Origin of the sequence: Streptococcus sp. HMSC072C09, from assembly GCF_001813105.1 — a bacterium.
Classification (GTDB): Bacteria; Bacillota; Bacilli; order Lactobacillales; family Streptococcaceae; genus Streptococcus.
In genome coordinates, this window is sequence record NZ_KV811500.1 from 226,126 (window position 1) to 271,236 (window position 45,111).

The following is a 45,111-nucleotide window of genomic DNA, read 5'->3' on the forward strand; positions in this document are numbered from 1 at the left end:
GAATTACCGATTTCTGTCCCACTCTCTTTTTGTTTGCATTGAAAAAAGTGATGAAATGTCGTATGATAAACGTGTAAGGTTTCCCAATAGGAGGTGTTCCAGATGGACTTTCGTTTAGATCAAAGTTTAGTAGCTCTTGGTATTGATACAGTTGTGGTCGGAATTGCTAGAAATGTGGATCCTCAAGCAGTTTTGCTCCCTTCTTTTCTTGAAAAGAAGAAAGAGCTTGAACAATGGGCGCTCCAGTGTCAGACAGAAGAAGTAGGGGCATCTCCTGTCATTAAAGGGTATACAGACCTTTTGCAAAAAGTAGGGCGTAGCATCAAGAAAAATCCACCAACAGTCCTAGCTCTTATCCGAAACATCCAGCATCGAGGAGCTCTTCCTCAGATCAATAGCATCATCGATATCTATAATGTCGAATCGCTGAAGTCTTTTCTCGCGATCGGAGGACATGACCTAGATAAGATTGAGGGACCGATTGAATTTACAGTGAGTCAAAGAGACGATCTCTTTCTCCCTATCCTTTCTAGTGAAAAACATGTCGCACCGACAGATCCTGTCTACCGGGATCAAAAAGGAGTTCTGGCTTGGTTGGATGTACGCGATAGTGACCATTACAAATTTGAGGAGACTACGCAAAACGCCCTCTTTGTCATCCAAGGAAATACCGAGACGTCAGTCGAGATGCGTTTAGAAGCGCTAGAACGAATCCACAAGGACCTTGCTCTTTGCATGCCTCAGCTTCAATTTGAGAAATTTCTCGTCACACAAAATGGAGTGGAAAAGGTCGTGTAAACAGCGAAAATCATTTTCATGAAATTTTCAATTTGACAAAGTAATCCATTTGCGGTAAGATATTGTTCGGGCACCTCATTTTGAGGTCGGAGCTCCCTAAGGATTAGGGAGCTATTTTTGTTTTTTCTGCAAAGAGGAATGGCCTCTACAACAATAGAAGAAGAGGAAAGCACATGTCAACAAAATATATTTTTGTCACGGGTGGTGTCGTATCATCCATCGGGAAAGGGATTGTCGCAGCAAGTCTTGGTCGCTTGCTCAAAAATCGTGGATTGAAAGTGACGATCCAAAAATTTGACCCTTATATCAATATTGACCCAGGGACGATGAGTCCTTACCAACACGGGGAAGTATTTGTCACAGACGATGGCGCAGAGACAGACTTGGACCTTGGTCACTATGAACGCTTCATTGATATCAATCTGAATAAGTACTCAAATGTGACAACAGGGAAAATTTATAGCGAAGTCCTTCGCAAGGAACGTCGTGGAGAATACTTGGGCGCGACTGTACAGGTGATTCCTCATATTACAGATGCCTTGAAAGAAAAGATCAAACGAGCAGCGACGACGACGGATTCAGATGTCATCATCACAGAAGTCGGGGGAACAGTTGGAGACATTGAGTCCCTTCCTTTCCTTGAAGCTCTTCGTCAAATGAAGGCAGATGTTGGTGCTGAAAACGTTATGTACATCCACACCACTCTTCTACCTTACTTGAAGGCTGCGGGAGAAATGAAAACCAAGCCGACCCAACACTCTGTGAAAGAATTGCGTGGTCTTGGAATTCAACCAAATATGTTGGTCATCCGTACAGAAAAACCAGCTGGTCAAGGAATTAAGAACAAGTTGGCTCAATTCTGTGATGTGGCACCAGAAGCTGTCATCGAGTCACTTGATGTGGAACATTTGTACCAAATCCCATTGAACTTGCAAGCACAAAATATGGACCAAATCGTTTGTGACCATTTGAAATTGGATGTTCCTGCAGCAGATATGACAGAATGGTCTGCGATGGTCGACAAGGTCATGAACCTCAAGAAGCAGGTCAAGATTTCCTTGGTTGGAAAATACGTAGAATTGCAAGATGCCTACATTTCTGTCGTTGAGGCCTTGAAGCACTCAGGGTATGCCAATGATGCAGAGGTCAAGATTAATTGGGTCAATGCCAATGATGTGACAGCTGAAAATGTGGCAGAACTCCTTGGAGATGCGGATGGGATCATCGTCCCAGGTGGTTTTGGTCAACGGGGGACAGAAGGAAAAATTCAAGCCATCAAGTATGCGCGTGAACAAGACGTCCCAATGTTGGGTGTCTGCTTGGGTATGCAGTTAACCTGTATCGAATTTGCCCGTCACGTTTTAGGCTTGGAAGGGGCCAATTCATCCGAATTGGATCCAGAAACCAAGTATCCAATTATCGATATCATGCGGGACCAAATTGATGTGGAAGACATGGGAGGAACGCTCCGTCTCGGTCTTTACCCATCTAAACTCAAACGAGGATCAAAAGCAGCCGCTGCCTATGACAATCAAGAAGTGGTGCAACGTCGCCACCGTCACCGTTATGAGTTTAACAATGCTTTCCGTGAACAGTTCGAAGAAGCAGGATTTGTCTTCTCAGGCGTTTCACCAGACAACCGTTTGGTCGAAATCGTTGAAATCCCAGAAAACAAATTCTTTGTTGCTTGCCAATACCACCCAGAATTGTCAAGCCGTCCAAACCGCCCAGAAGGACTTTACACAGCCTTTATCACAGCGGCAGTTGAAAACCATGATAGCAAATAAAAATCAAGGGAGCAGGTCCTTCGACCTGCTCCCTTTTTGTGAAAAAATGACAAACTCTGAAAAAAGTTTGAAAAAAATCTTGACAAAAAAGTCGTTGATTGATATACTAGTAAAGTACTCAATCGCGGGGATGGCGGAATTGGCAGACGCGCAGGACTAAGGATCCTGTGACCGCTTTAGGTCGTGAGGGTTCAAGTCCCTCTCTCCGCATCGGATCAAGATAGCTTCTGCTATCTTTTTTTGTTTTCAAATATCTTTGTGGTAGAATAGGTATGAGATGAGGTGAGAACATGAAGAAGAAGTATCTGGTTTTGGTCGATGGCCTCTTTGCACTATTGGGAAGTGCCATTAATTTTTTCGGTCCTATCCTGATTTTAGCGATGGGGATAGGCGCATACAAATATACCTTTAGATACTTTATCGCCTTAAACATATGGAATGTTTTCATTTTTCTAATTGCGATGGCGTCTCAGTATCTGCTCAGAGATGAAAAAAGAATCAAAAAATGGATTCTTTATCTTTTTCTGATAGCGGGCAGTATTCTCTTTCTTGCGTCAATCCTTGCTGTGGGTGAGAATATTCCCGTTCTTGAGGGTTTGGTAAACGAACTTCTTGGGAAAATGTTTACTGACAGTCAGTTATTTGCTGCTTATTTCTATTCTCAATGGGTTGCAGCGGTATCCTTTGTGATTTGCGGGATTGCTTTTCTCCTTTCGTTAAAAAATTTTAAAGAGAAAGATTGAAAGGGGCTTAAGCTCCTTTTTTGCTTTTTGAATAGGATGGAAGTCTTAGGAGGGAGAGGGTTCCTCCTCATTTATCGTAAGAAATCGCTTAAAGCTACAGGAAAAGCTAGCAATTTCATCTAAAAAGTGATAAAATAAACAATGTAAGTGGGATTAACCCCACAAAAATTTATAGGAGGCCTATAACAAATGGCAATCGTTTCAGCAGAAAAATTTGTCCAAGCAGCTCGTGACAATGGTTATGCAGTTGGTGGATTTAACACAAACAACCTTGAGTGGACTCAAGCTATCTTGCGTGCAGCAGAAGCTAAGAAAGCTCCAGTACTTATCCAAACTTCTATGGGTGCTGCTAAATACATGGGTGGTTACAAAGTATGTAAAGCCCTTATTGAAAACCTTGTAGAATCAATGGGTATTACTGTACCAGTTGCTATTCACCTTGACCATGGTCACTACGACGATGCTCTTGAATGTATCGAAGCTGGTTACACTTCAATCATGTTTGACGGTTCACACCTTCCAGTTGAAGAAAACCTTAAATTGGCGAAAGATGTCGTTGAAAAAGCTCATGCTAAAGGTATCTCAGTAGAAGCTGAAGTTGGTACTATCGGTGGTGAAGAAGACGGTATCATCGGTGACGGTGAATTGGCACCAATCGAAGACGCTAAAGCAATGGTTGCTACAGGAATCGACTTCTTGGCTGCAGGTATCGGTAACATCCACGGTCCTTACCCAGCAAACTGGAAAGGTCTTCACCTTGACCACTTGCAAAAATTGACTGAAGCTGTTCCAGGATTCCCAATCGTATTGCACGGTGGATCAGGTATCCCTGATGATCAAATCCAAGCAGCGATCAAACTTGGTGTTGCGAAAGTTAACGTGAACACTGAATGCCAAATCGCATTTGCAAATGCTACTCGTCAATTCGTACGTGAATATGATGCAAACGAAGCAGAATACGACAAGAAGAAACTCTTCGACCCACGTAAATTCTTGAAACCAGGTTTCGAAGCAATTACAGCAGCTGTTGAAGAACGTATCGACGTATTCGGTTCAGAAGGCAAAGCTTAATTAAAAACAGGAAAGCAAGGTCTCATGTGGATCTTGTTTTTTTGTATGGAAAAGGTTGCTTCCAGGATTTAATTTTTGTACAATATGCCTATGAAAAAATTCAAACTGTGGAGCTGGATCATTTTTGTTGTTCTTATCCTTTTTCTAGGAGGTACATTTGGTTTTCACCAACTTAGTTTGCAAAAAGAAAGTAAGCTTCTCACTCCTATCGGTAAAGAGGTCACGGTCAACGGACATCGAATGAATGTCTCTGTTAAAGGAGAAGGACCTCAAACAATCGTTTTTCTTTCCGGTGCAGGTATCGCCTCTCCTATTTTAGACTTTAAGGATCTATCAGATTCCCTATCCCAAAAATACAAAGTTGTTGTCGTGGAGCGAGCAGGATATGGTTTTAGCCAAGATAGTGATCGTTCAAGAGATGTGATGGAGGTCCTTTCTGAGACCCGTCAAGCTTTGGCGCAAGCTCATGTTTCAGGTCCTTATGTGATTATTTCGCATTCTATGGCTAGTTTAGAGAGTCTTGCTTGGCAAGAGAAATATCCGAATGAAGTGAAGGCTTTGATTGGCCTGGATTGGGCCTTGCCAGCGAGTTATGAAGATTTAAAAGAACACCCAACTCTCATAACCTTAGCCTATTGGACGAGTAAGATTGGCCTGCTCCGTTATTTCCCTGAGTCCTTTTATATAAAAAATCCAACTCTGACTGAAACTGAACGACAACAATATAAATTACTAGCATATAAGCAGTTGATGTCACAAGCCATGCTTCATGAATCCCGTTTGGCAAAGGAAAATGCCAAGAAAGTTCCATCTAGCATTAATCCGAAAATTCCAGCCTTACTCCTGGTTTCTAACGGTGAAGGCACGACCTTTAGCCAATCAGAGTGGCAACGTTATGCAGAGAGATTTGCAAGCGACCAGTCTAATGTTCAAGTCGACTATATGGATGCGCCTCACGACCTCTATCATTATCAAAGCGATGCTATTGTTTCTCGTATTAAAGAATTTTTAGAGAATAATTGAGGGCTTAAAAATCCATTGAGACTGATGATAATAATTAAATGCTGAAGGATTAACAGTAGAATCGTTAATTTTCTCGATTAAAAAAATTCTTTTTCTTAACAATAAGCCTGCCCCTAAGGGCAGGTTTTTTGGTGTTTTAAGGAAACTATTAAACCAGAATTTCTGACTCAAAAGCATTATTTCAAGAGAGAAATTTCTAATTTCATAATCTATAAGCAAACGCTTGCATTCTTTTTTTTATTGGATTATAATAGGTTGGTATAAAGCCTTCTGTAATAATATTGAGTAAGTGTAGAAAGTAAGGATTTAGAATATTTGTAGTCAAAAATACAATGTTGCTTCTTACGATAGGGAGATAGATATGGCAATGATAGAAGTGCAACATCTTCGGAAAAATTTTGTGAAGACAGTTAAGGAGCCGGGGTTAAAGGGAGCCTTGCGCTCCTTTATTCATCCTGAAAAGCAGACCTTTGAAGCCGTCAAGGATTTAACTTTTGAAGTTCCAAAAGGGCAGATTCTAGGATTTATAGGGGCAAATGGTGCTGGGAAGTCAACCACCATCAAAATGCTGACAGGAATTTTGAAGCCCACATCTGGCTTTTGTCGGATTAACGGCAAGATTCCCCAGGATAATCGCCAAGATTATGTCAAGGATATTGGAGTCGTTTTCGGACAACGCACCCAGCTATGGTGGGATTTGGCTTTGCAAGAGACCTACACGGTTTTGAAAGAGATCTATGATGTACCGGACTTGCTTTTCCATAAGCGCATGGACTTTTTGAATGAAGTTTTGGATTTGAAGGAATTTATCAAGGATCCTGTGCGGACTCTTTCACTAGGTCAACGGATGCGGGCGGATATTGCGGCTTCCTTGCTTCACAATCCCAAAGTTCTCTTTTTAGATGAACCGACTATTGGTTTGGATGTGTCTGTCAAGGACAACATTCGTCGGGCCATTACCCAGATTAATCAGGAGGAAGAGACAACTATTCTCTTGACTACTCATGATTTGAGTGATATTGAGCAACTCTGTGATCGGATTTTTATGATTGATAAGGGGCAAGAGATTTTTGATGGAACGGTGAGCCAGCTCAAGGAGACCTTTGGAAAGATGAAGACTCTCTCCTTTGACCTGACGCCAGGTCAAAATCATCTAGTCTCTCATTATGAGGGTTTGCCTGATATGTCCATTGATAGACAAGGAAATACTCTCAATATTGAATTCGATAGTTCCCGCTACCAGTCGGCCGATATTATCAAGCAAACCTTATCTGATTTTGAGGTCCGTGATTTGAAGATGGTAGATACGGATATTGAAGATATTATCCGTCGCTTCTATCGAAAGGAGCTCTAAGATGGTCAAATTGTGGAGACGTTATAAACCCTTTATCAATGCAGGGATTCAGGAGTTGATTAGCTATCGAGTCAACTTTATTCTTTATCGGATTGGCGATGTCATGGGTGCTTTTGTGGCTTTTTATCTATGGAAGGCTGTCTTTGATTCCTCCCAGGAGCCTTTGATTCAGGGCTTCAGTATGGCGGATATCACCCTCTACATCATCATGAGTTTTGTGACTAATCTTCTGACTAGGTCGGATTCTTCCTTTATGATTGGTGATGAGGTCAAGGATGGTTCCATTATCATGCGCTTGTTGCGACCAGTGCATTTTGCGGCTTCTTACCTCTTTACGGAGCTTGGTTCCAGGTGGTTGATTTTTATCTCTGTTGGACTGCCATTTTTAAGTGTCATGGTTTTGATGAAAATCTTGTCTGGGCAAGGAATTGTAGAAGTGTTGGGACTAACTACCCTTTATCTTTTTAGCTTAACGCTGGCCTATCTGATTAACTTTTTCTTTAATATCTGCTTTGGATTTTCAGCCTTTGTATTTAAAAATCTTTGGGGTTCCAACCTACTTAAGACTTCCATAGTGGCCTTTATGTCTGGGAGTTTGATTCCCTTGGCTTTCTTTCCAAAGGTCATTTCAGATATTCTGTCCTTCTTACCTTTCTCATCCTTAATTTACACTCCGGTCATGATTATTGTTGGGAAATACGATGCTAGTCAGATTCTTCAAGCACTTTTGCTTCAGCTTTTCTGGCTTATAGTGATGGTGGGCTTGTCTCAGTTGATTTGGAAACGAGTCCAGTCATTTATCACCATTCAGGGAGGTTAGTATGAAAAAATATCAACGCATGCATCTGATTTTTATCAGACAGTACATCAAGCAAATCATGGAATACAAGGTAGATTTTGTGGTTGGTGTGTTGGGAGTCTTTCTGACTCAAGGCCTGAACCTCTTGTTTCTTAATGTCATCTTTCAACACATTCCCTCCCTAGAAGGTTGGACTTTTCAAGAAATTGCCTTTATCTATGGATTTTCCTTAATTCCAAAGGGACTAGATCATCTCTTTTTTGACAATCTCTGGGCTTTAGGTCAACGACTAGTTCGAAAAGGGGAGTTTGACAAGTATCTGACTCGTCCTATCAATCCTCTCTTTCACATCCTCGTTGAGACCTTTCAGATTGATGCCTTGGGTGAACTTTTGGTCGGTGGAATTTTACTAGCGACAACGGCGGCTAGCATTGCTTGGACTCTTCCAAAATTCCTGATTTTTCTAGTTTGTATTCCTTTTGCGACCTTGATTTATACTTCCTTGAAAATTGCTACAGCCAGCATCGCTTTTTGGACCAAGCAGTCAGGTGCCATGATTTACATTTTCTATATGTTTAATGATTTTGCCAAGTATCCTATTTCTATTTACAATTCGCTCCTTCGTTGGTTAATTAGCTTTATTGTACCTTTCGCCTTTACGGCCTACTATCCTGCCAGCTATTTCTTGCAGGACAAGGATGGACTCTTTAATATTGGTGGTTTGATTCTGATTTCCCTTGTTTTCTTTGTTATTTCCCTCAAACTTTGGGACAGGGGATTGGATGCCTACGAAAGTGCTGGTTCGTAAGAGGTCAAGTAAGACTAAAATCAAGAAAGGAACTTATGATGTTTGTAATTAAAGAAGTCAAGGGTGAAGATCAAAAAATGGCAGTTGTCGCTGAGATTTTAAGGGATTTGCCAGAATGGTTTGGAATACCAGAAAGCACGCAAGCCTACATTGAAGGAGCTAAGGATTTACGAGTTTGGGCTGCTTATCAAGAAAGTGATGTAGTAGGGTTTATAAGTTTATCATATTCGAGTGAAGATTGTGCTGAAATTGACTGTCTAGGCGTGAAAAAATCATTCCAAGGTCAAGGAATTGGAAGGGAATTAATTACGACTATAGAAAGAGAAGCAGTCAAACAAGTGGACTACCTACAGGTCAAAACAGTGGCAGAAGGTTCTAATAAGAACTACGATCGAACCAATGTCTTTTATCGTAGTGTTGGATTTAAAAAGTTAGAGATTTTTCCATCTTTATGGGATCCACAGAATCCATGTCAGATTCTGATTAAAAAGATCAACTAAAAGTGCTTGACATCCGCTATCAGAGTGCTATACTAAGAAGGTAATCGCCGATTTAGCTCAGTTGGTAGAGCAACGCACTCGTAACGCGTAGGTCACAGGTTCGATCCCTGCAATCGGCATAGGAAGAAACTGCTTTAAAGGAGCGAGACGACGAATGATGGTGATCACATATTCGTTCGGTCTCGCTCCTTTTTTGACCGCATAGGCGCCATTTTTGACCACTTAGTCAAAAGTCCTTGTCGCCGTTGGGGCTCTCTGCTATCATAGAATCATCAAAGGAAGAAACACTTCCGAATATTGAAAACGAGGTATATGATGATGAAAAAATTACTTGGACTTGGATTGATTCTTGCTGCTCTTGCGGTTGTCACAATGGGAATGGTTGGCTTTCCAAAGATCGATGTGAATATCTGGCCTATGTTCCCTGTTCTCTTATTTGCTTTCTTTACACTTGAAAATCTCTTGAAAAAAGATTACAAGGCAAGTGTTATCTGCGCCTTGATCGCATTTATGATCGCAAATGCGATTTACGATGTCCTGCCGGTTTCAAATGGTCTGGTCATCACAGCAGGTGTGCTCGCTTGCGTAGGTCTTAGTTTTCTTTTACCGGACAAGGAAAGCAATAAATAAAGGAGGGCTGGTCACTTGATCAGCTTTTTTACTTCTCAAAAACTACCTCTTGATGGGGAAAACGTGCCACTTACTGAAAAGCCCTTGTTTTGTTTTCAACAGCTGTTATAATGGTACTATCAAAACGTTGGGAAAGGAGTTTTATGAAAGTTAGAATCGAATTGGATCCATCAATGGACGAGCCTGAGATCTTGATTCGAGCTCCGCGCTTGACACCGGAGTTGACCCAGCTGCAAGAGAGAATCCTCGAACAAAAGATCGCTCCATTGGCCTTCTACAAGGATCGGAGTGAGTATTTTCTGGATGTGGCATCGATCCTCTTTTTTGAGACGGACGGGGAGAAGATTTTTGGACACACCAAGGACGAGGCCTACGAGGTCAAGCAGAAGCTCTATGAGTTGGAGGAACTGCTTCCCATCGCCTTTTGTCGGATCTCCAAATCCACCATTGTCAACGCAAAGCAGATCTACTCTTTGGAAAAGTCTTTTTCAGGGACCAGCACGGTCAATTTCTACCAGACCCATAAGCAGGTTCACGTATCTAGACGCTACTATCAACTCTTAAAAGAACGACTAAATGAAATGAGGTAATATCATGAGAAAAAAATTAATCGGAGTATTCTTAATCTTATTAGCAGCCTTACTCCTCTTACAGGGCTATTTTGTAAAATGGGACATCAGCATCTGGACCTTAGCTTGGGTCACCTTGCTTGCAGTCCTGTCCCTCTCTAGTTTCTTGAAACGTCATTTTGGTTGGGGCTTCATCTATGGACTTTTAGCTCTCTTTTGTCTCAATGGGCAATACCATTTCCTTCCAGTGTCCAATTCGGTGGTGATCCTTTCTTCAATTCTCGCTGTGATTGGGCTCAACATCTTGTTCAAACCCTCTAAGAAAACAAAAGCCCGCCTAGCTTCCTATTCTTCTGGTTCGATGAGTAAGTCTGATGGCAATGACATCGATGTCACTTTTTCCACAGTGACAAAATATCTCAATGACCAACACTTTACCCACGGAAGTGCAGATGTAAGTATGGGAGAAGCTTCGGTTTATTTTGACAATTGCCGGATTGAGGGTCCTTCTGCTCAGTTTGTTGTCGATGTTTCCCTTGGGAGTCTGAGCCTCTATGTACCAAGCGATTGGCGCGTCCATGTTAATGTGGATAATTCCCTTTCAGCGATCCAGCATCAGGAAAATCCAAGTGCTCTCACTAGCAAGGATTTCTACATTACGGGCGATGTTTCCTTAGGAAATCTGGAAATTATCTATGTAGGTACGAATTCGTTTTCTTAAGCTAGAAATGAAAAACTTTGGCCAAAAGCTTGCCAAGAGAGATTTTTTTTGGTAATATAGTACGGTATGTGGTGCTAGCACATCCGTTATATTAGATCTAATAGGAGGAAACACAGAAATGGCTAAAGTATGTTATTTCACAGGTCGTAAGACTGTATCAGGTAACAACCGTTCACACGCTATGAACCAAACAAAACGTGCCGTAAAACCAAACCTTCAAAAAGTAACTGTCCTTATCGATGGTAAACCTAAAAAAGTTTGGGCTTCAGCTCGTGCATTGAAATCTGGTAAAGTAGAACGCGTTTAATAAAGAAAAAAGGCTGGGCATAAAGTGTCCAGCCTTCGCTTTTTGATAGGAATAGTAGCATGACGCAGTGGTTGATTGGAACTACTCATGTTTGAAACATTCGTACTTCCTAATCAACTGTGCGGGGGTGGGAAAATTGAAAAGGTTTGGGGAACCTTTTCAATTTTTTTTATTTTACGGAGTTCTTTCCCACTCCCTTTTCTTTTTCTCCAGAGACAGCTGTCACAGCGGGAGAAGAATAGTCCCTACCCTTTTACAGTTGACCTCTTTTATGGTAAAATAGAATATAAAATACTTTTGAGGTAGAAATTATGACAGTAAAAATCAATACAAAGGATGGTCAAATTGAATTGACTGATGAGGTTATCGCAACTGTTGTAGGCGGTGCTGCTACTGAGATCTTCGGTGTGGTTGGAATGGCCAGCAAAAATGCGATCAAAGATAATTTCCAAGCCCTCCTAGGGAAAGAAAACTTCTCTAAAGGTGTTGTTGTCAAAACAACGGAAGCAGGAACTATCGCAGTTGATGTTTACACTGTTTTGAGCTATGGAACAAAAATTAGCGAAGTCTCAAAAAATATTCAAGAACGTGTGAAATTTAGTTTGGAAAATCAACTTGGAATCACTACGGATACTGTGAATGTCTATATTCAAAATATCAAGATTGTGGGAGAATAATCGTGGCTAATATTACTACAAGTTTATTTCAAGAAATGGTTCAAGCGGGGGCTACGCGCTTAAATAAACAAGCGGAATATGTAAACTCTTTGAACGTCTTTCCTGTACCAGACGGGGACACAGGAACCAATATGGGAATGACCATCGAAAATGGGGCCAAAGAAGTATCGGACCGTTCTGCTTCAACTGTTGGTGAAGCAGCAGGGATCTTCGCTAAAGGACTATTGATGGGGGCGCGTGGGAACTCAGGAGTCATCACTTCTCAATTGTTCCGTGGATTTTCTCAAAGTGTCAAAGACAAAGAAGAATTGGATGGAGCAGCACTTGCAGCAGCCTTCCAGTCTGGTGTAGAAGTCGCTTATAAAGCCGTTATGAAGCCGGTTGAAGGTACCATTTTGACGGTTTCTCGTGGGGCGGCCATCGGTGCCAAGAAAAAAGCAGAATCCACCAATGATGCGGTAGAAGTCATGCGTGCAGCTCTTGAAGGTGCTAAAACAGCTCTTGCTAAGACTCCAGATATGTTGCCAGTCTTGAAAGAAGTTGGCGTGGTAGACTCTGGTGGTCAAGGGTTGGTCTTCATCTATGAAGGATTCTTGTCAGCCTTGACAGGTGAATTCATCGCTTCTGAAGAGTTCCAAGCAACACCTGCAACCATGTCAGAAATGATCAATGCAGAACACCACAAGTCAGTCGCTGGCCATGTCGCAACTGAAGACATCAAGTTTGGTTACTGTACAGAAATCATGGTCGCTTTGAAACAAGGTCCAACCTATGTCAAAGATTTCGATTACGATGAATTCCGTAACTATTTGAACAACCTTGGGGATTCCCTATTGGTGGTGAATGACGATGAGATTGTCAAAGTTCACGTCCATACAGAAGATCCAGGTCTTGTCATGCAAGAAGGTCTTAAATACGGAAGCTTGGTGAAAGTGAAAGTTGACAACATGCGCAACCAACACGAAGCGCAAGTTGAAAAAGAAGAGCGTCAAGCCAAACCAGTTGAAGAAAAAGAATATGCCATCATTGCAGTCGTTGCGGGTGACGGATTGGCTGATATCTTTAAAGCGCAAGGGGTGGATTACATCATCTCTGGTGGTCAAACCATGAACCCATCAACAGAAGACTTTGTCAAAGCTGTTGAAGAGTTGAATGCGCGCAACATCATTATCTTGCCAAACAACAAAAATATCTTGATGGCCGCTCAATCTGCAGCAGAAGTGATTGATCAACCAGCAGCAGTTGTAGAGACCAAGACCATCCCTCAAGGATTGACCAGTCTTCTTGCCTTTGATGAAAGCAAATCGATCGAAGAAAACTACGAACGAATGAGCGCTTCATTGGGCGATGTTGTGTCTGGTAGTGTGACGACAGCGGTTCGCGATACCACTATCGACGGCCTTGAAATCCATGAAAATGACAATCTTGGAATGGTCGATGGTAAGATCGTCGTTTCAAACCCAGATATGATGGAAACCTTGGAAGAAACCTTCGATCATATGTTGGACGAAGATAGTGAAATTGTGACCATCTATGTCGGTGAAGACGGCAGTGAGGAGTTGGCAAACGAATTGGCCCAAGCCCTTGCTGAGAAGTATGAGGATGTAGAAGTGGAAATCCACCAAGGTGGCCAACCAGTCTACCCATACTTGTTTAGTGTAGAATAATTGAACAGAAGGTTCCTTTCGGAACCTTTTTTTGTAGATAGAAAAAGGAGGAGATTCCCTATGAAATCGATGTGATTTGGAGAAATTAAGACGGAAGTGAATCCTCCATTGAGACTTTATTAGTGAAGAAAAGGGGACTTTGCAAAAAGTCTCAAATTCATCAGTTTTTTATTCAAACTGAAGGGCTTGAAATGAGGGGGAAATGGTTTGAAAAGTGGAGTTTTTAGACAAGAAAGACGCGATATGTTATACTGATAACAGTATGTGAAAGGAGAGTTATAAAAATGAAGAAATTTTTTGTAACCCTTGGGCTAGCCATTTTGGTATTGACTGGTTGTTCGCAATCCCAAACAAAGAAAACAACACCCGCTAGCTCATCTAGCAGTTCCTCTGTTAAAAAAGAAGTAAAAAATGTAGAAAAAACCACAACCTTAGTTGGAGATATCAAGGGAACAAAACATCGGGATATCATCAAATCAAAGGGAGATAAGGTTGAAAACCTTCGTATCGAAGTGACAGCTGATCTACCCCAACAACTTGGAACTATCGCAGCAGAGAAGTCACCTGAAGAACTTACAGCAGCCATTCAAGCTTTGCTGGAGCAAAATGAAGACTATAAGAAGCTAAAAACAGTTCCCGGTTTTAGTTTGGAATACACAGTCACACCAGAAAAAAAATTGCTCTCAACAAGTGTGATTGACATCAACCTAATTGACGCCAAGTCTCTAGAAGAAATTTCTTACTTCAAAGATGCTGGTCTCAATGATTTGAAAAACATGAAGGCAGATGCCTTGGTCAAGGCCTTGAAACTGCATGGCATGAAAGAAGAAGGTCAGTAAGAAGAATAGAAAAAGTCGAGTGAAGTCACTTGGCTTTTTTTAGTGACTTTTGTCATGTGAGCGAGTGACAAAATCATCTAGTGGGCAGTTATTCCTTTCGCTATAATATAGTCAGAAAGTAAGAGGTAAGGAAAAATGAAACAATGGATTTATAAAGTATTTACGTTAACAGTGGTTGGAATGGTCGTCTATTTGATCTTTTCAAAGGATGATAGTCTCTATTACCATTTTCCTTGGGAATTATTTGCTGGAATTGGTATCATGAGTTGGGCCGTTCAAGAAGGTCTAAAAATGGTCAAGGCTGTTAAAAAGGAGATGGAGCAATGAAAAAGAAACTTGAAATTGGATTGGTAGCTGTTTTGTGTTTGCTCCTTTGGGCGACTGAGATGATGACGGGCTGGTTTTCTGCCCATTTTCCTAGCTGGTTTTTCCAAACGGTTTGGGGAGTGACCTTGGTCGTCTATGTCATCATTCCAGCTGGCCAAATCTGGTTGAAAGGAGAGTCTCATGAGTGTCATTAGAGTAGAGAACTTGAACAAAAGTATCAAAGGAAAGGTGATCCTAGAAGATCTTTCTTTCACAGTTGAGAGAGGGGATTGCTTGGCTTTGATTGGGCCAAACGGAGCTGGGAAAACAACATTGATGGATTGCCTCCTAGGGGATAGGAAGGTGACTTCTGGAATCATTAAAATAGAAGGAAAAGCTCCTGGTCATCCTCAGTTAAAGGATAGTGTCTCTTATCTCCCTCAAGAGAATGCCATCGTTCAAAAGCTAACCGTGCAGGAACTGATCAGTTTCTTTCGCTCCATTTATCCCAACCCTTTAACGGTCAATGACATCGATGATTTATTGCGTTTTACTCCAGAACAAAAGAAGCAATTAGCCAGTAAGCTGTCTGGTGGGCAAAAGCGTCTCTTATCCTTTGTGTTGACCTTGATTGGTCGTCCCAGTCTCCTATTTTTGGATGAGCCAACGGCTGCCATGGATACGTCCACTCGCCAACGCTTTTGGGAGATCGTCGGGCATTTAAAGGACCAAGGTGTGACTATTGTCTATTCTTCCCATTACATCGAGGAAGTAGAGCATACAGCTGATCGGATTTTGGTCTTGCACCAGGGCCATTTGCTTCGGGATACGACGCCTCTAGCCATGCGAAGCGAAGAGGTAGAAAAACATTTCACCCTTCCTTTGCGTTACAAAGCTCTAGTGGCCGAGATGGAAGGGATTGGTCAAGTGACGGTCAAACCCGATGCCCTTCAGGTTGTGACAGGTGATGCCAATCGTTTGTGGAGGCGATTGCAGGAAGAAGGCTGTTCGATCCAAGAGATCGAGGTGACCAATAGAAGTTTATTGGATTCTATTTTTGAAAATACAAAGGAAGTAGGTAGAGAAGATGAAACGCATGAAAGCTCTCGGCGTGGTTGAGTGGCATTTGACTAGACGCCAAGCCATTTATTACTTGTTATCAATTGGGATGCCAACGGCCTTTTATCTCTTCTTTTCAGGGATGTACCAGGAAACACCAGGAGCACCTGCTCACTTTATGAGGGATTATCTCCTTTCTATGACGGCATTTTCTATGATGTCTACGGCTATCTTTTCTTTTCCAACAGTTCTTGAAACTGATCGACTCAACAATTGGCAAAAAGTCTTGCGCCATACCCCGGTATCTATGGTAGAATATTATCTAATAAAGGTTGCGGGTCTCTTTGTAGACTTTCTCCTATCGATTGGAGTTGTCTTTACTGTGGGCCATGTGGTGCGCCATGTGAATATGTCCCTACAGGATTGGGTCTTAGCGGCCTTCCTTCTCATCCTAGGAAGTCTAGCTTTTGTAGCTATCGGTCTGGTCTTGACCTTGCTTCCTTCCAGTCAATTGATGTCGGTTGCAGGCAATCTCCTCTATATGGGACTGGCTGTTATGGGTGGCCTATGGATGCCTATTAGTGTCTTTCCAGAATGGATGCAAGCCATCGGCAAATGCTTACCAACCTATCAATTGATGGAACTGATTAAGACCTTTTTAAACAAGGGGCAGGTTAATGTCTTTGCGAGTGTCTATTTAACCTTGTTTACCCTGGTCTTGTTTGCCCTTGTTATCATCTATCGTCGTCATTCTGAGGTTCGTTCATGATTGAAAAACTCAAGCGTATCCATTATATGTTTTACGCTAGCCTAGTCTTTATGGGCTTTCCCTTTATCTCTATTTTATTAGGGGAGGTCCCCTACTGGCACTTCTTTTTAGCCCTCTTGTTTATTGCTTCCTATCTAGGAGTCTTGATTACTGAAAACAAAAAGCTGACCTGGATTTGTTGGCTATACCTCCTAGCCTATGTAGCAGGAAATACTCTTTTTATTAACGCCAACTATTTTTGGTTTTATTTCTTCATCAGCAACCTATTGGTCTATCACTTTGAGATTCGCAATTTTCGCTCTCCCTATCTTTGGACAGTTTTTCTATCGCAATTCCTGCTTTTTGGGGCCATCTTTTTCAAACAGAGTGCGATGGAGTATGAATGGGTATTTTTAATCATTATTTTCTTTTTTACCCATGCCATGACCTACGGCATGATTCGGATTCGGATGGTGGAAGAGTTGAAAGCTGACCATGCCAAGCAAAATGCCCAGATCAATCTCTTGTTGGCAGAAAACGAGCGCCATCGGATTGGCCGCGATCTGCATGACAGTCTAGGACACACCTTTGCCATGCTCAGTGTCAAGGCGGACCTAGCTGATCAATTCTTAGCATTGGGTCAGGTTGAGAAGGCGCAGGAGCAGGTGCAAGAGATTCAAGCTATCAGTCAAGAGTCCATGCACCAAGTCCGAGAGATTGTGGAGAACTTGAAGCAGCGAACCCTGACAAGAGAGCTAGAAACTGTCCAGCAAATGCTAGAAGTGGCGCAAGTCAAAGTGGAGATTCAGAATGAGCTCGATACAGCTAGCATCTCGCCGATCCTAGAGTCTGCTCTGGCCATGGTGTCTCTGGAATTAGCCACTAATATGATCAAACATGCCAAAGCGACGCAGGCCTTTCTCTCTTATTGCTCCACCGAGACAGGTGTAGAAATGGTTGCAGAAGACAATGGCATCGGCTTTAGTAAAGTTTCCGATAAGGATCTGCACTCGATCCGCGAACGGATTGCCTTATTGGGAGGAGAGTTAGAGATCAGTCGTCGTCACAAGCCAACCCGCATAGAAATACGGATCCCCTATCAAGAAAGGAAATAAGATGCGCTTATTAGTTGCTGAAGACCAAAGTATGTTACGCGATGCCCTCTGTCAGCTCTTGCTTTTGCAAGAGGATGTAGAAGAAGTCTTGCAGGCTGGAGACGGGCAAGAAGCTATTCGCTTACTCGAAACCCATCCAGTTGATATTGCTATCTTAGATATTGAGATGCCCATCAAAACAGGGATAGAAGTGTTGGAATGGGCCAAAAGTCAACAACCCCAGCTCAAGGTTGTCATCGTTACCACCTTTAAGCGACCGGGTTACTTTGAGCGGGCCCTGAAGGCTGGAGTCGATGCCTATGTCTTAAAAGAACGCCGCATTACGGATTTGATGGCCACTCTGCATACCGTTTTAGCAGGGCAAAAAGAATATTCGCCTGAATTAATGGAAGGGATTTTGACCCATCCCAATCCTCTAAGCCCTCAAGAAAAGGCAGTTCTAAAAGAAGTCGCAAAAGGGGCTTCTAACCAAGAAATTGCTGATCGCTTATTTCTCTCAAACGGGACCATCCGCAATTATATGTCAGCCATTCTGACCAAGTTGGATGCGGAAAACCGGACCGAGGCGGCAAAAATTGCCCAAGAAAAGGGTTGGTTATAAGGAAAAAAAGTTTCTAGGAGTTCCTAGAGACTTTTTTCTGATAGACCTAGCATTTTTAGAAAAACTCTCATTCTTCGGATTTGGATAGAAAATTCAGAAAATTTACTATTTTTCCTTGAAATATTTTCTAAAAATGGTATGATAGTAGCATGCTAATTTGATATACAAAGTACTGGAAAGGAGAGACATGGAGAAAATTACCTTAGAAACTGCAAAAACCGGTTCAGAGCTCGTTCTTGAAACCCTGCGTGATTTGTGCATTGACACGATTTTTGGTTATCCTGGTGGAGCGGTTTTGCCTTTATACGATGCCATCTATAGCTTTGAGGGTATCCAGCATATCTTGGGTCGTCATGAACAAGGATGCTTGCATGAGGCTGAAGGCTACGCCAAATCAACTGGAAAGCTGGGTGTCGCAGTCGTCACTAGTGGACCGGGGGCGACCAATGCCATTACAGGGATTGCAGATGCCATGAGCGATAGCGTTCCCTTATTAGTCTTCACTGGTCAAGTCAATCGTGCTGGGATCGGGAAAGACGCCTTCCAAGAAGCGGATATTGTGGGAATTACCATGCCCATCACCAAGTACAACTATCAAGTACGTGAGACGGCAGATATTCCGCGAATTATCACAGAAGCTGTCCATATTGCGACGACCGGCCGTCCTGGCCCTGTGGTAATTGACCTTCCAAAGGATGTGTCTGCTTTAGAAACAGATTTTATCTATGAACCAAGTGTGAAGCTTCCAAGCTACCAGCCTACCATTGAACCCAATGAATTGCAGATCAAAAAGATTTTGAAGCAATTGAGTAAGGCTAAAAAACCAGTTCTTCTTGCTGGTGGTGGAGTGAGTTACGCTGGAGCTGCAAAAGAGTTGATTGCTCTAGCAGAGCGCTATCAGATTCCAGTAGTGACTAGTCTTTTAGGTCAAGGAACGATTGCGACCAGTCATCCTCTTTTCCTAGGGATGGGAGGAATGCACGGATCCTTCGCGGCCAATATCGCTATGACAGAGACGGATTTCATGATCAGTGTTGGTTGTCGATTTGACGACCGTTTGACAGGGAATCCAAAGACTTTCGCTAAAAATGCTAAGGTTGCCCATATCGACATTGATCCTGCAGAGATTGGTAAGATCATTGCTGTCGACATTCCTGTGGTTGGCGATGCAAAGAAAGCCTTGCAGCAGTTGCTAGCAGAACCAACGGTTCATAACAACACAGAAAAATGGATCGAAAAGGTGACCCAAGATAAGAACCGGGTTCGTTCATACGACAAGAAAGAACGGGTTGTGCAGCCACAAGCTGTGATTGAACGCATCGGAGAGTTGACCAAGGGGGACGCTATTGTCGTCACAGACGTTGGACAACACCAAATGTGGGCAGCTCAATACTATCCTTACCAAAATGAGCGCCAATTGGTAACATCTGGTGGTCTAGGAACGATGGGATTCGGTGTTCCTGCAGCTATCGGAGCGAAAATTGCCAATCCAGATAAAGAAGTTGTTCTCTTTGTCGGAGATGGTGGTTTCCAAATGACCAACCAAGAATTGGCGATCTTAAATATTTATAAGGTTCCGATCAAGGTCGTTATGCTCAACAACCACTCGCTTGGGATGGTCCGTCAATGGCAAGAAGCCTTCTATGATGGTCGGACGTCAGAGTCAGTCTTTGATAGCCTTCCGGATTTCCAATTGATGGCGCAAGCTTACGGGATCAAGAATTATAAATTTGATAATCCTGAAACTCTTGAGAAGGATTTGGAAGTCATCACAGAAGATGTACCAATGTTCATCGAAGTAGACATTTCTCGGAAAGAGCATGTCTTGCCGATGGTACCAGCTGGTAAGAGTAATCATGAGATGTTGGGGGTGAAGTTTAATGCGTAGAATGTTAACAGCCAAACTTCAAAACCGATCAGGTGTTCTGAACCGCTTTACTGGAGTCTTGTCGAGACGTCAAGTCAATATCGAAAGTATCTCTGTTGGCGCAACAGAAAACCCTAATGTATCGCGGATTACCATTATCATTGATGTTGCTTCGCATGATGAAGTAGAGCAAATCATCAAACAGCTCAACCGCCAAGTGGATGTGATCCGTGTCCGGGATATCACTGATAAACCACACTTGGAGCGCGAAGTGATCCTGGTGAAAGTTTCTGCACCTGCTGAGAAGCGGGCGGAAATCTTGGCCATTATTCAACCTTTCCGTGCGACCGTGGTCGATGTAGCCCCAAGCTCTATCACCGTTCAAATGACGGGAAATGCAGAAAAGAGCGAAGCCCTCATTCGTGTTATTCGACCTTATGGGATTAAAAACATTGCCCGCACCGGTGCAACCGGATTTACTCGAGATTAATTCTCACCTTAACATTGTCAACTCCGCCTTAAAAAGGCAAATAATAAAATAGAAAAGAGATTTTACTTATGGCAGTTCAAATGGAATACGAAAAAGACGTTAAAGTTGCAGCATTAAACGGTAAGAAAATTGCTGTGATCGGTTATGGTTCACAAGGACATGCGCATGCACAAAACTTGCGTGACTCAGGTCATGATGTCATCATCGGTGTACGTCCAGGTAAATCATTCGATAAAGCAAAAGAAGATGGTTTTGATACCTATACAGTAGCAGAAGCAACTAAATTGGCAGACGTGATCATGATTTTGGCTCCGGATGAAATCCAACAAGAATTGTACGAAACTGAAATTGCGCCAAATCTTGAAGCGGGTAATGCTGTTGGTTTTGCACACGGATTCAATATCCACTTTGAATTCATCAAAGTTCCAGCGGATGTCGATGTCTTTATGTGTGCACCGAAAGGACCAGGTCACTTGGTTCGTCGTACTTATACTGAAGGATTTGGTGTACCAGCACTTTACGCAGTCTATCAAGATGCTACAGGTAATGCGAAAGATATCGCTATGGACTGGTGTAAAGGTGTTGGTGCGGCACGCGTTGGTCTTCTTGAAACAACCTACAAAGAAGAAACGGAAGAAGATTTGTTCGGAGAACAAGCTGTACTTTGTGGTGGTTTGACTGCCCTTATCGAAGCTGGTTTTGAAGTATTGACTGAAGCCGGTTATGCTCCAGAATTGGCATACTTTGAAGTTCTTCACGAAATGAAATTGATTGTGGACTTGATCTACGAAGGTGGCTTCAAGAAAATGCGTCAATCAATCTCTAACACTGCTGAATACGGTGACTATGTATCAGGCCCACGTGTCATCACTGAGCAAGTGAAAGAAAATATGAAAGCTGTTCTTGCTGACATTCAAAATGGTAACTTCGCTAACGACTTTGTTAACGACTACAAAGCTGGACGTCCAAAATTAACTGCTTACCGTGAACAAGCTGCTAACCTTGAAATTGAAAAAGTTGGTGCTGAATTGCGTAAAGCGATGCCATTCGTTGGTCAAAACGACGATGACGCCTTCAAAATCTACAACTAATTGTCTGTAGAAGACTAAGCAAGTTGGGACACCCTGGCTTGCTTTTTTGATCAATACACAAGAGGTATGAAATGATAACAGCAAAAGATGTGGCTAAGGCCCATAAAATATTAAGAGGAGTCGTTGTTAATACGCCTCTTGAATACGACCACTATTTATCTGAAAAATATGGGGCAAAGATTTATTTGAAAAAAGAAAACGCCCAACGTGTTCGTTCGTTCAAGATTCGTGGAGCGTATTTTGCAATTTCTCAACTCTCAAAAGAAGAGCGGGAACGTGGTGTAGTGTGTGCTTCTGCAGGAAACCATGCGCAAGGAGTTGCTTATACTTGTAATGAAATGAAGATTCCAGCGACCATCTTCATGCCGATTACAACACCGCAACAAAAGATCGGCCAAGTCCGATTCTTTGGTGGGGATTATGTAACAATTAAGTTGGTCGGGGATACCTTTGATGCATCAGCAAAGGCGGCCCAAGAATTTACTCTTGCAGAAAAACGGACCTTTATTGACCCGTTTGATGATCCACACGTACAGGCTGGCCAAGGGACAGTGGCCTATGAAATTCTTGAGGAAGCTCGAAAAGAATCGATTGCCTTTGATGCTGTCCTTGTCCCTGTCGGTGGAGGAGGCCTCATTTCAGGTGTTTCTACCTATATCAAAGAAACGGATCCTCGGATTGAAGTCATTGGGGTAGAGGCCGAAGGAGCGCGCTCCATGAAGGCTGCTTTTGAAGCAGGTGGTCCCGTCAAATTACCAGAAATCGATAAGTTTGCAGACGGGATTGCTGTGCAAAAGGTAGGACAATTGACTTATGAAGTGACCCGTCAACATGTGGAAACCCTGGTTGGGGTCGATGAAGGCTTGATTTCAGAGACCTTGATTGATCTTTATTCTAAGCAAGGGATCGTAGCCGAACCAGCAGGAGCAGCTAGTGTGGCCTCCCTTGAAATCTTGCGCGAATACATCAAGGGGAAAACCATTTGTTGTATTATCTCAGGTGGGAATAATGATATTAACCGTATGCCTGAGATGGAAGAACGGGCTTTGATCTACGATGGAGTAAAACACTACTTTATCGTCAACTTCCCACAACGTCCGGGTGCACTTCGCGAATTTGTAAATGATATCTTAGGACCAAATGATGATATCACACGTTTTGAATACATCAAACGTGCTAGTAAGGGAACTGGCCCTGTCTTGATTGGGGTTACTTTGGCCAATAAGCATGACTATGCAGGCTTGGTTAACCGTATCGAGCGTTTTGATCCGTCTTTCATTAACTTGAACGGCAATGAAACACTCTATAATATGCTGGTCTGAGTATCATGCAGAAATAATCGACTATTTAAGCAATATATTTTTAGGGAATATATTGCTTTTTTATGAAGACTTGTGATATGATATGCGTAAATTAAAAGGAGGAACTTTTTATGCCTGGATTTTTTATCTTTATTTTATTCTTGCTAATGGTTGCAGGATTCATTGTGATTAGCTCACTATATGTGGTCAAGCAACAATCAGTTGCCATCATCGAGCGTTTCGGACGTTATCAAAAAATTAGCGATAGTGGCATTCATATGCGAGCGCCTTTTGGCATCGATAAAATTGCCGCACGAGTTCAATTGCGCGTCTTGCAGAGTGAGATCGTGGTTGAAACAAAAACTCAGGATAACGTGTTCGTTACCATGAATGTGGCGACGCAATACCGAGTGAACGAAAGCAACGTAAAGGATGCCTACTACAAACTCATGCGTCCAGAATCACAGATTAAATCATACATTGAAGATGCTCTTCGTTCTTCTGTGCCTAAGTTGACCTTGGATGAATTATTTGAGAAAAAAGATGAAATCGCTCTTGAAGTTCAAAAACAAGTGGCAGAAGAAATGTCAACTTATGGATATATTATTGTTAAAACCTTGATCACCAAAGTTGAGCCAGATGCCGAAGTGAAACAATCCATGAACGAGATCAATGCAGCGCAAAGAAAACGCGTGGCAGCTCAGGAGTTGGCAGAAGCAGATAAGATCAAGATCGTTACTGCTGCCGAAGCTGAGGCGGAAAAAGACCGTTTGCACGGGGTTGGTATTGCCGAGCAACGGAAGGCCATTGTCGATGGATTGGCAGACTCTATTAAAGAGTTAAAAGGTGCGAATGTAGACTTGACCGAAGAGCAAATCATGTCTATTCTCCTAACCAACCAGTACTTAGATACCTTAAATAATTTTGCAGATAAAGAAGGGAATAATACGATTTTCCTACCAGCAAACCCTGATGGCGTTGAAAACATTCGTACACAAATATTATCAGCCCTGAAAGCAAAGTAAACTTTTTATCATTTTTTAAAAAAGGTTCGTATTTTCAGCAATTTTAGTTGACAAAATTTGCAAAAAAATTTATATTAGTATTGGAAATAATAATATAGGAGAAAGACCATGGCTAAATCGAACTTTGAAAAAGTAGAATCAGTTGTTGGATGGGTACGCGATAAGAAAATTACAGGGTATCGTATCAGCAAAGAAACAAATGCCCGTGAAATGTCTATCATTGCCTTGGCTCAAGGACGTGCAAAAGTAAAGAATATCTCGTTTGAAACTGCACTTGGATTGATTGATTTTTATGACAAAAATCATCAAAAATTCGAAGATTAATTTGTTGTTCCAATTGAAAACCAGAGAGTGTGCTCTCTGGTTTTTTTCTATGCCTCAAAAGCAGAAGCGGTACAAAAAACAGCTTGCTTCCATACTGGTAAGCAAACTGTTTCAAGAGATTAATGTAAGAAGCGTTGAAGGAATTCCTTGGTCCGTTCTTCTTTTGGATTGCTAAAGATTTCTTTTGGATCTCCTTGCTCAGCGATGACACCCTTGTCCATGAAGATGACCCGGCTAGAGACATCGCGGGCAAATTCCATTTCGTGGGTGACGACAATCATGGTGAGTCCTTCTTTAGCGAGGTCCTGCATGATTTTCAAGACTTCCCCAACCATTTCTGGGTCTAGGGCAGAAGTTGGTTCATCGAAGAGAATGGCATCAGGATCCATAGAGAGGGCGCGTGCGATGGCGACCCGTTGCTTTTGACCACCTGAAAGTTGTTTCGGACGGGCAGCCCAATATTGAGATCCCATACCGACTTTTTCAAGGTTTTCTTTGGCAACTTTCTCTGCAGTCTCACGATCACGCTTGAGGACGGTTGTTTGTGCAACGATCGTATTTTCCAAGACGTTTAAATTTTCGAAGAGATTAAAGCTTTGGAAAACCATCCCTAATTTCTCTCGGTAGTGGGTAAGATCATACTCAGGATCAAGAACATTTTGTCCACGATAGAGAATCTCTCCAGCAGTAGGAGTCTCTAGAAGATTGATGGAGCGAAGGAAGGTTGATTTTCCGCTACCAGAGCTCCCGATGATGGAGATCACCTCTCCTTTTTCAACCGTAAGCGAAATATCTTTCAAAACCTCATTTTGACCATAAGATTTTTTTAAATGTTGAATTTCAAGAATTTTTTCTGACATTATTTCACCTCATTGACTTGCATTTGATTGGCACCTGTAGTATAAGTATCAGAATCTAAGCGACGTTCGATGTAGCGAAGAATTCGTGTGATGGTAAAGGTGAGAACGAAGTATATCACAGCGATGATCGTAAAGGTTGGGAAGTATTTGAAGTTCTGTGTAGCAACCGTATTTCCTGTAAAGTACAGTTCAACTACAGAGATAACGTTCAAGACAGAGGTATCTTTAATATTAATGACGAATTCATTCCCTGTCGCTGGCAAAATATTGCGAACAACCTGTGGAAGGACAACCTTACGCATGGTTTGTCCATGGGTCATTCCCAGTGCCGTAGCTGCTTCAAATTGCCCTTTGTCAACAGCATAAATCCCACCACGAACAATTTCACTCATGTAGGCACCTGTGTTGATGGATACGATGACAATGGCAGCGAGGGTCCGGTCGATTGAAATCCCAAAGGCTTGAGCTGTTCCGTAGTAAATAACCATGGATTGTACAATCATAGGTGTCCCACGGAAGATTTCAATATACACATTCAAGAACCAACCAAAGGCAGTTTGGAATCCAGCAAGGACTTTATTTTTTGCCTTTGGAGCTGTCCGGTAAACTCCAATCAATAACCCAATAATCAAACCGGCAATTGTCCCAGTCATAGAAATCAAGAGGGTCATTCCGGTTCCACGTAAGAACTGTGGACTACTTTCTTTTAAGATGTTTACAACTTGGTCAAAGAACGATTCTTTACTCTCAGTAATATCTGTTGAAACAGGTTGTTTTGTCACCATGTCGTCCATTAGTTTGACCTGTTCTTTAGTGGAAATGTTTGCTAAAGCAGCATTGACTTTGTCAATCCGGCTATCACCTTTTTTCATACCGATAGCGATCGCGGCATCTTCTTCGCCAACTTTAAAACCATTTTTGAATTGAATCATTTTAAAATTTGAATTGGCAGATTCAGCTGTCAATGCTTCGGGACGTTCTGAAACATAGGCATCGATGACACCAGATTCTAAAGCTTGGCGCATTTGGGCAAAGTCGCCCATAGCAGTTACTTTTTTAGAACCTTTTAGTTGTGAAATAAGATTATATAGGTAGACACCTTGTTGAGAGGTGACCTTTGCATCTTTAAAGTCATCTAAGGTAGTAGCATTTGCATAGTTTCCATCTTTGCGAACGAGCATAACTGGCTCACTGGTATAGTAGCTGTTAGAGAAAGCTATTTCTTTTTTTCGTTCTGCGGTAGGGCTCATCCCTGCAATGATCATATCAATTTTTCCAGATGATAAAGCTGGGATTAGTCCATTCCAAGATGTTTTGACAATTAGTGGTTTTTTTCCAAGTTTCTCTGCTACCTTTTTGGCGATTTGAACATCATATCCATTGGCATATTGATTCGTACCATCAATCTTAACAGCCCCATTTGAATCGTCTTTTTGAGTCCAGTTAAAAGGTGCATAGGCGGCCTCCATACCAATGCGCAGATAACCCTCTTCTTTTACAGGGTGAGTGATCGCCAGAAAAATTAACAGAAAAGTTACTATTCCGACAAAGACTCCAATGATTGTTTTTTTCATTTTTTCTCCTCTTCCTTATTTTAACTTCTCCTATTGTACAGTAAAATAGGCTACATTTCAAACATACTCCTCTTTTTATTTAAAAAATGTTATAATAATACAAAGGAGCGTGATCAAATGAAAAAGTATTTGTATGTTTTTTTCGCCTTTCTGGCCTGCCTTTTTGTCAGTCAGAATGTCCATGCATCTAGTCCATCTTATGATGTACTTTACTATGGTGGAACCTTGACCTTGGACACCTGGGACGACGCCACCTATGAGGAAGAACTGGTTTATTATTTCAAAGATTCTTATAGAGGGCAGTATGTTAGCCTAGGAACTGCGGGGAACATGCCACAAGGCTTTGCAATTGAGATACCGCCAAAGGTTGAGGTGGAAGGTCGTGAGCTTCAAAGAGAACCCGAGATTACGAATCTAGGTGATGGCTACCGAGTGAAAATTTATAACAGTGGTGTAGCGACAGATACAGTCAAAATTAAAGTTACATGGAAATTAAAAAATCTCCTCTATTCACACAAGGATATCTTGGAGTTGAACTGGAAACCGATCACAGATGGGGATCAGAAGGTGGACGAGGTTCAATTTCGTGTTATTCCTAAGTTTGCGCCCGCAAATGCCCAATCGGAACTGTATATCCATACAGCCTTTATGGGACCGGATGTGACTGTAAAGAAAGAAGATGGAATCTATTCTGCCACTTTCTATAACCTAGGCAAAGGAAAAGCTGTGGAGTTGTATGGTTACTGGTTGAAGTCAGACCTAACTACCTTGTATGATTCTGGTCGAAATACAGGATTGACCAAATTGGATGAATTTCACAAGAACCAAGCTAAAATTGAACAGGAAAAATACTGGACACGCATGTTTTGGAACTGGATCTTACCAGCCTTATTGATTGCACTCTGGCTTCTTTCTCTCTTGGGTCGCAAACGGTTCAAAAAAATGATTTGGCCTGGTGTGACTTATCCGACTGATACTCGTCTTTATGAAATTCCACAGGATATTGCACCTCTTGTCATGAGCTCGGTTGTTTATTCAGCTGAATTAGACGAGGCCTCCCCTACCAATAAAGAGAAGGCAACTCCGCCGGTGTTTACATTTGAAAAAATGCTTCAAGCTACATTGCTGGATTTGATGGATCGTGGAGTGATTGTCTACGAGCAACAAGGAAATGAAGTCGTTTTGACCAGAAAGTCTCATGGGCATGTAGATGATTTTGAACGTTCCTTTATGAATATGGCTTTTGGGGATCAAGTTTCCTGTCCTGTTAACCGTCTCTTTGAGAATTATAAATTTAGTGATGATGTATACAAACATGCCAAAAAAGCAGATCAAGATGCCATTCGTTCACTAGGAAGTTGGGCTCAAGGCCACTTTGATACGGCTGTCAACCAAGTGGCCCGAGATGTTCATCGCAAGGTGGAAGATCTCCATTTGCCAAGCTACTATCGCCCTTTAGAAGCAAAAGAAGAAGCGCAAGCTAGACGAAGTCTCTTCTTTGGTTGGGCTGCTTGGTTTATCGCCCTTGGAGCAGAAATCTTTGCCATCTTTGGGATGGGTTGGTTCTCTGTTCCTTGTTTGATAGGGATCCTCATACTTTGGTTTATGCCAGTGCGCTTCAATGGTGTCTTTAAAGCCTGCCTACGAGATGGTGTTGTCAATCTTGCGGGTGCTGAGCAACGCTATTACTGGGATAGTTTTGGTCGGATGTTGAAAGAGATTGCCCACCTCAACGATGCAGAGTTGCAGTCTCTGGTCCTATGGAATCGCTTATTGGTCTATGCGGCCTTGTATGGTGTAGCTGATCAGGTCACAAAGGTCATGAAGCTTCGGAATATTCATTTAGAAAATCAAGCCTTAAACGCCTTCGTTTACACCCCGTTCTATCATGATGTGACCCACTCAAGTCATGCCATGTCTACTTATGGATCGACAGCATCGACAGCTAGTCATTTCACAGTTTCCTCTGGTAGTGGAGGAGGTTTCTCTGGCGGAGGAGGCGGAGGAGGCTTTGGTGCCTTCTAAGTAGCACTAAGAATGGTCTTGGTAGCTCTTTCCCTTCTAGTTTAGAAGGCCTGGTCCAGTCCATAGATTTATGATATAATAGAGCAAATGTAAGTTTAGGAGAAAAAGATGTTTCTGATCGAATTAATCAAGGCGGTTCTTTTTGGGATTGTCGAGGGGATTACAGAATGGTTACCGATCTCAAGTACAGGTCACTTGATTCTGTTACAGGATTTTGTGCAGTTTAAAAATCAAGATCCGGCCTTTATGGAGATGTTCAATGTCGTGATCCAATTGGGTGCAATCCTAGCGGTTGTGGTGATATATTTCGATAAATTGTATCCCTTCAAACCTGGTAAATCTCCACTAGAAGTACGTCGGACCTGGCAATTATGGGCAAAAGTTGCGGTTGCAACCCTCCCTCTTGTCTTTGTTTTTAAATTGGATGATTGGTTTGAGGCGCATTTCCACAATTCGATTTCCGTTGCGATTATGTTGATCACTTACGGGATTGCCTTTATCTATCTGGAAAGACGAGAACAAGTTGAGCCAGCAGTAACGGAATTGCATAAGCTACCTTATCGAACAGCTCTTTATATCGGACTCTTCCAAGTTTTATCGCTATTTCCAGGAACAAGCCGTTCAGGTGCTACTATTGTAGGTGGCTTGATCAATGGTGTTAGCCGCCCGGTGGTGACAGAATTTACCTTTTATTTGGGGATCCCAGCCATGTTTGGGGCTAGCCTCTTAAAGGTTGGGAAATTCGCTCTTAGCGGACATTCACTAGCATTGGGGCAACTCTTTATTCTACTGGTAGCGATGGGAGTGGCCTTTGTGGTCAGCATGTATGCCATCCGCTTCTTGACAGATTATGTGAAAAATCATGATTTCACCGTCTTTGGGAAATACCGGATTGTTCTTGGTTCCATCTTGCTATTGTATGGACTCTTCCGTATTATTTTCTAAGAGAACGGTTGAACTTGATCAAATTGTTTTCTGAGGTTGGAGACTTTTGTCCCGACCTCTTTTCGATGCATCCTTTTTTTGAATTCTATCCAATTTTTTAGTATAATAGTAAGACTAGAAGTATGAGGTTATGCTATGAAGATGAAGCAAATTAGTGATTCAACAATTAAGATCACGATCCAACTAGAAGACTTAGAAGAACGTGGGATGGAAATTGCTGATTTCCTTGTCCCACAAGAAAAAACAGAAGAATTTTTCTACGCCATTTTGGATGAGCTCGAAATGCCAGAAAGCTTCCTGGATAGCGGGATGCTGAGTTTTCGTGTGACACCAAAACCAGACAAATTGGATGTTTTTGTTACCAAATCAAAAATTGACCAACAATTGGATTTTGAGGATTTGTCAGATCTTCCTGATATGGAAGAGTTGTCGCGCATGACGCCAGATGAATTTATCAAAACCTTGGAAAAAACAATCTCTGATAAGACAAAAGGGGATGCAGAAGCCATTCACCATTTGGAACAAGAAGAGTTGCGGGACAATCAAGAACAAGATCCGACACCTGAAGCGCCAGTAAGTCAGTATATTTATTACATTTTGCGTTTTTCAAATATCCAGCAAGCAGTTGCCTTTTCAAAAACGGTAAGCTTTCCAGTGGATACCTCTGAATTATACAAAATGGGATCTGATTATTATTTAACTGTCTTGATCGATACAGAGGATCAACCAAATCAATATCCAACCTGGTTACTTGCCATCATTCGGGAGTATGCGGATGATTCAGAAGTGACACGGGCCGTTCTGCAGGAACATGGTCACTTACTAATGGTGTCTGGTGCGATTGAGAATTTGAAGAAAGTTGCTAGCTTATGATGTCCTTTTCCTTGCAATTTGTTCTGGTGCTGATTGGGACTTTTATGATTGCCTTGGTATTGACGCCCTTGGTTCGCTTGTTCTCCTTTAAGATTGATGCCGTAGATTATCCGAATGCGCGTCGGATCAATACCAAGCCCATGCCAAGCGCGGGTGGACTGGCTATCGTGATTGCTTTTTCAATTGCGACTCTCGTGTTTATTCCTATGCTGACATCCACCACCGCACCAATCAAAAGTTACCTATCCTATACCTTGCCGGTCGTAGGAGCGGGATGGATTATCGCTCTTACAGGCTTGATCGATGATGTAAAAGAGTTGTCAGCCAAGAAAAAGATGATCGGTATCCTGCTGGCAGCGAGTCTGGTCTGGTTTTTGACAGATTTTCGGCTGAATGATTTCAAGATTCCGTTCGGTGGTCCCTTACTTCATTTTGAACCATGGCTATCGTATCTTTTGACAGTGATTTGGATTGTTGCCATTACCAATGCAGTCAATCTGATTGATGGATTAGATGGCTTGGTGAGTGGGGTCTCTATTATTTCCCTAGTGACAATGGGGATTGTGTCCTATTTCTTTCTACCAGTACCCAATCTCTTTCTGACCATGACGATCTTTGTCTTGGTTGCGTCCATTGCAGGTTTCTTTCCCTTTAACTACCATCCGGCCATTCTCTATTTGGGAGACACCGGTGCCTTGTTTATCGGATTTATGATTTCTGTCTTGTCCTTGCAAGGTTTGAAAAATGCGACAGCTGTTGCGGTAGTCACACCAATGATTATCCTCGGAGTACCGATTACAGATACCTTTTTAGCCATTATCCGTCGGACCCTATCTGGTCAAAAATTTTATAAACCGGATCGCAATCACTTGCACCACCGACTTCTTTCTCTGGGCTTGACACATCGGGGAACTGTACTTGTGATCTATGGGATTTCGATGATTTTCTCCTTGATTTCTCTCTTGCTCAACATCTCGAGTCGCATTGGGGGTGTCCTACTTGTGATCGGGCTCTTGTTTGGAGTAGAGTTGTTAGCAGAATTGATTGGGGTTTTAGGGCCACATCATAGTCCTTTGTTAAATGTTCTGCGCTATATAGGGAATTCTTCCTACCGGGAGGAAGTTCGTCAAAAACGAAAAGAAAAAACTAAATAAGAATAGTTCTAATCAAAAGAAAAGCCATTTAGGCTTTTTTTTGATATACTTGAAAGGTAAAAAAATACTTTGTGATGAAGGAATCGATGCTTTGAGAACCTTCTAGACTTCAAAGTAAAAAGAAAGGGAATGCAATGTCGACATTAGAAATTAAAGACCTTCACGTTGAAATTGAAGGCAAAGAAATTTTAAAAGGTGTAAACCTGACCCTAAAAACTGGTGAGATCGCAGCTATCATGGGACCAAACGGAACAGGGAAATCTACTCTGTCAGCTGCCATTATGGGAAACCCAAATTATGAAGTAACCAAAGGGGAGATTCTCTTTGATGGTGTCAACATCTTGGAATTGGAAGTAGACAAACGTGCACGGATGGGCTTGTTCCTTGCTATGCAATACCCTTCAGAAATCCCAGGGATTACCAATGCAGAATTTTTACGTGCAGCCATGAATGCTGGTAAAGAAGAGGACGAGAAGATCTCTATTCGTGATTTCATCAAAAAATTGGATGAAAAGATGGAACTGCTCAACATGAAAGAAGAAATGGCAGAACGCTATTTGAACGAAGGCTTCTCAGGTGGTGAGAAAAAACGCAATGAAATCCTTCAATTGTTGATGTTGGAGCCAACATTTGCCCTTTTGGATGAAATTGACTCTGGTTTGGATATCGATGCTCTTAAGGTCGTATCTAAAGGGGTTAATGCAATGCGGGGTGAAGGTTTTGGAGCGATGATCATCACCCACTACCAACGTTTGTTGAACTATATTACTCCTGACGTCGTTCATGTGATGATGGAAGGTCGTGTTGTGCTTTCAGGTGGACCAGAATTGGCTGCCCGCTTGGAACGTGAAGGCTATGCCCAACTCGCAGAAGAACTCGGTTACGACTATAAAGAAGAACTATAACCTGATGACAAGTGATCTAATGTTGTCATAAAATCAAACAGATAGTATCTTTATTAGGAGAAAAAAATGAGTATTGAAAATATTACCCTCTTTTCGGAACTGCATGCTGAGCCAAGCTGGCTGCAAGATTTACGAAAAAAAGCTTTTGACAAGATCGATCAGTTGGAATTGCCAGCCATTGAACGCGTCAAATTCCACCGCTGGAATCTTGGGGATGGGACGATCACAGAAAGTGAGGCTTCTGCCAATGTTCCTGATTTTACAGCCCTCGATTCAAACTTAAAATTGGTCCAAGTTGGAACTCAAACTGTATTTGAACAGGTGCCACAAGCCTTGGCAGACCAAGGAGTCCTTTTCACAGATTTCCATACTGCCCTAGAAGAAATTCCGCAGGTGGTAGAAGATTACTTCATGTCTTCGGTTAAATACGATGATGACAAACTAGCAGCATACCACACAGCTTATTTTAATAGTGGGGCTGTCCTTTATGTTCCAGACAATATCGAAATTGCAGAACCAATCGAAGGCATTTTCTACCAGGATAGCGACAGTGATGTACCTTTTAATAAGCACATTTTGATTATCGCAGGCAAAAACAGTAAGTTCAGCTATTTGGAACGCCTAGAATCAAAAGGTAATGGCTCAGCAACAGCAACTGCTAATGTGACGGTTGAGGTGATCGCCCGCTCAGGTGCCCAAGTGAAATTTGCGGCGATTGACCGCCTGGGTGAAAATGTCACAGCCTACATCAGTCGACGTGGAAAACTAGGTCAGGATGCCAGCATTGATTGGGCTATCGGTGTTATGAACGAAGGTAACGTGGTTGCAGATTTTGACAGTGACTTGGTTGGAAACGGAAGTCATGCAGATTTGAAAGTCGTTGCCTTATCAAGCGGTCGTCAGGTACAAGGAATTGACACCCGCGTGACCAACTTTGGTTGCAACTCGATCGGAAATATCTTGCAACACGGGGTTATTCTTGAAAAAGGAACCTTGACCTTCAACGGAATTGGTCATATTATCAAGGGGGCTAAAGGAGCAGATGCCCAGCAAGAAAGCCGTGTCTTGATGTTATCGGATCAAGCACGTTCAGATGCCAACCCAATCCTCTTGATTGATGAAAATGACGTCACAGCAGGCCATGCTGCATCGATCGGTCAAGTGGACCCAGAAGATATGTATTACCTCATGAGTCGTGGTCTGGATCAACACACAGCAGAACGCTTAGTGGTGCGTGGTTTCTTGGGATCTGTTATTGTTGAAATCCCAGTTAAAGAAGTACGTGATGAAATGATTGCTACCATCGAAGAAAAGTTATCTCAACGCTAAGGAGAAACAATGCTAGATAAAAATACGATTGCTCAAGATTTTCCCATTCTCGATCAACTAGTCCACGATGAGCCTTTGGTTTATCTAGATAATGCAGCGACGACGCAAAAACCTAAACGTGTTCTTGAAGCAGTTAATCACTATTATTTGCAAGATAACGCCAATGTCCACCGTGGAGTCCATACCTTGGCTGAACGAGCGACAGCTGCTTATGAGGCGGCGCGTGAGAAAGTCAGAAAATTTATCAACGCTTCATCAACCAAGGAGGTGCTCTTTACAAGAGGGACAACGACTGGACTCAACTGGGTAGCCCGCTATGCAGAAGAAGTCTTAAAGGAAGGGGATGAAGTCCTGATTTCCATCATGGAACATCACTCCAACATCATTCCTTGGCAGCAAGCCTGCAAGAAGACAGGAGCAAAACTGGTCTATGTCTATCTAAAAGATGGCTTACTGGATATGCAGGACTTAAAGAGCAAGCTTAGTGAGAAGACAAAATTTGTCTCCATCACCCATGCTTCGAATGTCTTAGGGGTGGTCAATCCGATCAAGGAAATTGCTCGATTAGCTCATGAAGTTGGAGCGATCATGGTCGTAGATGGGGCTCAATCAACCCCTCATATGGCCATTGATGTACAAGACTTAGATGCGGATTTCTTTGCTTTTTCTGGCCACAAGATGGCTGCACCAACAGGGATTGGTGTCCTCTATGGGAAGGAAGAAATCTTAGAGCAAATGTCTCCGATCGAGTTTGGGGGCGAGATGATTGACTTTGTTTACGAACAATCTGCATCTTGGAAGGAATTGCCTTGGAAATTTGAAGCTGGAACACCTAATATGGCGGGCGCAATTGGTCTTGGTGCAGCAATCGATTACTTAGAAGAGCTGGGTATGGACCAGGTAGAAGCGCATGAGCAAGAACTGATTGCCTATGTGTTTCCAAAATTACAGGCTATCGAAGGCTTGACTATCTATGGTTCCCAAGACTTAGCCCAACGTTCTGGCGTCATTTCTTTTAATCTAGGGGATCTCCATCCGCATGACTTAGCAACAGCACTAGATTATGAAGGGGTTGCCGTTCGTGCAGGTCACCACTGTGCACAACCGCTCCTTCAATACCTACAAGTCCCAGCGACAACGAGAGCAAGTTTTTATATCTACAACACCAAAGCGGACTGTGATAAATTAATTGAGGCATTGATCAAAGCAAAGGAGTTTTTCAATGGCACTTTCTAAATTAGATTCGCTGTACATGGCGGTCGTAGCTGACCATTCAAAACACCCCCATCACCAAGGGCAGATTGAAGATGTTGATCAGATCCAACTCAACAATCCAACTTGTGGAGATGTGATCCAGTTAAGTGTGAAATTTGATGAGAATGACAGGGTGGAAGATATTGCCTTTGTTAATTCAGGCTGTACGATCTCAACAGCTTCAGCTAGTATGATGACAGATGCTGTAATGGGAAAAACAAAAGAGGAAGTTGAAGAATTGGCACAGGTCTTTTCAGAAATGGTCCAAGGCCAGTCAGATCCTCGGCAAGAGGAGTTGGGAGATGCAGCCTTCTTATCTGGAGTCTCAAAATTCCCACAACGGATTAAATGTGCAACCCTCTCCTGGAATGCTCTCAAAAAAGCGATCGAACGTAGCAAATAATTAAAAGAAGAAACAGAGAAAGAAAGGAAATTATGGCTGAAGAAAGAGTCGAACCGAAACCAATTGATCTCGGTGAATATAAATTTGGATTTCACGATGACGTTCAACCCATTCTCTCTACCGGGAAGGGATTGAATGAAGCGGTTATTCGTGAATTGTCTGCAGCAAAAAATGAACCAGAATGGATGCTCGAATTCCGTTTGAAATCTTTTGAAACCTTCCAAAAGATGCCCATGCAAACCTGGGGAGCCGATCTATCAGAGATTGACTTTGATGATTTGATCTATTATCAAAAACCTTCGGATAAACCTGCCCGTTCATGGGACGAAGTTCCAGAGAAAATCAAGGAAACCTTTGAGCGTATTGGGATTCCTGAAGCAGAACGTGCTTACTTAGCAGGGGCTTCTGCTCAGTATGAATCAGAAGTGGTTTACCACAATATGAAAGAAGAGTTTGAAAAGTTGGGGATTATCTTTACCGATACGGATTCTGCCCTAAAAGAATATCCAGATCTTTTCAAACAGTATTTTGCGAAGTTGGTACCACCAACGGATAACAAATTGGCTGCCCTCAACTCAGCAGTCTGGTCTGGTGGAACCTTCATTTATGTGCCAAAAGGCGTAAAAGTAGACGTTCCCCTTCAAACTTACTTCCGTATCAACAATGAAAATACAGGTCAGTTTGAGCGTACCTTGATTATCGTGGATGAGGGAGCAAGTGTTCACTATGTAGAAGGCTGTACAGCACCGACCTATTCAAGCAATAGCCTCCATGCCGCGATTGTTGAGATCTTTGCCTTAGATGGTGCTTATATGCGTTACACGACCATCCAAAACTGGTCAGACAATGTCTACAACTTGGTCACCAAGCGGGCCAAAGCTCAAAAAGATGCCACAGTTGAGTGGATCGATGGGAACTTAGGAGCCAAGACAACCATGAAGTATCCATCTGTTTATCTGGATGGAGAAGGAGCGCGTGGGACCATGTTGTCCATTGCCTTTGCGAATGCAGGTCAACACCAAGATACAGGTGCCAAGATGATCCACAATGCCCCTCACACTAGCTCGTCTATCGTGTCGAAATCCATCGCGAAAGGTGGCGGAAAGGTAGACTACCGTGGACAAGTTACCTTTAACAAAAATTCCAAGAAATCAGTTTCTCACATTGAGTGTGACACCATTATCATGGATGATTTATCTGCATCAGATACCATTCCATTTAATGAAATCCACAACTCACAAGTTGCTTTGGAGCACGAAGCTAAGGTTTCAAAAATCTCAGAAGAACAACTGTATTATTTGATGAGTCGTGGTTTGTCTGAATCAGAAGCGACAGAAATGATTGTCATGGGATTTGTAGAGCCCTTTACAAAAGAACTTCCAATGGAATACGCCGTTGAGTTAAACCGACTCATTAGCTACGAAATGGAAGGATCTGTAGGATAATTCGTTTTAATAGCAAAATAAAATCACAATGGATTTGACTCCATTGTGATTTTTTTGCTTATAGCTTTTCGTTGACATAACGAACGAATTCATTCCACCAAACCTTTAAGAAGAAGCTTTTCTCAATGGTTCTTCCTGCTACCATATCGACCGTTGGCTCTTGATCTTCTAAGTAGCCACGTCCGATTTTATCTGGATCAGTGTAGTGTATTTTTCCAAGATTTGTGCCTGATTTGACAGGTGCTCGGAATGATTCTTGGTCACTCTTGAATTGAATTTTTGGTTCTGCTTGACTACCTTGTTTTTCGACGATATAGAAGTCTTTTTTTGCAACAGCTAAAACAGTCTCTGACTTCCCATCCATGATAGTTGCCTTACTTTTTCCGTAGGGATCTCCTTCTTTTACGACAATGGAAGAAACAAAGGTCCGTACCACGTAGTTCATCAGAGAAGAAGTAGCCACAAAACGTGCATATGGATCACCGTCAACTGCCTCCACTCCTAGGACAACCGTGATCATGTGGATGCCATTTTGCGTCGTTGAAGCAGCAAATGTGATACCACCTTTGGTAGAGTTGCTGACCCGAAGGCCGTCGACTCCCGAACGGTAATTCGGCATGCCTTCTAGCATCAGGTTGGGGTTTTCAATCTGCGTGTTTGAAAAAAGAGCAGTGGGTTTTGAAGTATATTTGGTCACTTCAGGAAAATCCTGGAGTAAGTGCTTGGCAATGACAGCAATATCATAAGCACTCAATTGATTTTCGTCTCCTTTCCCGTCAGGATCTCCGCTAATGGTTTGAGTATTTAATCCGGTAGCATTAATTAAATGAGGAGATTGAATGCCCCATTCAGAAAGTTTTTGCTTCATTTTTTCAACGAAGCTTTTTTCGGAGCCCCCCACTTTCTCAGCTAAGGCCAAGGCAGCAGTACTAGAATTTCCAACTAAAAGAGCAGTCAATAACTGTTCAACCGTATATTGGTTCGCTTCCATAGGAAGAGTACCAGCACCTTCGATATCATTTAAAGCCAGAGCTTTCTCAGACAATTTGATAGGATCTTTTAGAGAAAGTTTTTTTTCATGAATAGCTTCGAAAATCAGATAAGTGGTCAAGAGTGTAGATAGACCCCCCACATCTCGCTTTTTCTCTGAATCCTTTTCATATAAAATTTTACCTGTATCAGCTTCAACAGCAATAGCACTTTGAGCAGGAAGTTCTAGCTCATCTGCCAGAACGACTTGATAAGGTAAACTGCATAACAGCAGGATGAAGGTTAAAAAAGAAAGAAAGAATTTTTTCACAGTTGTTTCCTCGTTGCTTAGTCCTCTATATTGTATCATACAAATGATTAATGGAAAATTGTAAAATCATCAATTAGGCTAAAAAGTCAGTCATAGCAAGGTTTTTGAATAGTGATAAAACGAATATTCAGAAAATTTAGTTTACTTTTTTTTCTACTTGTGATATAATCTTAAACAAATCTAAAAAAACTATTGGAGAATTCCTATGAAAAAAGGTAAAGTATTCGCAGTTGCCGGAGTAACACTCCTTGCAGCTGGATTGTTAGCTGCATGTTCTAGTTCAAATACTAGCAAAGCAAGCTCAGGCGAAGACAAAAACTATGGTTATGTCTACACTACTGACCCAACAACTTTGGACTATACTGTGTCTTCTAAATCTGCCACTCAAGATCTCACTACAAACATCGTAGACGGTTTGATGGAAAATGACAAGTATGGAAATCTTGTGCCATCACTTGCGGAAGATTGGTCTGTTTCAAAAGACGGTTTGACTTATACCTACAAGATTCGTAAGGGTGTTAAATGGTACGATGCAGATGGTGAAGAACGCGGTGAAGTGACTGCCAAAGACTTCGTGACTGGTTTGAAACACGCTGCTGATAAAAAATCAGAAGAACTTCCACTAGTTCAAGGCTCAATCAAAGGCTTGGATGATTATGTGCAAGGAAAAACTACAGACTTCAGCCAAGTTGGTGTCAAAGCGGTTGATGATTACACACTTCAATATACATTGAACAAACCTGAAACCTTCTGGAACTCTAAAACAACAAACGGAATCTTGTTCCCAATTAGCACAGATTTCTTGAAGAGTAAGGGAGATGATTTTGGTCAACCAAACGATGTGAAATCAGTACTTGCAAACGGACCTTTCCTTCTTAAATCTATTACATCAAAATCATCTGTTGTATTTGAAAAGAATGACAACTACTGGGATAAGAAAAACGTTCACGTCAAGGAAGTAAAACTTACTTATTACGATGGATCAGACCAAGATTCATTGGCACGTGGTTTCTCTGATGGAGCTTATACAGCTGCTCGTCTTTTCCCATCAAGCTCAAACTTTGCAACAGTAGAGAAAAAATACAAGGACAATATCTATAACACACCAGCTGGTTCAGGTGTAGCAATCCTTGGTTTCAACATCGATCGTCAATCTTACAAACACACTGCAAAGAAATCAGATGCTGAAAAATCTTCTACTAAGAAAGCAATCTTGAACAAAGATTTCCGTCAAGCCATCACTTTTGCCTTGAACCGTGAAAACTACTCAGCACAAGTCAATGGTAAAGAATTTGCTAAACCAGCTATCCGTAATACATATGTTGCACCTGCATTCGTACAAGTAGATGGAAAAGACTTCGGAAATGTAGTTGCAGATAAGTTGACTACTTATGGAGACCAATGGAAGGGTATCAACCTTGCAGATGGTCAAGATGGTCTTTACAACAAAGATAAAGCGAAAGCACAACTTGAAAAAGCCAAAGCTGAACTTCAAAAAGACGGCGTTCAATTCCCAATTCATATTGACATTCCTGTTATTCAAAATGCAACAAGTATAGTTACACGTATGCAATCATTGAAACAAACGGTAGAAGAAACTCTTGGTAAAGACAACGTAGTTGTTGACCTTCAAATGATGGACCAAGACGAAGTGTTGAACATCACATTGAATGTTCCATCAGCTGCAGATGCAGATTGGGATCTTCAAGGTATGGTCGGTTGGAACCCAGACTATCAAGATCCATCAACTTACCTTGATACGCTTCAACCATCTTCAGAAGATCAAACAAAAGTTTACCTTGGTTTTGCAGGTGGTGTAGATAACCCATCAGCTAAAGCTGTCGGTTTGGATGAGTTTGCAAAACTTCTTGACGATGCAAACAACGAAACACAAGATGTTGTGAAACGTTATGAAAAATATGCAGCAGCTCAAGCTTGGTTGACAGATAGCGCGATTGTAGTACCTACAATGTCATCATCAGGCGCAGCAACTGTTATCTCTAAAGTGGTACCATTCTCTGGTGCTTCAGCTCAAGCTGGTAACAAAGGTTCAGCATACTTCAAATATGTAGAAGTTCAAGATGAACCTGTTACTAAGAAACAATACGATGAAGCTCTTAAGAAATGGCAAAAAGAAAAAGCTGAGTCAAACAAAAAAGCTCAACAAGATCTTGAAAAACACGTTAAATAATTAAATTATTGCTTTTCATTAGAACTTTCTCTTCTAGGGGAGAAAGTTCTTTTGGACATTAAAGGAATGAAATATGAAAAAATATGTTTTTATGCGTATTTTGCGTTCGTTAGTGTCGATCTTTCTCGTCACGACATTAACCTACATGATTATCTATACGCTAACACCGAGAAATCTCATCTTTAAAAATGACCCCAACTACAATAAAGTAGCGAAGACAAAAGATTCGAAGATCAACTACGAAAATACTGTCTACGATCGCATGGGTTATTTGGAATACATGGATTCAAAGAGCTTGCAACAAAAAGCAAGTAAAGAAGATTCTTCCGTAACGGTTGATGCGACAACTGCTAATGAAAAGATCTACAAAAAATATATTGAAAAATTAGGTCATGGTTGGCAGTTGAAACGTTTCCCGGAAAGTAAGTCTTTCTATGCGGTGCGTGAAATTCCGGTTTTTGAACGTGTCATCAGCTTCTATGCGAATTTGATTCAGTTTGATCATCCAGGTTGGGTGAAAGATGCCTCAAATCCAAATCTCAAACGCTATATCCGTATTGAAAATGATCCATCTATTGGTTGGTCAGTTGTAGGTTCTGGTACGAAACACAAATACCTCTTGTACTTTAATGGTCAATTCCCATATGTGCACCAAAACTTTGTAACCTTAAACCTTGGAAATTCATATCCAACTTATTCAAATACCCCTGTTCTTCAAGTTATTACCCAAGGACAAGGAACGACTAAGAAGAGTGAAGTGAACTTCCCAACAGGTAAAAAGACATCTTCCATCGATATCTACTCACGTACCTACAAATCACCAAGTAAGGCAGACTCACAAGATATCAGTCGATTTGGTAAAGGGGATGCCTATACAGCAACGTTGAGCAACTATGAGAATCCATCCATGATTGCATCTTCTTCAATCATTGGTTTGATTGGTATTGCGATTGCTTACTTGATTGCGATCCCATTAGGATCTTACATGGCTCTGTTCAAGGACTCATGGTTTGATAGCATCTCTACTGCGGCTTTGACATTTATGATGTCTCTCCCAACCATTGCCCTTGTCTATATCGTGCGTCTAGCAGGTTCATTCTTTGGACTTCCAGACTCATTCCCAGTACTTGGAGCACAGGACTGGCGTTCATATGTATTGCCGTCTCTGATTCTTGGTTTATTGAGTGCGCCATTTATCGCCGTTTGGATTCGTCGTTATATGATCGATATTCACTCTCAGGATTTCGTCCGTTTTGCTCGTTCAAAAGGATTGTCAGAACGTGAGATCTCAAGAAAACACATCTTCAAAAATGCGATGGTTCCACTAGTTTCTGGAATTCCAGGGGCTATCATTGGAGTTATCTCAGGTGCGACGTTGACTGAAACAGTCTTCGCTTTCCCAGGTATGGGTAAAATGTTGATTGACTCTATTAAAGCATCAAACAACACCATGGTCATCGGACTTGTCTTCATCTTCACATCACTTGGTATCTTTGCTGCCATGTTAGGTGATATCTTGATGACAGTGCTTGATCCACGGATTAAATTAACGAATACGAAAGGAGGCAAATAATGGCTACAATCGATAAAAATAAATTTCAGTTTGTAAAACGTGATGACTTTGCCTCTGAAGTAATCGATGCTCCAGCGTATTCATACTGGAAATCTGTATTCAGACAATTCTTGAAAAAAAGAACCACTATCATTATGCTTGCTATTTTGATTGGGATTCTCTTGATGAGTTTTGTCTATCCTATGTTTTCAAATTTTGATTACAACGACGTAAGTAAGGTAAATGACTTTTCAGCACGTTTGAATCCACCAAGTGCCAAAGCTTTCTTTGGTACAGATAATAACGGTAAATCCCTCTTTGATGGAGTTTGGTTTGGTGCTCGGAATTCAATTATCATTTCCTTCATCGCCACTGTTATTAACGTGGTTGTCGGAGTTATCGTTGGTGGAATTTGGGGGATCTCAAAATCCATCGACCGTATCATGATGGAAGTTTATAACGTTATTTCAAACATTCCGTTTATGTTGATCGTTATCGTCTTGACTTACTCAATGGGATCTGGTTTCTGGAACTTGATTCTTGCCATGTCCTTAACTGGATGGATCGGAATTGCCTATACCATTCGTGTCCAAATCATGCGTTACCGTGATTTGGAGTACAACTTGGCCAGCCGAACATTAGGAACACCAACTTTGAAAATTGTTACGAAAAATATTTTGCCTCAATTGGTATCTGTTATCGTGACACAAACATCACAGTTACTTCCAAGCTTTATTTCTTACGAAGCTTTCCTTTCCTTCTTCGGACTTGGTCTTCCAATCACAGTTCCAAGTTTGGGACGCTTGATTTCTGACTATTCTCAAAACGTAACTACAAATGCCTACCTATTCTGGATTCCGCTTACTGTTTTGATTTTAGTATCCTTGTCATTCTTTATCGTCGGACAAAACTTGGCCGATGCCAGCGACCCACGTACACATAGATAGGAGGAGTAGATATGACATCAAATAACAATATTATTTTATCTGCTCAAGATATCGTAGTGGAATTTGACGTGCGCGATCGCGTATTGACAGCTATTCGTGGCGTATCGCTTGAGCTAGAAGAAGGTGAAGTTCTTGCCTTAGTTGGTGAGTCAGGTTCAGGGAAATCAGTTTTGACAAAAACGTTCACCGGAATGTTAGAAGATAACGGCCGTATTGCCCAAGGTTCGATTAAATACCGTGGTCAAGAATTGACAGATTTGAAATCGAATAAAGATTGGGAAAATATTCGTGGATCTAAGATCGCTACAATTTTCCAAGACCCAATGACAAGTTTGGACCCAATCAACACAATTGGTTCACAAATTACAGAAGTCATTATCAAACACCAAGGGAAAACAGCTAAAGAAGCCAAAGAAATGGCTTTGGACTATATGGAGAAAGTTGGAATTCCAGATGCGGAACGTCGTTTTGATGAGTATCCATTCCAATATTCAGGTGGGATGCGTCAACGGATCGTTATTGCCATCGCCTTGGCCTGCCGTCCAGATATCTTAATCTGTGACGAACCAACAACAGCCCTTGACGTAACCATTCAAGCGCAAATCATTGATTTGTTGAAATCCCTTCAAAAAGAATACCAATTTACAGTTATCTTTATCACCCACGACTTAGGTGTGGTTGCAAGTATTGCAGATAAAGTAGCCGTTATGTATGCTGGAGAAATTGTTGAGTTTGGTAAAGTAGAAGAAATTTTCTACGATCCAAAACATCCATACACATGGAGCTTGCTTTCAAGCTTGCCTCAATTGTCAACCTCAGATGGTGATCTTTACTCTATTCCAGGAACTCCGCCTTCATTGTATGCTCCGATTAAAGGAGATGCTTTCGCACTTCGTTCAGACTATGCGATGCAGATTGATTTTGAAGAAGAGGCACCTGCTTTCAAAGTAACCGATACTCACTGGGCTAAGACATGGTTGCTCCATCCAGATGCACCGACAGTTCATAAACCAGAAGTAATCGAAAACCTTCACGAAAAGATTGGCTCAAAAATGGGCTTTACTCACATTACAGAATAGGAGGAAGGAAATGACTGAAAAATTAGTTGAAATTAAAGATTTAGAAATTTCCTTCGGTGAAGGAAGTAAAAAATTCGTTGCTGTAAAGAACGCCAACTTCTTCATTAATAAGGGAGAAACTTTCTCTCTTGTTGGTGAATCAGGAAGTGGGAAGACAACAATTGGACGTGCCATCATCGGTCTGAATGATACAAGTGCTGGAGAAATTATTTATGACGGTCGCAAGATCAACGGAAAAAACTCTCATAGTGAAAAATCAGAGTTGATCCGTAAAATTCAAATGATCTTCCAAGACCCAGCAGCAAGTTTGAATGAACGTGCAACAGTTGATTATATTATCTCTGAAGGTTTGATCAACCACCATTTGTTTAACAGCGAAGAAGAACGTCAGGAAAAAGTAAAAAATATTATGCATGAAGTTGGGCTTCTAGCAGAACATTTGACACGTTATCCTCACGAATTCTCAGGTGGTCAACGTCAACGGATCGGTATTGCCCGTGCACTTGTCATGGAACCAGAATTTGTCATTGCGGATGAACCAATCTCAGCCCTTGACGTTTCAGTACGTGCGCAGGTCTTGAACCTTTTGAAAAAATTCCAAAGAGAATTAGGCTTGACCTACCTCTTTATCGCCCATGACTTATCAGTTGTGCGCTTCATTTCTGACCGTATTGCAGTTATCTATAAAGGGGTTATTGTAGAAGTAGCAGAAACTGAAGAGCTATTTAACCACCCAATCCATCCATACACACAATCCCTACTTTCAGCGGTTCCAATTCCAGATCCAATTCTAGAACGTAAAAAAGTTCTAAAAATCTACGATCCAGAACAACATGATTACTCTGAAGATAAACCACAAATGGTTGAAATTAAACCAGGTCATTATGTATGGGCTAACAAAGCTGAAGAAAACAAATACAGACAAGAATATAAATAGAGAGGATTCCCTCTCTATTTTTTTATTTCAAAAAAACTTTCAAAAAAATAAAATTTTTTGAGAAAAAGTGTTGACAGTAAGGGTAGGTCATGATATACTAATATAGTTGTCGCGCGAG

The 45,111-nt window shown here is 41.8% G+C and carries 45 protein-coding genes and 2 tRNA genes; 44 read left to right on the plus strand and 3 right to left on the minus strand.

The features are described from left to right. The first annotated feature begins 102 nt into the window (after window positions 1-102). From HMPREF2893_RS05520 to HMPREF2893_RS05675, 30 genes are all read left to right on the plus strand, one after another. On the plus strand, window positions 103-798 hold the full coding sequence (locus tag HMPREF2893_RS05520; protein ID WP_070674888.1) for a B3/B4 domain-containing protein: 696 nt from the start codon (window positions 103-105) through the stop codon (window positions 796-798). Between the two features lie 173 nt (window positions 799-971). Then, window positions 972-2,585 carry a CTP synthase gene (locus HMPREF2893_RS05525; protein ID WP_003004055.1) on the plus strand — a complete coding sequence of 538 codons (1,614 nt, stop codon included), beginning with the start codon at window positions 972-974 and terminating at the stop codon, window positions 2,583-2,585. Between the two features lie 124 nt (window positions 2,586-2,709). Beyond that, a tRNA-Leu gene (locus HMPREF2893_RS05530) sits at window positions 2,710-2,795 on the plus strand. A gap of 80 nt (window positions 2,796-2,875) precedes the next feature. Next, the gene (locus tag HMPREF2893_RS05535) at window positions 2,876-3,328 is read left to right on the plus strand and encodes a hypothetical protein (protein WP_070674891.1); all 453 of its coding nucleotides are present in this window, start codon (window positions 2,876-2,878) and stop codon (window positions 3,326-3,328) included. 189 nt (window positions 3,329-3,517) lie between these two features. Further along, window positions 3,518-4,399 carry a class II fructose-bisphosphate aldolase gene (locus HMPREF2893_RS05540; RefSeq protein ID WP_003004573.1) on the plus strand — a complete coding sequence of 294 codons (882 nt, stop codon included), beginning with the start codon at window positions 3,518-3,520 and terminating at the stop codon, window positions 4,397-4,399. A gap of 84 nt (window positions 4,400-4,483) precedes the next feature. Continuing rightward, window positions 4,484-5,422: an alpha/beta fold hydrolase gene (locus HMPREF2893_RS05545; RefSeq protein WP_070674894.1), complete on the plus strand. Its 939-nt coding sequence runs from the start codon at window positions 4,484-4,486 to the stop codon at window positions 5,420-5,422. A 361-nt stretch (window positions 5,423-5,783) separates the two neighbouring features. Further along, the gene (locus tag HMPREF2893_RS05555) at window positions 5,784-6,776 is read left to right on the plus strand and encodes an ABC transporter ATP-binding protein (protein WP_070674897.1); all 993 of its coding nucleotides are present in this window, start codon (window positions 5,784-5,786) and stop codon (window positions 6,774-6,776) included. A 1-nt stretch (window position 6,777) separates the two neighbouring features. Continuing rightward, complete coding sequence (locus tag HMPREF2893_RS05560; RefSeq protein WP_070674900.1) at window positions 6,778-7,596, plus strand: ABC transporter permease; 819 nt, start codon at window positions 6,778-6,780, stop codon at window positions 7,594-7,596. 1 nt (window position 7,597) lies between these two features. Then, window positions 7,598-8,383 carry an ABC transporter permease gene (locus HMPREF2893_RS05565; RefSeq protein WP_070674902.1) on the plus strand — a complete coding sequence of 262 codons (786 nt, stop codon included), beginning with the start codon at window positions 7,598-7,600 and terminating at the stop codon, window positions 8,381-8,383. Between the two features lie 38 nt (window positions 8,384-8,421). Next, a complete protein-coding gene (locus HMPREF2893_RS05570; RefSeq protein WP_049490445.1) occupies window positions 8,422-8,883 on the plus strand; it encodes a GNAT family N-acetyltransferase in 462 nt (153 codons plus the stop codon). A gap of 46 nt (window positions 8,884-8,929) precedes the next feature. Beyond that, window positions 8,930-9,002: transfer RNA gene (locus tag HMPREF2893_RS05575), tRNA-Thr, on the plus strand. A 199-nt stretch (window positions 9,003-9,201) separates the two neighbouring features. Further along, on the plus strand, window positions 9,202-9,513 hold the full coding sequence (locus HMPREF2893_RS05580; RefSeq protein WP_070674961.1) for a LiaF transmembrane domain-containing protein: 312 nt from the start codon (window positions 9,202-9,204) through the stop codon (window positions 9,511-9,513). Between the two features lie 143 nt (window positions 9,514-9,656). Next, window positions 9,657-10,103, plus strand: coding sequence for a LytTR family DNA-binding domain-containing protein (locus tag HMPREF2893_RS05585; protein ID WP_070674905.1), 447 nt, complete (start codon window positions 9,657-9,659; stop codon window positions 10,101-10,103). Window positions 10,104-10,107: 4 nt separating this feature from the next. After that, window positions 10,108-10,803 (plus strand): LiaF transmembrane domain-containing protein, encoded by a 696-nt coding sequence (locus tag HMPREF2893_RS05590; protein ID WP_070674908.1) that lies wholly within the window; start codon window positions 10,108-10,110, stop codon window positions 10,801-10,803. 118 nt (window positions 10,804-10,921) lie between these two features. Next, a complete protein-coding gene (gene rpmB, locus HMPREF2893_RS05595) occupies window positions 10,922-11,110 on the plus strand; it encodes a 50S ribosomal protein L28 (protein WP_001140948.1) in 189 nt (62 codons plus the stop codon). Window positions 11,111-11,421: 311 nt separating this feature from the next. Then, a complete protein-coding gene (locus HMPREF2893_RS05605; protein ID WP_003004393.1) occupies window positions 11,422-11,787 on the plus strand; it encodes an Asp23/Gls24 family envelope stress response protein in 366 nt (121 codons plus the stop codon). A gap of 2 nt (window positions 11,788-11,789) precedes the next feature. Next, on the plus strand, window positions 11,790-13,454 hold the full coding sequence (locus HMPREF2893_RS05610) for a DAK2 domain-containing protein (RefSeq protein WP_070674914.1): 1,665 nt from the start codon (window positions 11,790-11,792) through the stop codon (window positions 13,452-13,454). Window positions 13,455-13,738: 284 nt separating this feature from the next. Next, window positions 13,739-14,293 (plus strand): SP0191 family lipoprotein, encoded by a 555-nt coding sequence (locus HMPREF2893_RS05615; RefSeq protein ID WP_070674918.1) that lies wholly within the window; start codon window positions 13,739-13,741, stop codon window positions 14,291-14,293. A 135-nt stretch (window positions 14,294-14,428) separates the two neighbouring features. Further along, the gene (locus tag HMPREF2893_RS05620; protein WP_031576469.1) at window positions 14,429-14,620 is read left to right on the plus strand and encodes a hypothetical protein; all 192 of its coding nucleotides are present in this window, start codon (window positions 14,429-14,431) and stop codon (window positions 14,618-14,620) included. After that, window positions 14,617-14,814 (plus strand): hypothetical protein, encoded by a 198-nt coding sequence (locus tag HMPREF2893_RS05625; RefSeq protein ID WP_031576466.1) that lies wholly within the window; start codon window positions 14,617-14,619, stop codon window positions 14,812-14,814. The genes HMPREF2893_RS05620 and HMPREF2893_RS05625 overlap by 4 nt, the downstream gene beginning before the upstream one ends. Beyond that, window positions 14,801-15,718 (plus strand): ABC transporter ATP-binding protein, encoded by a 918-nt coding sequence (locus HMPREF2893_RS05630; protein WP_031576464.1) that lies wholly within the window; start codon window positions 14,801-14,803, stop codon window positions 15,716-15,718. The genes HMPREF2893_RS05625 and HMPREF2893_RS05630 overlap by 14 nt, the downstream gene beginning before the upstream one ends. After that, window positions 15,687-16,427, plus strand: a complete 741-nt coding sequence (locus tag HMPREF2893_RS05635) for an ABC transporter permease (protein ID WP_031576461.1) — start codon at window positions 15,687-15,689, stop codon at window positions 16,425-16,427. The genes HMPREF2893_RS05630 and HMPREF2893_RS05635 overlap by 32 nt, the downstream gene beginning before the upstream one ends. Beyond that, complete coding sequence (locus HMPREF2893_RS05640) at window positions 16,424-17,521, plus strand: sensor histidine kinase (protein ID WP_048714776.1); 1,098 nt, start codon at window positions 16,424-16,426, stop codon at window positions 17,519-17,521. The genes HMPREF2893_RS05635 and HMPREF2893_RS05640 overlap by 4 nt, the downstream gene beginning before the upstream one ends. A 1-nt stretch (window position 17,522) precedes the next feature. Then, entirely contained in the window at window positions 17,523-18,122 is a 600-nt protein-coding gene (locus tag HMPREF2893_RS05645; protein WP_031576457.1) for a response regulator transcription factor, read from the plus strand. A gap of 187 nt (window positions 18,123-18,309) precedes the next feature. Beyond that, window positions 18,310-20,010 carry an acetolactate synthase large subunit gene (locus HMPREF2893_RS05650; protein WP_070674921.1) on the plus strand — a complete coding sequence of 567 codons (1,701 nt, stop codon included), beginning with the start codon at window positions 18,310-18,312 and terminating at the stop codon, window positions 20,008-20,010. Then, window positions 20,003-20,479, plus strand: a complete 477-nt coding sequence (ilvN, locus tag HMPREF2893_RS05655) for an acetolactate synthase small subunit (protein WP_003010242.1) — start codon at window positions 20,003-20,005, stop codon at window positions 20,477-20,479. Before HMPREF2893_RS05650 ends, ilvN begins: the two co-directional genes overlap by 8 nt. 68 nt (window positions 20,480-20,547) lie before the next feature. Then, a complete protein-coding gene (gene ilvC, locus HMPREF2893_RS05660; protein ID WP_003010246.1) occupies window positions 20,548-21,570 on the plus strand; it encodes a ketol-acid reductoisomerase in 1,023 nt (340 codons plus the stop codon). A 71-nt stretch (window positions 21,571-21,641) separates the two neighbouring features. After that, window positions 21,642-22,892 (plus strand): threonine ammonia-lyase IlvA, encoded by a 1,251-nt coding sequence (gene ilvA, locus HMPREF2893_RS05665; protein WP_003015520.1) that lies wholly within the window; start codon window positions 21,642-21,644, stop codon window positions 22,890-22,892. Window positions 22,893-23,002: 110 nt separating this feature from the next. After that, the gene (locus HMPREF2893_RS05670; RefSeq protein ID WP_003010253.1) at window positions 23,003-23,896 is read left to right on the plus strand and encodes an SPFH domain-containing protein; all 894 of its coding nucleotides are present in this window, start codon (window positions 23,003-23,005) and stop codon (window positions 23,894-23,896) included. A 108-nt stretch (window positions 23,897-24,004) separates the two neighbouring features. Continuing rightward, window positions 24,005-24,220 (plus strand): capsule biosynthesis transcriptional regulator, encoded by a 216-nt coding sequence (locus HMPREF2893_RS05675; RefSeq protein ID WP_003004771.1) that lies wholly within the window; start codon window positions 24,005-24,007, stop codon window positions 24,218-24,220. A gap of 119 nt (window positions 24,221-24,339) precedes the next feature. On the opposite strand, the gene HMPREF2893_RS05680 is transcribed toward HMPREF2893_RS05675, so the two are convergent. Further along, window positions 24,340-25,080, minus strand: a complete 741-nt coding sequence (locus HMPREF2893_RS05680) for an amino acid ABC transporter ATP-binding protein (protein WP_049498720.1) — start codon at window positions 25,078-25,080, stop codon at window positions 24,340-24,342. Then, on the minus strand, window positions 25,080-26,654 hold the full coding sequence (locus HMPREF2893_RS05685) for an ABC transporter substrate-binding protein/permease (RefSeq protein WP_070674924.1): 1,575 nt from the start codon (window positions 26,652-26,654) through the stop codon (window positions 25,080-25,082). The genes HMPREF2893_RS05680 and HMPREF2893_RS05685 overlap by 1 nt, the downstream gene beginning before the upstream one ends. Before the next feature lie 117 nt (window positions 26,655-26,771). On the opposite strand from HMPREF2893_RS05685, the gene HMPREF2893_RS05690 reads away from it, so the two are divergent. The 9 genes from HMPREF2893_RS05690 to sufB all read left to right on the plus strand — a co-directional run bounded on the left by HMPREF2893_RS05690 (window position 26,772) and on the right by sufB (window position 36,987). Then, on the plus strand, window positions 26,772-28,679 hold the full coding sequence (locus tag HMPREF2893_RS05690; protein ID WP_070674927.1) for a DUF2207 domain-containing protein: 1,908 nt from the start codon (window positions 26,772-26,774) through the stop codon (window positions 28,677-28,679). Between the two features lie 108 nt (window positions 28,680-28,787). Then, the gene (locus HMPREF2893_RS05695) at window positions 28,788-29,624 is read left to right on the plus strand and encodes an undecaprenyl-diphosphate phosphatase (protein ID WP_070674930.1); all 837 of its coding nucleotides are present in this window, start codon (window positions 28,788-28,790) and stop codon (window positions 29,622-29,624) included. A gap of 135 nt (window positions 29,625-29,759) precedes the next feature. Beyond that, window positions 29,760-30,497 carry an adaptor protein MecA gene (gene mecA / locus HMPREF2893_RS05700; protein WP_003013950.1) on the plus strand — a complete coding sequence of 246 codons (738 nt, stop codon included), beginning with the start codon at window positions 29,760-29,762 and terminating at the stop codon, window positions 30,495-30,497. Further along, entirely contained in the window at window positions 30,494-31,651 is a 1,158-nt protein-coding gene (locus HMPREF2893_RS05705) for a glycosyltransferase family 4 protein (RefSeq protein WP_049485793.1), read from the plus strand. The genes mecA and HMPREF2893_RS05705 overlap by 4 nt, the downstream gene beginning before the upstream one ends. Window positions 31,652-31,785: 134 nt before the next feature. Then, window positions 31,786-32,556 (plus strand): Fe-S cluster assembly ATPase SufC, encoded by a 771-nt coding sequence (gene sufC, locus HMPREF2893_RS05710; RefSeq protein WP_070674933.1) that lies wholly within the window; start codon window positions 31,786-31,788, stop codon window positions 32,554-32,556. 66 nt (window positions 32,557-32,622) lie between these two features. Beyond that, a complete protein-coding gene (gene sufD / locus HMPREF2893_RS05715) occupies window positions 32,623-33,885 on the plus strand; it encodes a Fe-S cluster assembly protein SufD (protein WP_070595573.1) in 1,263 nt (420 codons plus the stop codon). Between the two features lie 9 nt (window positions 33,886-33,894). Continuing rightward, the gene (locus HMPREF2893_RS05720) at window positions 33,895-35,121 is read left to right on the plus strand and encodes a cysteine desulfurase (RefSeq protein ID WP_070674936.1); all 1,227 of its coding nucleotides are present in this window, start codon (window positions 33,895-33,897) and stop codon (window positions 35,119-35,121) included. Further along, a complete protein-coding gene (sufU, locus tag HMPREF2893_RS05725) occupies window positions 35,108-35,542 on the plus strand; it encodes a Fe-S cluster assembly sulfur transfer protein SufU (RefSeq protein ID WP_003010276.1) in 435 nt (144 codons plus the stop codon). The genes HMPREF2893_RS05720 and sufU overlap by 14 nt, the downstream gene beginning before the upstream one ends. Before the next feature lie 32 nt (window positions 35,543-35,574). Next, on the plus strand, window positions 35,575-36,987 hold the full coding sequence (sufB, locus tag HMPREF2893_RS05730; protein WP_070674939.1) for a Fe-S cluster assembly protein SufB: 1,413 nt from the start codon (window positions 35,575-35,577) through the stop codon (window positions 36,985-36,987). A 58-nt stretch (window positions 36,988-37,045) separates the two neighbouring features. Here sufB and HMPREF2893_RS05735 read toward each other — a convergent pair whose 3' ends face one another. After that, a complete protein-coding gene (locus HMPREF2893_RS05735) occupies window positions 37,046-38,287 on the minus strand; it encodes a serine hydrolase (protein WP_070674942.1) in 1,242 nt (413 codons plus the stop codon). A gap of 205 nt (window positions 38,288-38,492) precedes the next feature. Here HMPREF2893_RS05735 and HMPREF2893_RS05740 point away from each other — a divergent pair, with 205 nt between their 5' ends. From HMPREF2893_RS05740 to HMPREF2893_RS05760, 5 genes are all read left to right on the plus strand, one after another. Further along, the gene (locus tag HMPREF2893_RS05740; RefSeq protein ID WP_070674945.1) at window positions 38,493-40,478 is read left to right on the plus strand and encodes a peptide ABC transporter substrate-binding protein; all 1,986 of its coding nucleotides are present in this window, start codon (window positions 38,493-38,495) and stop codon (window positions 40,476-40,478) included. A gap of 73 nt (window positions 40,479-40,551) precedes the next feature. Next, window positions 40,552-42,051 carry an ABC transporter permease gene (locus HMPREF2893_RS05745; RefSeq protein WP_003010287.1) on the plus strand — a complete coding sequence of 500 codons (1,500 nt, stop codon included), beginning with the start codon at window positions 40,552-40,554 and terminating at the stop codon, window positions 42,049-42,051. Then, window positions 42,051-42,977, plus strand: a complete 927-nt coding sequence (gene oppC / locus HMPREF2893_RS05750; RefSeq protein WP_003010290.1) for an oligopeptide ABC transporter permease OppC — start codon at window positions 42,051-42,053, stop codon at window positions 42,975-42,977. The genes HMPREF2893_RS05745 and oppC overlap by 1 nt, the downstream gene beginning before the upstream one ends. A gap of 11 nt (window positions 42,978-42,988) precedes the next feature. Then, complete coding sequence (locus HMPREF2893_RS05755) at window positions 42,989-44,056, plus strand: ABC transporter ATP-binding protein (RefSeq protein WP_003010293.1); 1,068 nt, start codon at window positions 42,989-42,991, stop codon at window positions 44,054-44,056. A gap of 10 nt (window positions 44,057-44,066) precedes the next feature. Next, on the plus strand, window positions 44,067-44,993 hold the full coding sequence (locus tag HMPREF2893_RS05760; protein WP_003010296.1) for an ATP-binding cassette domain-containing protein: 927 nt from the start codon (window positions 44,067-44,069) through the stop codon (window positions 44,991-44,993). Window positions 44,994-45,111: the final 118 nt, after the last annotated feature.

What these genes read in the sequence shown, in the direction of transcription:
- HMPREF2893_RS05585 (WP_070674905.1), top strand. Translation starts at nt 9,657, where the DNA reads ATGAAAGTTAGAATCGAATTGGATCCATCAATGGACGAGCCTGAGATC.
- HMPREF2893_RS05540 (WP_003004573.1), top strand. Translation starts at nt 3,518, where the DNA reads ATGGCAATCGTTTCAGCAGAAAAATTTGTCCAAGCAGCTCGTGACAAT.
- HMPREF2893_RS05720 (WP_070674936.1), top strand. Translation starts at nt 33,895, where the DNA reads ATGCTAGATAAAAATACGATTGCTCAAGATTTTCCCATTCTCGATCAA.
- HMPREF2893_RS05740 (WP_070674945.1), top strand. Translation starts at nt 38,493, where the DNA reads ATGAAAAAAGGTAAAGTATTCGCAGTTGCCGGAGTAACACTCCTTGCA.
- HMPREF2893_RS05535 (WP_070674891.1), top strand. Translation starts at nt 2,876, where the DNA reads ATGAAGAAGAAGTATCTGGTTTTGGTCGATGGCCTCTTTGCACTATTG.
- HMPREF2893_RS05590 (WP_070674908.1), top strand. Translation starts at nt 10,108, where the DNA reads ATGAGAAAAAAATTAATCGGAGTATTCTTAATCTTATTAGCAGCCTTA.
- sufC (WP_070674933.1), top strand. Translation starts at nt 31,786, where the DNA reads ATGTCGACATTAGAAATTAAAGACCTTCACGTTGAAATTGAAGGCAAA.
- HMPREF2893_RS05670 (WP_003010253.1), top strand. Translation starts at nt 23,003, where the DNA reads ATGCCTGGATTTTTTATCTTTATTTTATTCTTGCTAATGGTTGCAGGA.
- ilvA (WP_003015520.1), top strand. Translation starts at nt 21,642, where the DNA reads ATGATAACAGCAAAAGATGTGGCTAAGGCCCATAAAATATTAAGAGGA.
- HMPREF2893_RS05580 (WP_070674961.1), top strand. Translation starts at nt 9,202, where the DNA reads ATGAAAAAATTACTTGGACTTGGATTGATTCTTGCTGCTCTTGCGGTT.
- HMPREF2893_RS05760 (WP_003010296.1), top strand. Translation starts at nt 44,067, where the DNA reads ATGACTGAAAAATTAGTTGAAATTAAAGATTTAGAAATTTCCTTCGGT.
- rpmB (WP_001140948.1), top strand. Translation starts at nt 10,922, where the DNA reads ATGGCTAAAGTATGTTATTTCACAGGTCGTAAGACTGTATCAGGTAAC.
- HMPREF2893_RS05525 (WP_003004055.1), top strand. Translation starts at nt 972, where the DNA reads ATGTCAACAAAATATATTTTTGTCACGGGTGGTGTCGTATCATCCATC.
- HMPREF2893_RS05685 (WP_070674924.1), bottom strand. Translation starts at nt 26,654, where the DNA reads ATGAAAAAAACAATCATTGGAGTCTTTGTCGGAATAGTAACTTTTCTG.
- HMPREF2893_RS05645 (WP_031576457.1), top strand. Translation starts at nt 17,523, where the DNA reads ATGCGCTTATTAGTTGCTGAAGACCAAAGTATGTTACGCGATGCCCTC.
- HMPREF2893_RS05570 (WP_049490445.1), top strand. Translation starts at nt 8,422, where the DNA reads ATGTTTGTAATTAAAGAAGTCAAGGGTGAAGATCAAAAAATGGCAGTT.
- sufD (WP_070595573.1), top strand. Translation starts at nt 32,623, where the DNA reads ATGAGTATTGAAAATATTACCCTCTTTTCGGAACTGCATGCTGAGCCA.
- HMPREF2893_RS05705 (WP_049485793.1), top strand. Translation starts at nt 30,494, where the DNA reads ATGATGTCCTTTTCCTTGCAATTTGTTCTGGTGCTGATTGGGACTTTT.
- ilvC (WP_003010246.1), top strand. Translation starts at nt 20,548, where the DNA reads ATGGCAGTTCAAATGGAATACGAAAAAGACGTTAAAGTTGCAGCATTA.
- HMPREF2893_RS05520 (WP_070674888.1), top strand. Translation starts at nt 103, where the DNA reads ATGGACTTTCGTTTAGATCAAAGTTTAGTAGCTCTTGGTATTGATACA.
- HMPREF2893_RS05640 (WP_048714776.1), top strand. Translation starts at nt 16,424, where the DNA reads ATGATTGAAAAACTCAAGCGTATCCATTATATGTTTTACGCTAGCCTA.
- HMPREF2893_RS05625 (WP_031576466.1), top strand. Translation starts at nt 14,617, where the DNA reads ATGAAAAAGAAACTTGAAATTGGATTGGTAGCTGTTTTGTGTTTGCTC.
- HMPREF2893_RS05675 (WP_003004771.1), top strand. Translation starts at nt 24,005, where the DNA reads ATGGCTAAATCGAACTTTGAAAAAGTAGAATCAGTTGTTGGATGGGTA.
- HMPREF2893_RS05745 (WP_003010287.1), top strand. Translation starts at nt 40,552, where the DNA reads ATGAAAAAATATGTTTTTATGCGTATTTTGCGTTCGTTAGTGTCGATC.
- HMPREF2893_RS05620 (WP_031576469.1), top strand. Translation starts at nt 14,429, where the DNA reads ATGAAACAATGGATTTATAAAGTATTTACGTTAACAGTGGTTGGAATG.
- HMPREF2893_RS05680 (WP_049498720.1), bottom strand. Translation starts at nt 25,080, where the DNA reads ATGTCAGAAAAAATTCTTGAAATTCAACATTTAAAAAAATCTTATGGT.
- sufB (WP_070674939.1), top strand. Translation starts at nt 35,575, where the DNA reads ATGGCTGAAGAAAGAGTCGAACCGAAACCAATTGATCTCGGTGAATAT.
- ilvN (WP_003010242.1), top strand. Translation starts at nt 20,003, where the DNA reads ATGCGTAGAATGTTAACAGCCAAACTTCAAAACCGATCAGGTGTTCTG.
- HMPREF2893_RS05605 (WP_003004393.1), top strand. Translation starts at nt 11,422, where the DNA reads ATGACAGTAAAAATCAATACAAAGGATGGTCAAATTGAATTGACTGAT.
- HMPREF2893_RS05755 (WP_003010293.1), top strand. Translation starts at nt 42,989, where the DNA reads ATGACATCAAATAACAATATTATTTTATCTGCTCAAGATATCGTAGTG.
- HMPREF2893_RS05650 (WP_070674921.1), top strand. Translation starts at nt 18,310, where the DNA reads ATGGAGAAAATTACCTTAGAAACTGCAAAAACCGGTTCAGAGCTCGTT.
- mecA (WP_003013950.1), top strand. Translation starts at nt 29,760, where the DNA reads ATGAAGATGAAGCAAATTAGTGATTCAACAATTAAGATCACGATCCAA.
- oppC (WP_003010290.1), top strand. Translation starts at nt 42,051, where the DNA reads ATGGCTACAATCGATAAAAATAAATTTCAGTTTGTAAAACGTGATGAC.
- HMPREF2893_RS05555 (WP_070674897.1), top strand. Translation starts at nt 5,784, where the DNA reads ATGGCAATGATAGAAGTGCAACATCTTCGGAAAAATTTTGTGAAGACA.
- HMPREF2893_RS05630 (WP_031576464.1), top strand. Translation starts at nt 14,801, where the DNA reads ATGAGTGTCATTAGAGTAGAGAACTTGAACAAAAGTATCAAAGGAAAG.
- HMPREF2893_RS05565 (WP_070674902.1), top strand. Translation starts at nt 7,598, where the DNA reads ATGAAAAAATATCAACGCATGCATCTGATTTTTATCAGACAGTACATC.
- sufU (WP_003010276.1), top strand. Translation starts at nt 35,108, where the DNA reads ATGGCACTTTCTAAATTAGATTCGCTGTACATGGCGGTCGTAGCTGAC.
- HMPREF2893_RS05635 (WP_031576461.1), top strand. Translation starts at nt 15,687, where the DNA reads ATGAAACGCATGAAAGCTCTCGGCGTGGTTGAGTGGCATTTGACTAGA.
- HMPREF2893_RS05545 (WP_070674894.1), top strand. Translation starts at nt 4,484, where the DNA reads ATGCCTATGAAAAAATTCAAACTGTGGAGCTGGATCATTTTTGTTGTT.
- HMPREF2893_RS05690 (WP_070674927.1), top strand. Translation starts at nt 26,772, where the DNA reads ATGAAAAAGTATTTGTATGTTTTTTTCGCCTTTCTGGCCTGCCTTTTT.
- HMPREF2893_RS05615 (WP_070674918.1), top strand. Translation starts at nt 13,739, where the DNA reads ATGAAGAAATTTTTTGTAACCCTTGGGCTAGCCATTTTGGTATTGACT.
- HMPREF2893_RS05560 (WP_070674900.1), top strand. Translation starts at nt 6,778, where the DNA reads ATGGTCAAATTGTGGAGACGTTATAAACCCTTTATCAATGCAGGGATT.
- HMPREF2893_RS05695 (WP_070674930.1), top strand. Translation starts at nt 28,788, where the DNA reads ATGTTTCTGATCGAATTAATCAAGGCGGTTCTTTTTGGGATTGTCGAG.